The following is a 49,422-nucleotide window of genomic DNA, read 5'->3' as shown; positions in this document are numbered from 1 at the left end:
TTTTCAGTCGGCAGAACAGCCTCTACTGGGTCAGTTTTCGGTCAGCGGCAACACATCAGGGACCAAAACGACAAACGCCCCGACCGAGATCGAGGCGTTTACGACAATATTTCCGCAGGCTGGCAATCCTAGGCGAACCGTCTACCCCGGGCGGTCAGTCTTCTTCTTTTGCGGCTTCGGTGTCTTGTGCAATCAGGGCGATAAGAGCGTTCTGCTGGCGATGGGCAAGCTGACGGAAACGTTGAAGCAGCTCGCGCTCGTGGAGCGTCAGTTCGGGACTATCCAGGCGCATATTTAAATCATCATCGAGCGCGCCTTCTTGCAGAAGGCTCTGCTCCAAACGGGCAATGATTTCTGAGTTCATGCTGCGATGATGGTTGCGCGCAACCTCAGCGATACGCTCACGCATTCCGTCGGGTAGCCGAACCACGAATTTGTCAGCCGTGCGGCTGGAATAAACTGCCTGCTTCATAGGGCGCATATTAAACCGGTTAGTCAGGTGGGCGATGGTGGCTTATTGCCGTTCTAGTCACCGGTCTGACAACCAAACAGCACTCGCTGTTCCACGACCTGTAAAAAAGATACTAGGCGGCTTAATGACGCCAATTATACGGCGACAATGAAGCGAGTAAAGGTGCCGTGCTATCAAAATGCCTTTACTTGTGATCTACCTCTGATCTTTTCGCTTCAACCGGCTTTTTAGCGAAGTACGGGATCAAATTTGATACGACGACCGACCAGCAGGGACACCGCAAATAACATCCCAAAAAGCATCGCACCACCGTCAGCGACAATTTCCCAAGCATCGGAAAGGTCAGCACCGACACTCAGCGCTCCACAAGCGATGCTGAGTAAAAAGAACACGAAAGCATAAATCGACATTTCCTTATCTCCCTGATTACCTTCGACGACAAAAAACTCTCTTTAAAAGACCCAGCGATGTGATTGGTCGGGTGTGCTCATTTCTATATTGCTAATGGTTTTGATCGGAGTCGGTGACCGCTGAATGCTCGAAGAGCGAATTTGATTCGGTACGGTTGTGGCTGATGAGCGATCCATGCCAAGCGTCATGTCTTCCAACAGAGTTACAGCGAAAAAAGCCAGAACGGTGGTACTGAATAAGTAAGCTGGGCGTGGCATCGGCGTCTCTTTGCGTAATGGTTAGCTAGACTTAAGCATTCAATGTGCCAGCTTTTTTTAATCTAAAAATCCCTTTGATTTCAATAACTTAGTTTTATGTGTTTGAAATTTGTAATTGCGCTTTGCATGCTTTGCTAATGTTATTCGTGCATTTTGCATTGTAATGTTTCGACTGCTAACGGCGCGGCTGGGTTCGGTCTTGCCCAGCGCAGGGCGGGGATGGCGCTCACCGCGCGCATGACAAATGCGTGCGGGCTCGCTAACATGCTGCGCCCGCCTAGTACGTCCCAGTAGCTCAATTGGATAGAGCATCCCCCTCCTAAGGGGAAGGTTGTGAGTTCGAACCTCGCCTGGGACGCCAGCTCTTCACTTCAATGTCGTTGATGCGTTTTCGCATGGAATAGGCATTGACCACATTGACGTTCCGGGGCTCGTCAGCGTGCCAGCTCGGCTAATTGAAAGTGGCTAGCGGGCGAGGCTAGCTGTCAGCGAGTTCCGTAAGGATGTGCAGCGGCGCGTTCGATTATCTAAATATCAACTGAAGCGATCATCCGCCTGGTCGCGACGTGCTTCGCGTTGAAGTTGATAGACGAATCGTTCGATCTGGCGCTGCGTCAGGCCGCTAATACGGTAGAAACGCATGCCGCAGAAGGTTACGTCGAGCTTTTCATCGAAGACGAGGTGTCGTAGTTCGGCTGCGGTTGTGATGGTGCCGAAAGGCAGCTTGGCGGAAAGCTGTTCATAGACGCGACCAGTCTGCAGGCCGCTTTGTACATCTCCCTGGAAGCTCAGCTTGCAACCGGTTGCCGACATATCCAGCAGCTTGCCTTCCAATGGCTTTTTGATTGTCTTACCGCTTAGCGCGGCACCGATAGGCTGCCCTATCAATGGGGCGCGGTAGGCGTTGCGACGCTGGTGGTAGAGAATTTGGTCAGGTAGCTGAGCCCAATAGCAGCGCGCATCGTCCAACTCGCCGAGGTGTATCGGATGGTTGTTGTTCCAAGCGATGCGCACGCCCTCATAGAAACCTTCGACATGGAACGACTCGCCGGAAAGCATCAGCCGCTCGCCGTCACTGGGTATCAGCTCGTCGAATGCAATCCAGCCCTTCTCCCGGTTTACCTCCACCAGAAAAGTCTGATAGCGCTGGCTACGTTCGGCGAAGCGGACCAGTAATGGAATGTGGTTATCCAGAAGAGTCCGCAGGTTGGCATGAACCTCAACCGCAGTTTTGAGGATTTGGGGAGGCTGGGGGCCTTCTTCCTCTAGAAAAGGGTTAGACACTTTGCGCTGCTCTCCGGCACATAACGAACATCAGCCGCATAATAGCATTTTGCCTCTATTTGGCTGCGTATTTGTGCTTCAAGCCTGGCTAAGCGGGCGATGATGCGCGCTTTTTGCGGCAGCGCCTCGGCGATCGTACAAGTCCGGCGTCTGATTGCTGCCCTGCAATAGCTGCAGCATGCTGCCAACTGCGCTCTGGTTCGCGCGGATAAGTTTGCCGTTGCGCTCATTGGAGCTTCGGCAGGCCTCAAGAACGGCATCGAGCTGTTCTGCCTGGGCCATGATTTCCTGAGCTGCTTTGGAATCTGCGACAAACTCCATTAAGCCGCTCCGGTCAGCGCTGAGCTGTGCCTTTGTAAGCGTCTGGCTGCGGAGGGTGCCATGTTGCCCCAGCAGTGCCAGTAGCGCCTGCTTCTGCGTGAGTAAATGTTCCAGGCCCGAAAGGTCGCGCTCGGCAAGTGCCTGGTACTCGGCATTGGTGAGCTTAAGAAGTTTTCGGGCAGTGCCGATATCTTCAATGAGCTGCTGAAGCAATTCTGTATCTTGCATAGTGGCCTCTGACGCGTGACGCTTGGCTACCATTTATCGCCAAGGCTTCAACGCTGGCTTTCGAACGCTAGCAGCTTCGATGCTACTCGCTGATTATCTACCTGATAGCTTCCATCGGCGATGGCTTGCTTGATCTGAGCTACACGCTCCTGATCGACGGAGGGTTGCTGATTCAGCTTTTCCGTTGCCTGTTGCAGACGCTGCGCTTCAGGGCTCAGCTGAACGCTCTCGCCGGATACCGGTGCGCTGTCAGTCGTGCTTTTGGCCGCATCAGCCGTTGGGTTCTGCTGGACTGCCGGACGCTCAGTGTTCTGGACGCTACTGTTGCGCCCGGCACTCGGTGGAGTGGCGGCGCTATTTGGCCGGTTGAAATCGATAACCATGATCGAAACCTCGAATAAGTCAGGACGCTTGCCTGCTTTTCGGCAAAGCCGCTGGAAACTTTAGTTTTTTTTCGGTGGACGGGTGCGCCACTAACATCGGTCGCCCTACATCGCCACTTTTACCTGACCTGGGCCGGTTACTCGAGCCTTGATCACTCGCCCGGATCGTTGGTTTTTGACCCTGATCTGGCTTCCAAGTGCGCCGTCGGACAAAGCTTCTCCTGGCATTCTCACATTTATCGTCGAGTTTTTCGCGCTGATTACCACTTGGTCGCCTTTATGCACCACTTCTGCAAGCGAAACAGAGCTGGGTGGAAGCACCTGATCGGGAAGCGCGCTACGGGTGAGTTTGTTACCGAGCACCTGATCGAATGTCGTCAGATAGCCCTGGGACAGCAGGCTCACGTCCCGTTCGGCAAGCATGACGTCAGCTTGTTCAAGAATGCTTTCGCGCTTCAATGGCCGTCTCGCGACTATCACCTCACGGAACAAATGAACCTGTGCGGGGACGAAAACGGACCAGGGCGCGGAGCCCTCGCAGCTGACCCGCACAGTGGTGCGACCGACCGGCTGTGCCGGGCTTTCGAGTTCGGTCGTCAAAGGCTGATCGCATGCCCCCAGACGCAAGCGCGGATCGAGTCTGTTGACTTCGATCTGGTGGCGAGCCTGGATTTGGCTACGCTGCAAGTAGTCGCTCACTTCGAGCTCAAGAAACCCACGGGTCGCGTCGATAAGCTGTTCGGGCAGTGTCACGGTTGCCGAATAGGCAAGCTGGCTCAGCCCGCATAAAGCCGGTAAAAGGATTGCGCTGCAAAAGGCTTTGCAAGGTCGCCGGAAAAAAGTCATCTGTTCGCTCATGGCAGATAAGAAGCAAGGGGCGTGCCGTTACGTCCCGGGTCATGACGTCTGAATGCCCATCTCGCAAGCAAGAGGAAACTGGCATGGCCGGTGTATTGGATTCGGTTAACCAGCGTACCCAACTGGTCGGGCAAAACCGTCTGGAGTTGTTGTTGTTCCGTTTGGATGGCAAGCAGCTCTATGGCATCAACGTATTCAAGGTCAAAGAGGTGCTGCAATGCCCCCGGCTGACCATCATGCCCCGGTCGAGCCCGGTTGTTCGCGGAGTTGCGAATATACGAGGCAGCACGCTTTCCATCCTTGATCTCTCTCTGGCGACTAAAAAACCGGCGCTGCAGGATCTCACTAACAGCTTTGCAGTCATTGTCGAATACAACACCAAGGTGCTCGGTTTTCTGGTGCGCTCCGTAGAGCGGATCGTCAATATGAACTGGGAGGACATCCTTCCACCTCCTAAAGGCGTAGGGAGCGATCATTATTTGACGGCTGTGACGCATGTCGATGATCAGATGGTCGAGATTGTCGATGTGGAGAAGGTGCTGGCCGAGGTGGCGCCTGTTTCGGAGCTGTTATCGGTCAGCATCGCGGACGAGGAAACCCATGCCAAGGCGTCGTCCAGCCGCGTCCTGGTCGTTGATGATTCCTCCGTTGCGCGAAAGCAGATAATCCGTTGTCTACAGAATCTGGGTATCGAGGCAGTCGCGCAGAACGATGGTCGCCAGGCGCTGAACTATCTGAAGGGGCTCGTTGCTGACGGCAAGAAGCCATCCGAGGAATTCGTAATGATGATTTCCGACATCGAGATGCCAGAGATGGACGGCTATACACTTACGACCGAGGTTCGTCAGGATCCGGTCATGTGTGATATGCATATTCTGCTGCATACATCGCTTTCCGGCGTGTTCAACCAGAGCATGGTCAAGCGCGTCGGAGCGAATGATTTCCTCGCCAAATTCCGTCCAGACGATCTGGCTAATCGAGTAATAGAGCGTATCCGAGCTGCGGACGGAAACTGAGGCGTGGCCTCTCAATTGACTGGTGGGGCATTATTAGTGTCAGGTGATCCAGATTTCGATCAGTTCCGAATATTTCTAGAGAAGACTTGCGGCATCCTTCTGGGCAGCAACAAGCAGTACCTGGTGGCCAGTCGGCTCAACAAGCTGATGGAGCAGCAAGGGCTCAAGAGCTTGGGGGATCTAGTCAGGAAAATTCAGGCTCAGCCACGTAGCGGTCTGCGCGAGCAGGTCGTCGATGCGATGACAACCAACGAAACGCTCTGGTTTCGCGATACTTATCCGTTCGAAGTCCTCAAGGGTCGTGTTCTGCCGGAGCTACTGAAAAGTGCAGCGGGTCAGCGCTTGCGTATATGGTCGGCGGCCTGTTCGTCGGGGCAGGAACCATACTCGCTGTCGATGACGATCGACGAATACGAACGCAACAGTCCTAACCAGTCGAAACCGGCGGTTCAGATAGTCGCCACTGAGCTTTCCGGCGCCATGCTTGCGGCATGCAAGGCGGCCGAGTATGACAGCCTGGCGATCGCACGAGGTTTGTCGAGTGATCGTTTACAACGCTACTTCGACGTCAAGACGCCAGGTCGCTGGGCAGTCAAGGTGCCGATCCGCAGCCGAGTGGAGTTTCGCGTGCAAAACCTTCTCGACAGCTATGCCGTGCTGGGTAAATTCGACGTGGTCTTCTGCCGGAATGTGCTCATCTATTTTTCCGCAGATGTGAAGAAAGACATTCTCAAACGCATCCATGCCACGCTCAAACCTGGCGGCTATCTATTCCTTGGCGCCTCCGAGGCGCTCAACGGCTTGCCTGAGCTGTATCAGATGGTCCAGTGCAGTCCGGGTATCATCTACAAGGCCAAATAAGCGTCGGTCATCGAGTCGCGCGACGTGTTCGGTACAGCGAGGCGGCGGCAGAAATCTGTCGGAACCGGTGAGCAGGGCGGCAAAAACATGGAAAAGCTTTGCCGCTTTTGACGCGAAATTGATTCTCTTCTCATAAAAATTCCTTATTTTCAATGACTTAATTAAATGGCACGGCCTTTGCTGCTGGTTTGCTAGGCAGACTTGTATCCGGCAGAGGGCCAGATCATGAGCATCAGTTTCGACAAGGCACTTGGCATTCACGAAAAGGCGCTCGGCTTCCGCGCTCAGCGCGCCGAAGTGCTCGCCAACAACATCACCAACGCCGACACGCCCAACTACAAGGCGCGCGATCTGGAATTCAGCGCCGTTCTCGCTGCGCAGAACAGCAAGAATCAGGGCGGATTTGGTCTTAGCGTCACGAGTAGCAAGCACATCGCCGCTGAGGGAATGGAAATTGCCGATCCGGGCCTGCGCTTTCGTACGCCGGCGCATGCGTCGCTGGATCAAAACACCGTCGATGCTCAAGTCGAACAAGCGGCTTATGCCGAGAATGCCATCGACTTCCAGGCAAGCTTTACCTTGCTCAATAGTAAGTTCAGGGGGCTGATGAGCGCCCTGCGCGGCGAATAAAAAGGAGCGAAGCCCATGTCCCTTAGCAGCGTATTCAACATCGCCGGCAGCGGCATGAGTGCCCAGAGCACTCGCCTCAACACCATCTCCAGCAACATTGCCAACGCCGAGACCGTTTCGTCCAGCGTTGACCAGACCTATCGCGCTCGACATCCGGTTTTCGCCACCATGCTGCAGCAAGCCAATGGTGATCCGAATCAATCGCTCTTCGCTGACCAGGATCAGGCCGGTGCCGGCGTCCAAGTGCTCGGCGTAGTGGAAGACCAGAGCGAGTTGCAGGCCCGTTACGAGCCTAACCATCCGGCGGCGAACGCAGAGGGCTACGTGTACTACCCGAACGTCAACGTGGTGGAAGAAATGGCCGACATGATCTCGGCCAGTCGTTCGTTCCAAACCAATGCCGAGCTGATGAATACGGCCAAAACCATGCTGCAAAAAGTTCTGACCCTGGGCCAGTAACCCTTACGAGAGATTGCCATGAGCACTACAGGCGGCGTCAGCGGTACCGGTTCGGTACTCGATCAATATCAGTTCAACAACGACCGCGAGGTCAAAAGCAACGATCTCGGCAAAAACGAGTTTCTTGAGCTGCTGGTCACTCAGTTGAACAACCAGAACCCACTGGAGCCTCAGGAGAACGGTGAGTTCATTGCCCAGCTGGCGCAGTTCAGCACAGTGGAAGGTGTCGAGAAGCTGAACTCCAGCATGGAAACCATGCTGTCGGGTTATCAGTCTTCGCAAGCACTTCAGGCGTCTTCGCTGGTCGGTCGCAAGGTGATCGTGCCGACAGACAAGGCGGTGGTCGATACCAGCGAGACCTTCAAGGCGAGCCTCGTGCTACCAACCACTAGCAGCAACGTATCGGTGAACGTCTATGACAGCGCCGGTACGGTGGTCAACCGGATCAACATGGGTCAGCAGGAGGCCGGCAACGTTTCGTTCATGTGGGATGGCAAGGATTCGAGCGGCAACAGCTTGCCGCCGGGAACCTACCGATTCGAAGCACAAGCCACCTACGAAGGTGAGACCAAGGGCCTTTATACCTTACTGCCCGCCAACGTAGACAGCGTCACTCTCGGACAGAACGGCGGGGAGCTTATGCTCAATCTGGCCGGTGTTGGCAGCATCGGGCTGTCGCAAGTTCAGGTCATCGGTCAGTAACTGCCGGCGCGCCCGGTAACAGGAGCAATTCATGTCGTTCAATATCGGCCTCAGCGGCATGCGTGCCGCCAGCAAAGACCTCAATGTGACGGGTAACAACATCGCTAACGCCGGGACTGCAGGCTTCAAGCAGTCGCGCGCGGAGTTTGCCGATGTATATGCCTCGTCCGTGCTCGGGACTGGCAAGAATCCGCAGGGGAGCGGCGTTCTGCTTGCCAACGTGTCTCAGCAGTTCAACCAGGGCAATATCAACTACACCCAGAACGCGCTGGATTTGGCGATCAATGGAAACGGCTTCTTCCAGGTCAGCAATAACGGCGCGCTGAGTTACACGCGTGCAGGTTATTTTGGTACCGACAAAGAAGGTAATCTGGTCGATAACTTCGGCTATAACCTTCAGGGGTACTCGGTTGACGGTAACGGCAACATTCAGACCGGCCAGGTAAGTGATCTGAAGATTCAGACCGCCAGTCAGGAGCCGAAGGCGACATCGCAGATCACGCAGGGCTTCAACCTCAACTCGACCAACAACCCGCCTGCCAATACGCCCTTCGATCCTGCGGATCCGTTGAGCTACAGCTCGTCGACGTCAACGAATATCTATGACGAGCAAGGTAACGCGCATGTCATGACCCAGTATTTCGTAAAAAGCTCGACAGCTAATACCTGGCAGATGAATGTGTTAATCGACGGACGCAACCCGCAGACGCCTACGGATCCGATAAACGGGGCCACACCAAGCTCGATTACTCTTGAGTTCAGTCCGTCTGGCAGCTTAGTCACGCCGGCCAATGGCAGCATGGCGATAGCGGGATGGCAGCCAGCCGTGGAAAACAGTGATGGCACCTGGTCATTGAACAACGCGGCGCCGGCGACAGGGTTGGATATGACCTTGGATATGCGCGGGTCAACGCAGTACGCCAGTTCATTCGCCGTCAACCAAGTCAGCCAGGATGGCTATACCACGGGCGAGCTGGCAGGACTTGAAATTAGCGAAACCGGTGAAATATTTGCCCGCTACACCAACGGCCAATCCAAGGTTCAAGGGCAGATCATTTTGGCTAATTTCGCCAATGTTCAAGGCTTGACGCCGGTAGGTAAAACTCAGTGGGTGCAGTCCTTCGAATCGGGTGAGCCGGTTCGCAACCCGCCGGGTAGTGGAACGCTCGGCTCATTGCAGGCTGGCGCTCTGGAAGACTCCAACGTCGAGCTATCGGACCAGCTGGTCAACCTGATCGTCGCTCAGCGCAACTACCAGGCGAACGCTAAAACCATCGAAACCGAAAGCGCAATTACCCAGACGATTATCAATCTGCGCTGATCATTTAGCTGCGACGGCAATCGTCGCATGGCGGGATTCTGCCGCTTCGTTGTCTTTAAGGCCCTTCGGGGCCTTTTATTTTTGTGGATTTCTTTATAGATCAGCGAGTTACCGTGTTTTTTAGGCGTTGGCATGCGCATTGCTTTCTAAAGCTTTATAGATAGCAAGCGTCAATTCCCGCGTCTCGGAGGTTCGATGGACAAGATGCTCTATGTGGCAATGACGGGTGCGAGCCAGAACGCTCGCGCGCAGCAGGCCCATGCCAACAACCTGGCGAATATCTCGACTACCGGCTTCCGTCGTGACTTTGAGCAGGCACGGTCGATGCAGGTCTTCGGCGACAGTTTTCCGGCACGCGTATATGCCATGACGGAGCGGCCCGGGACGGATTTCAGCTCGGGCACGTTGCAGGAAACGGGTCGGGATCTGGACGTGGCAGTTGAAGGCGACGGCTGGATCGCGGTGCAAGCGCCTGATGGCAGCGAAGCTTACGCCCGGACCGGCAGCCTCAATATCGACACCTTGGGCATGCTGCGGACCGGCGACGGTTTGCCGGTGCTCGGCAATGCCGGACCGATTGCCGTGCCGCCAGAAGAGAAGGTAGAGATCGGCGCCGACGGGTCCATCAGTATTCGAGCGCTTGGCGAGGATCCGAACGTGGTGGTGACGGTAGACCGCCTCAAACTGGTCAACCCCGATCCGAAGCAATTGGGGAAGGGCACCGATGGCCTTATCCGCATGAAAGATGGACAGCCCGTCGAGGCAGACGCCGCGGTACGCGTGACGTCCGGCTTTCTCGAGGCGAGCAATGTCAACGCGGTGGCGGAGATGACTTCGATGCTGGCGCTGTCCAGGCAGTTCGAGCTTCACGTGAAGATGATGCGCACCGCTGAAGAAGATGGTGCCGCTGCGGCCCGAGTCTTGCAGATCAGCTAAGTAAACAACGCGCTGCGCCCGAATATCGGCGCACGAGGAGAAGAACATGCTTCCAGCACTTTGGGTGAGTAAGACCGGTTTGTCCGCCCAGGACATGAACCTGACCACCATTTCCAACAACCTGGCCAACGTTTCTACTACGGGCTTCAAGAAGGACCGTGCAGAATTTCAGGATCTGCTTTATCAGATTCGCCGGCAGCCGGGTGGCCAATCGACCCAGGACAGCGAGCTTCCTTCCGGTCTTCAGTTGGGTACGGGTGTGCGCATCGTTGGCACGCAGAAGCAGTTCACCGCGGGTAGCTTGCAAACCACCGAACAGCCGCTCGATATGGCGATCAATGGCCGGGGTTTCTTTCAGGTCTTGCTGCCTGACGGCACCGTTTCGTACTCGCGTGACGGTAGCTTTCACCTGAACGCCGATGGCCAGATCGTGACGTCCAACGGGTACGCGCTGGAGCCGGCGATCGTCGTGCCGCCGGAAACCCAGACCTTCACTGTGGGCGAGGATGGAACTGTTTCCGTAACCACGCTCGGTAACCCGGCGCCGCAGATCATCGGCAATCTGCAGACCGCTGACTTCGTCAATCCGGCCGGCCTGCAGGCGATGGGCAGCAACCTGTTCCTGGAAACCGCCGCCAGCGGCGCGCCACAGGTCAGCACGCCCGGCCTCAACGGACTGGGTACCGTGCTGCAGAACACTCTTGAAAACTCCAACGTCAGCGTGGTCGAGGAGCTGGTGAACATGATCACCACTCAGCGCGCCTATGAAATGAACTCCAAAGTCATTTCTACGGCCGATCAGATGCTGTCCTTTGTCACCCAGCAGCTGTAACAACATCAGCCGCTGGATTGAGGTGAATATGCGCCGCTTGTTGACTGCCCTTCCGCTGATGTCAGCCGTGATTCTGTCCGGTTGCGTGGCACCAGCACCGAAGGCCAATGATCCCTATTACGCGCCGGTGCTGCCGCGTACGCCGCTACCGGCTGCGCAGAACAATGGCGCTATTTATCAAGCGGGTTTCGAGACCAATCTCTATGACGATCGGAAGGCCTATCGGGTCGGTGACATCATCACCATCACGCTCAATGAAAGGACCCAGGCGAGCAAGAACTCCAACTCGAAGATATCCAAGGACAGCAGCGCCAATATCGGTCTCGGGTCGCTGTTTGGTGGTGCCGTTTCGATGGCCAACCCACTAACGGGCAACAGCATGAGCCTGGGCGCCGAGTACGAAGCGGCACGTGACACCTCCGGTTCCGGTCAGGCGGGGCAGAGCAACAGCCTCTCCGGTTCGATCACCGTTACCGTGTCCGATGTGCTGCCCAACGGCATTCTGGCGATTCGCGGTGAAAAGTGGATGACGCTCAACACTGGCGACGAACTGGTGCGCATTGCTGGTTTGGTGCGCTCGGATGATATCGCCACCGACAACACCGTGCCGTCGACGCGCATCGCCGATGCCCGCATCACTTATTCGGGTACCGGCGCCTTCGCCGATGCCAGCCAGCCTGGTTGGCTGGACCGTTTCTTCATCAGCCCGTTGTGGCCGTTCTAAGCAGGTGCAGGCATGAAACTGTTCAGCTCGATCGTCGTTGCCTTACTCTGCTGGGTAGTCATCCCGGCTCAAGCCGAGCGGCTCAAGGACATCGCGACCATTCAGGGCGTTCGTAGCAACCAGCTGATCGGCTACGGCCTAGTGGTAGGTTTGAATGGCAGTGGTGACCAAACCACGCAAACGCCGTTCACGGTGCAGACCTTCAACAACATGATGGCGCAGTTTGGTATCAAGGTACCGACGGGCGGCAATGTTCAGCTGAAGAACGTCGCGGCCGTGTCCATTCATGCGGATCTGCCACCTTTCGCCAAACCGGGCCAGACGATCGATATCACTGTGTCGTCGATCGGTAACGCCAAGAGTTTGCGCGGCGGCAGCCTGCTGATGGCACCGCTCAAGGGTATCGACGGCAACGTCTACGCCATCGCCCAGGGCAACCTGGTAGTCGGTGGCTTTGATGCGGGCGGCGCGGATGGCTCGCGCATTACCGTCAACATTCCGTCTGCGGGCCGTATCCCCGGTGGCGCAACCGTCGAGCGGCCTGTGCCGAGCGCTTTCAATCAGGGCAACACGCTGACCCTGAACCTCAATCGTCCAGATTTCACCACCGCTAAGAATATCGTCGACCATATCAATGAGCTGCTGGGCCCAGGCGTAGCACAGGCGCTTGATGGTGGTTCGGTGAGCGTCAGCGCGCCTTTGGATCCGAGCCAACGCGTCGATTATCTGTCGATCCTGGAAAATCTCGAGGTCGATGTCGGCCAGGCCGTCGCTAAAGTCATTATCAATTCGCGTACCGGCACCATTGTCATCGGGCAAAACGTGCGTGTGCAGCCGGCCGCGGTGACCCACGGCAGTCTTACCGTGACCATCTCCGAAGACCCGCAGGTCAGCCAGCCGAATCCGCTGTCGGATGGACAGACTGTGGTCGTACCCAATTCCACGGTCAAGGCGGAGCAGGAAGCCAAACCAATGTTCAAGTTCGGTCCGGGTACCACGCTTGATGAAATCGTTCGGGCAGTGAACCAGGTGGGCGCAGCGCCCAGCGACCTGATGGCCATTCTCGAGGCGCTCAAGCAAGCCGGTGCGTTGCAAGCCGACCTGATCGTGATTTGAGGACGACGAGATGGAAAATCGACTGGGAATTGGCCGACGCACGCCTGACAGCGGTAGCTACTCTGACCTGAATCGTCTGAATCAGCTCAAGGTGGGCAAGGACCGTGACGGCGCGGAGAACGTGCGCAAGGTCGCTCAAGAGTTCGAGTCTTTGTTCATCAACGAAATGCTCAAGTCGATGCGCTCGGCCACCGACGTCATGTCCAAGGACAATCCGTTCAACAGCCAGGCCAGCAAGCAATACCAAGACATGCACGACCAGCAATTGTCGGTCACCCTTTCCAAAGAGGGTGGCGGTATCGGTCTGGCCGACGTTCTGATTCGGCAGCTGAGCAAGCTGCAGGAACCCAGCGAAAAACCCAACCCGTTCGGCCAGGTCGCGCAGACCGCTGGTGCCAAGTGGGCAAGCAATCCTAACGCCGCCGTGGCGCCGGTAGACCCAGCGAGAAATGATTCGCAGCTGCTCAACCAGCGACGTCTGGCGCTGCCTGGCAAACTTGCGGAGCGTCCATCCGCCGAGGTTGCAACAAAGAATTCCGAGGTCGAACAGGCGGGCAAGCCGCAGCCGCTGGTGAACCTTGACTGGAAACCTGCGACCGCCTTCGCTGCGCCCCAAGATGCACCGCTAATCGTCAACGGCGTCGAGGCGACGGTGCCGAGCGCACCGAGCAAGACGCGTTTCAGCTCGCCGGATGAATTCATCGCAACCATGCTGCCTATGGCTGAAAAGGCGGCCAAGCGTCTCGGCGTTGAGCCACGTTTCCTGGTGGCACAGGCCGCACTGGAAACCGGTTGGGGCAAATCGATGATTCGCCAGAAGGACGGCAGCAACAGCCACAACCTGTTCGGCATCAAGGCTAACGGCTGGGATGGAGAATCCACCCGGGTGAAAACCACCGAATACGTCAACGGTAAGGCAACCAAGCAGATGGCTGGCTTCCGCGCTTACGACTCGTTCGAGCAGAGCTTCAACGATTACGTCCGTTTGCTGGAAAACAACGACCGCTACCAGTCGGCTATCCAGGTCGCGAGCACTTCCGGCGACTCGGAGCGCTTCGTCAACGAGTTGCAACGAGCTGGTTACGCAACCGACCCACATTACGCGAGCAAGATCAACCAGATCGCCCGCAAAGTGCAGACCTACCAGACAATCGCCGACGCGAGTTCGGCTCCCGCCATGCGGACTAGAGGCTAATCATGGCTGACCTACTGAATATTGGCCTGTCAGGCCTGAGCGCGAGCAAAAGCCAGCTGTCCATCACGGGCCACAACATCAGCAACGTCAATACTCCCGGCTACAGCCGCCAGGATGCATCCCAGGCTACCCGTACACCGCAGTTCAGCGGCGCGGGCTACGTGGGTTCGGGTACGACGCTGGTAGAAATCCGCCGTACGTATAGCGAGTTCCTAACGAGCCAGCTGCGCAGCAGTACCTCATTGAGCAGCGACGTCGAATCTTACAAAAGCCAGATCGATCAGCTCGACTCCTTGCTCGCAGGCAGCACGACGGGCATTACGCCTTCTCTGCAGAAATTTTTCTCGGCGCTGCAGACGGCGGCAGAAGATCCGGCCAATATTCCGGCACGCCAACTTGTACTGGCGGAAGCGGAAGGGCTGGCGCGTCGATTCAATACCGTTTCCGATCGGCTGACCGAACAGAACAGCTTCACCAACAAACAGATGGCGGCGGTCACCGATCAGGTCAATCGTCTAGCTGGAACGATCGGCAGCCTCAACCAGGCCATTGCGACCGCTTCTGCCAACGGCAAGCAACCCAATGACTTGCTCGATTCACGGGACGAGGCAGTGCGGCAGCTTTCCACCTATATAGGCATTACCGTCGTACCGCAGGACGACAACAGTTTCAACATCTCGGTAGGCACCGGGCAGCCGCTGGTGGTAGGCAATACCGTCAGCAAGTTGGAAGTCGTGCCCGGACAAAGCGATCCCAATCGTCACGAGATACAGTTCGTCAGCGGCGGCTCGCGCCAAGGTATTACCTCGCAAATCACCGGAGGTGAGCTGGGTGGTTTGATTCGTTACCGCGAAGAAGTATTGGACTCTACGATGAATTCGCTCGGCAGGTTAGCGCTTGCCGTAAGTGATCAGGTCAACTCGCAGCAAACCCAGGGCCTGGACCTGAAAGGAGAGGTCGGTGCAGCGCTGTTCGGTGATTTCAATGCCGCCTCGCTGATGGACCTGCGCGCGACGCCATTCAGCGGAAATACTTCGGCAGCTGATGCGTCACTCAAGATCACCGACACCGGCAGCCTGACCCTCAGCGACTATCGTCTGGAGTTCGACGGCACCAATTATTCCGCAAGACGCTTGAGCGACTCTGCCAGCATTACCGTTACGCCCAATGCCGGACCACCGGCTTATCTGAGCTTTGCCGACAGCGCTGGCAATGATCAGGGCTTTACAGTCGGAATTAGCGGCACGCCGCAGGCTGGGGACAAGTTCTCGTTACAACCAACCAGGCGCGGCGCGACCGACATCAAATCGGTTCTAGACCAGGCTGATCAGCTTGCATTCGCCGCACCGGTGCAGGCGCAAAGTAACTTACAGAACGCTGGCACTGGCGTTATCAGCCAGCCGGAAACTTCTGAGTCGATCGATATAGCTGCGCTGAAAGCGGCGCTTCCGGCTGATATCACCTTGACTTATAACAGCGGCAGCCCTCCAACCATTAGTGGTGCCGGTGTCTCCCAGCTAAGTCCTGCTGAATTCACCCCAGGGCAAACCAATGAGTTGTCTATCACCATTGATGGCAATAGCTTCACTTTCACCGTCAGCGGGCGCCCTCAGGACGGAGACACGTTCACCATTGGATTCAATCAGAATGGCGTTTCGGATAACCGCAACGCGCTGAAGATGGTCGACTTACAGTCCAGTCCGACAGTTGGGGTCGATGCGAATGTTCCCGGTTCAGGAAAAAGCTTTACCGATGGCTATGGAGAGCTGGTTGAGCGCGTAGGAACGTTGACTGCCCAGGCGCGGATGGACAGCGAAGCGACGGGCGCGATTCTCAAGCAAGCCACCGATAACCGGGACTCGCTCTCGGCCGTGAATCTCGACGAGGAAGCCGCCAACCTGATCAAGTTCGAGCAGTACTACAACGCCTCGGCACAGATCATTCAAGTTGCCCGCTCCTTGTTCGATACATTGATCAGCACCTTCAGGTAACAGGCCCGCCCATGCGCATCTCGACCTTGCAAGCATTCAATAATGGCGTTAATGGCATTCAGCGAAACTATGCCAACGCAACGCGGACACAGGAGCAGATCAGCACCGGGAACCGCATCCTTACGCCAGCGGACGATCCAGTTGCATCGGTACGCCTACTGCAATTGGAGCAGCAGCAGAGTGTGCTGGGTCAGTACAACGACAACCTGACGGCTGCCAAGAACAGCCTGACCCAGGAAGAAGTAACGCTGAACTCGGTCAACACCGTGCTTCAGCGTGTTCGGGAACTGGCCGTGCAGGCCGGCAACGGTGCGCTCGATCCGCAGGACCGCAAGGCCATTGCTGCCGAACTGGGTGAGCGTGAGGATGAACTCCTCTCGTTGATGAATACGCGCAATGCACGCGGCGAGTATCTGTTTTCTGGCTTTCAGGGCAAGACGCAGCCTTTTGTGCGCAGCGCGGACGGAAGCTACAGCTACGTTGGTGACGAAGGTCAACGCAATTTGCAAATTGCGAGCTCGTTGAACATACCCATTAGCGACAATGGCAAATCAATCTTTGAAAACGTCACCAACGCGGGTCGTTTGCAGACTGCTTTCGACAACACGCTTACACCTGGTTCGACACTTGGTGTCTCTGCTCCACTGATACAGGACGAAGTTGCTTTTGCGGGAACTCCGTCGTTTCCGGCTGCAGGTATCGGTGTCCGCTTTACGTCCGAGACGGACTACGTAATCTATGACCTCAATGCCCCCCCAGCAGATCCTTCTGACCTGGCTGACCCGCTGATCCTTGCGTCGGGCAAACTAGACAGTGATTCGGGTCGGAGCGACGAACTAGTGTTCCGCGGTGTTGCCTTGCAGCTTGATGGGGCTGCCGTCGGTGGAGAGACCGCCAGCGTCACGCTTACTCCAGATTCAAACAAGCAGGGCTTGCTTAACACTATCGCCGGACTGAGAAAAGCGCTGGAAGAACCGGGAGTCGCCAGTAACGGCGTACGCGACGCGGTGGCCGTAGCTCTGACGAATTTGGACCATGGCATGGTCAGCGTCGACGCAGCGCGCGGCAATATCGGTGCGCGGCTGAACACGATCGAGACTACGCAAACGGACAACGAAGATGTCACGCTGGTCAATAAAGGCGTCCAGGCCGATCTGCGCGAAGTGGACTACGCCGAGGCATTATCCCGGTTGTCCATGCAGACTGTTGTACTCGAGGCAGCGCAGCAGAGCTACGTGAAGATTGCCGGTCTGAGCCTGTTCAACGCTATGCGATAAGTCGTCCAGCGGGGCGTGGGTCACAGAACCGACGCCGCGATTTGACTTGCCAGTGTTGCGGCTTAAAGTGTCGATGCGGCGCATGGAGTACCGCGCCGGAATTCCGACACTCAAAGGGACGTGAACAAATGACCAAGTCTTTTCTCTCCGCAGCGGTCTTCGCACTGCTCGCCAGCATCTCCACCGGCAGCTACGCTGCCAAAGCTCAACCTGCCGTCGAACCAGTAAACGTTGCGGTAGCCGAAGCTGTGGCAGTTAACCTCAACGCGGCCGACGCCGAGACCCTGACTCGTGAGCTCAAAGGGATCGGAGCGACCAAGGCCAAAGCCATCGTTGAATATCGTGAAGCACATGGCCCATTCAGTTCGGTCGACGAGTTGCTGGAAGTCAAAGGCATCGGCGCGGCCACTCTGGAAAAGAACCGAGCTAAGCTGAGCATTAACTGATCAGGCGAGCCAGCGATAAAAGACCGGTCTTTCGACCGGTTTTTTATTTTAAGCGTTACCTCACTGATAATTCCTAGCTACTCGACCGCTGCGAGACGGGCTACGAACGTTTGGGTCTGTTCCCGTTTTGCTGCGAGCCGCGCTGCTTCGCTAAATGATTCAGGCCGGGCGGCGTTCAGCAAGGCAGCTTCCGCCCCTGGCGAGCTTTTGGGCATTCACTCCATCACAGAGATCGCTCGGGGCGCCGGTATTGGTTATTCCCTTGCCAAGTTTGCAGCGTCGCATGGCTCCGTTGCGGCCACGACGAAACGGGAACAGCCCTTGAGTAGTGCGAACGTAGCCGGTGCTGGCGTTGTCCCTGTTAGAACGTCAGGAGGGTTTTTTCTATACCCGTTGACGCCGAAATCGCCTTAGAAAAACGTTGACATGTTACGGTTATGCACATTCTGAGGTCGGCGCACCGCAAGCTTGTACCGTCGTTGATTTTGTTTGCCGTTAAATTTTTAACTTATTGTTTTTTAAAGATTTTGTTGGGGTGAGCAAAAACTCGTCGATCTGTTTGCAACCCGCATCAGGCGGGCGTTTGAGGCAGTCATCCAGAATCTGTTCACAAGGTTATCCACAGGTTTTGTGGATAAGCCGCTAGACCCAAACATGGCGGGCCTTTGAGAGAGGTTACAGATGAAAGCACCTTGGAAATTCATGAAATATTTGCCGCTCGCACAGCGTGTTCTCGCCCATGGGCGGCTACCAGCGGTACTCATTGCCGTTGCGCGTAAGAGTTCATCTCGAGGTGGGCTCATCAAAGGGCTCAGGGAAGACTTAGGTTTGCTTCAAGCGTTATGCGTTGCATGGTGGAAGGGCGAGTACCGATCGGTTAGCAGGCCGGCGTTGGTAGCTGCCGTTGCCGGGCTGCTGTACTTCCTATCGCCTTTGGACGCCATTCCAGACTGGCTCCCAGGACTTGGATTCATTGATGACCTGGCGGTCCTCGGCTGGGTGATGCGCCAATGGTCTGGTGAGCTGCAGGCATTCCGCGCCTGGCGAGACAATCAATCGGCTGATGTGCAGGCGGAGATCGATAGCCTACCAGCGTCGGATGAGCCCATGGGCGAGGATGTCAGCGGGGCGCGCCGCAGCCGAACGTGAGGCGATACGACGGGAATTAATCCTTTAGTGCGCTTAAGTGCGCGCTTCCCTTTCACTCCTTAGTGCGGTCTCTTTGGCTAAAAAACCATACGCAGGCTGTTAAGATCCGTTTTTGGATCGAACAGCGAGCGGGGTAGGGGATGAATGTCCAGGTCATCATGCGTGACGGCGTGCCGGAGTATGCCGTGCTGCCTTGGGATGAATATCAGGCTCTTCTGAACGCCATTGGCAGGCCTACCGTGGCATTGGCCGACACTGGGACTCCAGTCGCTCTGCCACGATTCAGTGAGCTGTCCGCAATGCGGGAAGCCAAGGGGATAAGCCAGGAGGAATTGGCGCGTTCCGTCGGTATCAGCCCTCCCTACTTGGCACTTATCGAGAGCGGGGAACGTGACCCCGATGAGGCCATACGCCGCGCGCTGGCCCGCGCGATGGAGATTACGGGATGGGAGCAGGAAGCTTGAGAGACGCGGCGGTGTCGATTCGCATCAGTCGACCGCATTGGCAGGCCTTGCTGGATGAGCTGGCTGCGGCGCGGCGGCAACGTCATCTGGTCACCTATCGTGCCCTGGTCGAGCGACTTGAACTTCCGGTGCCCGCCATGCAGACATTGACGGCGGCGCTAGAGCATTTGGCGGCGCTTGATGCGCGCGCTGATCGCCCGTTGCGCAGCGCGCTGGTGATCAGTCAAGGCGCCAGCAGGTTACCTCGGACAGGCTTTTTTGAATGTGCCGCTCGTCTCGGGCGGTTTTCAGGCTCTTCGGATGGGCCGGCTGCTGCCTCTTGGCATGCCGGAGAAGTCGCACGGGTATTTGAGTTCGATTACCCGGAGGTACCGTGATGCTACAGACGATCCGGGCCCGAGCCGGTTATGTAATCGCGCGCAAACTGATGGGCGCGCGCTGGGCTGTGCAGCAGCCAACGCTGTGGCGCTGGATGGAAGGCCAGTTTTCTCGCATGGCGGCGATCGGAAATACGAAAGCACAAAGTTTTTATGGTCACATCCTGCTTTTTCGCGGGCAGGGATACGGGGCTAAGAAAGAAGGTGTCCGCTTGCTTCGCCTGGCTGCCGAGAGTGGTGACGCCAAAGCGGCCTATCAAATGGGCGTGGTCAGTCTCAGTGAGGACGCTACGCATGGCCCGGATGGCGTCCAGGCGGCACATTGGTGGTCACTCGCCGTCAAGGCTGGCCATCCCTTGGCCGCGACCCGTCTGGCTCAGCTGTACGCAGTTGGCGGGCACGGGCTTACGGCTGATAAACAACAGGCGGAACGCTACAAGGCCAGCGCCGCAAAACTCGGACTTTGATCGTCAGGCTGGCGCTGCTCCGCATCGATAGCGTGAAGGCTGAAGCCGGGTTTTTGCTTGGCTTGGCGCTTGGCTTCGGAAGCCAGCGCGGCGAGGGACGCAGCGTCAAGTTCGACGGCGGGATTTGGCCTGAGATGGACGGCACCAACCGAAAGTGAAAGCAGAGGATAGCGCTGCTGGCCGCCTTGCCGTCCCTCGGCAATGAAGCAACCTTGTGCGAGATGTTCGTTGCGGTAGAACGGCCGGCAACGCCGCTCGAATGCTTCGAACAGTCCGCGGATTCTCATTGGCCAGTCCTTTGAATTCATTACCAGCATGAAGTCATCGCCACCAATGTGGCCGACGAAGTCACAGCTCGAATCGACCTGCTCATTGAGGCAATGAGCAAGACACAGCAGGATTTCATCTCCCTTGGCATAACCGTAGAGGTCGTTGAAAGGCTTGAAGTGATCGATGTCCACGTAGCAGATCACCGCCTCATGGCCTTGTCGTAACAGGCGCGTCAGGCACTGCTGAATCGGCACGTTTCCTGGTAGCAGCGTTAGCGGATTGGCATGGCGCGCCTGCTGGATCTTCATTTCAGTGATCAGCTTGAGCACGTCGATCACCCGCCCCAATCCGTGATAACAGCCGTTGCAGGTGATTACGAAGTCTTCATCGATGCGCTGCCGGGCTCGGCTGGTCAGCAGCCGACTGACTTGTTGCAGGGATTGGCCTAGCTCTACCGCGAGGAAATCATCGCTCATCAGCCTGCTGATGGGTTTACGCGCCAGCAGGTCGGTTGCAAAGGGCTTGAGCAATGCTTCGGAAAGCAGGCTTCGGTGGACGATGCCGACTGGAGTGTTCATCGAGTCGATCACGGCGACAGAGTTCAAATTCGCCTGCAGACGGAACAGCTCCAGCACATCGGCTATCGGGTACGAGGCGGCAACCGCAGATTGCCCTAGTACCAGCGCGGACAGGTCTGGATTGTCCGCATCGAGCACCTCATCGTTGTTATCGGTGTTTGGAAGGTAAACGGCTACACCATCGGTGCCTGGCTCTTCTACCGGTCGACCTAAGAGATAACCCTGTACCAGATCAATGCCCATGTCCGATAGGATCCTGAGCTCTTCGCTCAGCTCGATACCTTCGGCAATTACTTGCGCTCGCGAGGCTCTTGCGATCTTCATGATCGATTCGACGAACTCGCGTTTGACGGCGTCCCGGTGAATGCCGTCGATGAAATAGCGATCGATCTTGACGTAATCCGGGCGCAGCTCCGACCACATGCGCAGACTTGAGTAACCGGCACCCAGGTCATCCAGTGCAATGGAGAATCCCATGTCGCGATAGTGATGCAGGGCCGCGTCGAGCAGTTCGAAATCGTCGGTAGGCGTCTGCTCGGTAAGTTCGATTACTACCTTGGCTGCAGGAATCCCATACTTCTGCAGAAGTGCCAGGGTGCAGCCCGGTTTATGGGTGGCGTCGAGCAAGGTTTCCGGCGACGCGTTGAGGAATAACGTTCCCTGCAATTGTTGCTGGCTGTAACGGCGGCAGGCGTTTTCGCGGCAAATCATTTCCAGTTCGTTGAGGCGACCCGCGTGGCGAGCTGCAGCGAGCAGATTGATTGGCGAGTGAAGCGGCGTATTGGAGGGGCCGCGTGTCAATGCCTCATACCCGAGTATGCGTCGCTCGGAGAGCGAAACGATTGGTTGGAAGAGGGTGGTGATGTCGCCGTGAGCGAGGATGTGATCCAGCGTGCTCAACTGCTCGGTGACGGTCATGGTGGTCTCGTGGGGGTTGTTGAAATGCGAAGGGCCGCACAAACGGCGGCCCTTCGTATTTCACGACGCGGTGATGTCACTTTGATGACATTGCAGATGCTACCGCTCGGAAGAGCCGTTTTTGGCCATCGCGTCCTGAAGCCCCAGATAGTCCAGCAGGACTCTCCCGCTCTCCGAGAGATAAGCGTCATCCTCGGGCTTGATCTTTTCTTCGATTTGCGGCGTCGTTTCATCGTCCCGTTCGAGCTTGGCCAGCGGTTCCTCACCCTTGGCCTTGCGCAGCGCATTTTCGAGTGCCAGCTGGCGCTTTTCGATGCGCTCCTGCTGCGCCCGTCGTTTCTCCTCGTTGAGGCTCACGCTGGTCTCGTGCATGAGTTCCTGAGTCAGGGCAAGACGATCACGGGTGAAGACGAAGTCGGGGTTTTTACCGGTACGTGCTTCATGGCGCGCCTTGAGCTCGGAAAGAAATGGCTTGAATGGATTTATGTCCGGGTTGATTGCGGCGCGAATACTGTCCCATGGCAGCGCCTCGGGTAGAGCGCTCTCACCGATTTCCTTAGTGTCGACTTCGGCTGGATAGGAGATATCCGGGATCACGCCTTGGTGCTGGGTGCTTTGCCCCGATACTCGATAGAATTTAGCGAGCGTGAGCTTCAATTCACCGTGATTGAGTGGCTGGACGGTCTGCACGGTGCCCTTGCCGAAGGTCTGGCCACCGACGATCAGTGCCCGATGATAGTCCTGCATAGCGCCAGCGAAGATCTCCGAGGCCGATGCTGACAGTCGGTTCACCAATACAGCCAGCGGCCCCTTGTAGAACGCGCCTGCCTGCTCGTCCGCGAGGACATCGACACGACCATCGCTATTGCGAACCAGCACAGTCGGGCCCTGGTCGATGAACAGACCGGTCAGCTCGGTGGCCTCTTGAAGCGAGCCGCCGCCGTTGTTGCGCAGGTCAATGACGACGCCGTCGACCTTTTCCTGCTCCAGCTCTGTCAGCAGTTTTTTCACGTCCCGGGTGGTGCTCTTGTAATTCTTGTCTCCCGCACGAAGTGCTTTGAAGTCGAGATAAAAAGCCGGAAGTTCGATAACGCCAAGTTTGTATTCTCGGCCTTCATGCTCCAAGTTGAGCACCGACTTTTTCGCCGCCTGCTCTTCGAGCTTGACGGCTTCGCGGGTGATGGCCACGACCTTGCTGCTCTGATCGTTCGGCGCGTTGCTGGCCGGAATGACTTCGAGGCGAACAACCGAACCCTTGGGGCCACGGATCAGTTTCACTACCTCATCAAGCCGCCAGCCGATAACGTCGACCATTTCTTCGTCACTTTGACCAACGCCAATGATCTTGTCGGCCGGTGCGATTTGCTTGCTCTTCTCGGCAGGTCCGGCTGGGACCAGGCGCACCACCTTGACGTGCTCGTTGTCGCTTTGCAGCACGGCGCCGATGCCTTCCAGAGAAAGGCTCATATTGATATCGAAATTTTCTGCATTATCAGGCGACAGATACTGGGTATGCGGATCGTAGGATTGCGCGAACGCATTGATGTAGGTCTGGAATACATCTTCGCCACGGGTCTGCTCCAGACGCGATAGCTGGTTCTTGTAACGCTTGGTGAGTAGCTCCTCGATAGCCTTGGGTTCCTTGCCGGCGATCTTCAATCGCAGCACTTCATCCTTGACGCGTTTGCGCCAGAGCTCATCGAGCTCCGTAGCATCTTTGGGCCAGGCGGCGTTCTCGCGATCGACGAGCAATTCTTCGTCAATGCTGAAATCGAAGCTGTCGACGCCTTTTTCAAGCAGGCTCAGGGCGTATTGAAGCCGGCTTTTCAAGCGCTCCAGGTGGACTTTGTAAATTGCAAAGCCGGGTTCGAGGTTGCCGTTCTTCAAGAAATTGTCGAATTCGTTGCGCCAGGCCTCGAATTCCGCCAAATCGCCAGCAGTGAAGTAGCTGCGCGATGGATCGAGCATCTCGATATAGCTATCGAAGATCTTTGCCGAGCGGGCGTCGCTGAGTGGCGGCTTGTTGTAGTGATGGCGCTTGAGCAGCTCGACCACGTTGAGGCTGGCAATTACTTGGTCACGGTCGGGTTGCAGATAGTCCCAGTCATGCCCGTCGGCTGGTTTGGCCAGGATAGAGTTGGCCTGAAGGCCTAGCAGCAGGGCTAGAAAACCCGCAGTCAATGATCGTTTCATTTCCAAGGAGCGACGCGAGGCTGGGTAATAACGCATATTAGGCCATCAATCAGGCGCCGGACGGGGCCCGCCCGGCGGAAAAAACAACAGCCCGATGGTACCTGGCGGCAAGCACGCCGTGATAGAGATCGCGCCAGACCGGCAGAGCGAGCCCCCGGCCGAGACCTTTACCGGATCGGTAAACAATGGTTTCAGACGGGCGCATCGCTATGTAGCCTGATGGGGAATTCATCACGACCTGCACTGCCGGCGAGTAACGGTTGAGCGGGCACAGGTGCGAACCACTATGGAGGCAGCATGAAGGCATTGCAAGGCGTTGAAGGACAGGTCGAGTGGGCGGAACGCGCCGCTCCGGTGTGCGGCGAAGGTGAGGTGAGGATCCGAGTGGCTGCAGCGGGCCTGAACCGGGCGGATTTGCTGCAGCGCGCTGGACATTATCCGCCACCGCCGGGCGTGACCGATATTCTTGGCCTGGAATGCGCAGGGGTTATCAGCGAAGTAGGGCGAGGTGTTTCGCATAAGATCGGCGACCGGGTCTGCACATTGCTGGCCGGTGGTGGCATGGCGGAGGAGGTGGTCGTCGACGGCCGTCACGTGCTTCCTGTGCCGCAGGGGCTGTCCCTGAAGGAGGCAGCTGTGATTCCTGAGGTCTACTCCACCGCCTGGCTCAATCTGTTTCGCCTGGGAGCGCTACAGCCTGGCGAAAAGGTCCTGTTACATGCCGGTGCCAGTGGCGTCGGCTCGGCGGCACTCCAGCTATGCAAGGCGTTCGACAACCCCTGCTGGGTCAGTGTCGGTTCGGCTGAACGTCTGGCCTATTGCGAATCGCTGGGAGCGCGTGGCGGCGTGCTGCGCGAGGAGTCGCTGGAAGCACTTCGCGATTTCGGACCGTTCGACATGATCCTCGATCCGGTCGGCGCCAAGTACGCGACACTCAATACACAGCTGCTCGCAACGGATGGGCGGTGGGTAATCATCGGCCTTATGGGCGGACGCAAGGCGGAGATGGATCTGGCCGGTCTGCTGGCCAAGCGTATCCAGCTGATTGGCTCGACTCTGCGCAGCCGCGACGCCGATTACAAGGCCGACTTGCTGGCGGAAATGTACGAAAAATTGTGGCCGCTGTTTGCCGACAAGACGCTTTCGCCTCGGCTGGAGCGCAGCTTTCCGATTCGCGACGTGGACGCCGCATTTGCTGCGCTCGCCAGCAACCAGGTGTCGGGAAAGGTTGCCTTGGTGATCGATGACAGGCTCGCGTGAGCGACTCAGGCGCGTACTACGCGCCTGGATGTGCCGCGGTCAAGGCAGCTCGGCGCTCGAATAGAAAGCACTGAGCACCTTGACCAGATGCGCCAGATCTTGGCTCCCGGCCAGCTCGCGAATGGAATGCATGCCAAAGGTTGGCAGACCGATATCCACGGTTCGCACGCCAAGCTGGCTGGCCGTGATGGGGCCGATGGTCGAGCCGCAACCCATGTCGCTGCGGGTGACGAAGCTTTGCACTGATACTTCGTTCTCCAAGCAGAGATGACGGAAGAATCCGGCAGTTTCGCTGCTGGTGGCGTAACGCTGATTGCTGTTGACCTTGATCACCGGACCGGCGTTGAGTTTCGGACCGTGGTTGCCGTCGTGCTTGTCGATGTAGTTGGGGTGCACCGCATGTGCGTTATCGGCCGAAATTAGCAACGAACGGTTGATGCTGCGCTGGAATGCTTCGCCTTCGGGCAGTACACGACGTAGTACCTGCTCTAGGAAAGGCCCGTCCGCGCCGCACATCGAGGTGGAGCCGACTTCTTCATGATCGGTGCCGACCAATATGCAGGTTTCCTCTGGGCTGGCCCGCAGCAGCGCTTGCAACCCGGCGAAGCACGACAGCAGATTGTCCAGTCGGGCACCGGCAATGAACTCGCCGTTGAGCCCGATGACCGCGGCGCTCTGAGTGTCATAGAAGCTCAACTCAAAATCCAACACCACGTCGGCAACCAGCCCGTGTTCGCGGCTGAGCTGGTCAGCCAGCAGTGCCCGGAAATCCGGGCGCTCCTCACTGGCGATTTGCGCCAATATCGGCGGTAGCTCGTTCTGCGGATTGATCGCCCAGCCCTGGTTGGCTTCCCGGTTGAGGTGAATGGCGAGGCTTGGGATCACGGCGATCGGTAGCTTGAAATCGATCAGCTGGCTTTCGATCCTTCCGTCGCGGCTGTAGGTGACGCGCCCGGCCAACGACAGATCGCGATCGAACCAGGGCGCCAGCAGTGCACCGCCATAGACTTCCACGCCTAGCTGCCAAAACCCCTGGCGCTGCAGTTCCGGCTGCGGCTTGACCCGCAGACAGGGGCTGTCCGTGTGGGCGCCAACCAGGCGCATCCCATGCTCGATAACCGACTTGCTGCCAAGCTGGAACGCAATGATCGCGGAATCATTACGAGTAACGTAATAACGCCCGCCGGGCTCGGTATGCCACGTTTCGCCTTCGTCCAGTGCCTTGTAGCCGGCGGTCTGCAGGGCCTGGGCCAGGCTGGCGGTGGCATGGAATGGGGTGGGGGAGGCCTTGAGAAATTCGATCAGACCCTGGTTCAGCTCTTCGCGCATGATTAACTCCAGACGGCAATGGCCCGGAGTTTATCGCGGATAAGTCGCAAGCCACAGGCCGCAAGCTCCAAGCGGCCAAACCCCAGCCCTTTGTTTTGACTTTGAAAATCGCTTTTAGAACGGTGCTGGGCAATCGAAGCGCAGGCGCTCGCCGGTTTGCGGATGGGTCAGGGCGAGCATGCTGGCATGCAGGCACAGCCGATCATGTGCCGCCAAGGCTCGTTCATGCGCGTAGAGACGATCGCCAAGCAATGGATGGCCAATCGAAAGCATATGCACGCGCAACTGGTGCGAGCGTCCGGTAATGGGCGTGAGCTCGACGCGGCTGTAGTCACCGTTGCGGCCCAGTACGCGCCAGTAAGTTAGGGCATGTTTGCCCAGCTCATGGTCGACGACGTGCCGCGGCTTGGTCGGAGGGTCGTAGCGCAGCGGCAGGTCGATGCTGCCGCTCTGCTGCTCGGGCTCGCCCCAGCACAGCGCGGTATAGGCCTTTTCGGTTTCGCGATCATGGAATTGGCGCGACAGTTCACGGTGAGTGTCCGCGTCACGCGCAAGCACGATCAGGCCGGAAGTCTCCCAGTCCAGGCGATGAACGATGCGAGCCTCCGGATAGCCATTTTCCTGCAGACGTGTCACGAGGCAGTCCTTGTTGTCGTCGGCGCGCCCGGGCACGGATAGCAGAAGGGTGGGCTTGTTGATCACCAGCAGGGCGGGGTCCTGATGGACGATCTGGATGTTGCTCAGAGGCATCTTGGAATTCCGGAAACGAAATCGGCGACCGAAGTCGCCGATGAAAACTGTCGCAGCACAAGCGAGCTAGCCGCTGCCTGATCGGTCAACGATCCGGCAGGGTGATGTTCAGCTCAAGGATCGAACAGCTGCCCTGATCTTCCAGGGCGACCTGAACTTGGTCACTGTCGATGTTGACGTATTTGCGAATCACCTCGACCAGCTCCTTCTGCAGGGCCGGCAAGTAGTCCGGCTGGGTACGCTGGCCGCGCTCATGGGCGACGATGATCTGCAGGCGTTCCTTGGCGATGTTGGCAGGCGTTTCCTTCTTCTTGCGTTCACGAAAGAAGTCGAGGAGGTTCATTCGCGGCCTCCGAACAGTCGTTGCAGGAAGCCCTGCTTCTTCACGTCGAGGAAGCGATGGTTCACTTCCTTGCCTAACAACCGGTCGACGGCGTCGCTGTAGGCCTGACCGGCATCGCTCTGATCGTCGAGGATAACCGGTACGCCCTGGTTGGATGCCTTCAGCACCGCTTGGGATTCCGGAATGACGCCGAGCAGGCGGATCGACAGGATTTCTTCGACATCCTCGACGCCGAGCATCTCGCCCTTGACTACCCGCTCAGGGTTGTAACGGGTCAGCAGCAGATGCTCTTTGATCGAATCTTCGCCATTCTCGGCGCGGCGGGACTTGCTCGCCAGCAGACCCAGCATGCGATCCGAGTCGCGCACCGAGGACACTTCCGGGTTGGTTACCACGATGGCTTCATCGGCGAAATACATCGCCAAGTGTGCGCCTTTCTCGATACCGGCCGGAGAGTCGCAGATGACGAACTCGAAAGTCTTGGCCAGTTCGTCGATCACCTTGCCGACGCCTTCGAGCGTCAGGGCGTCCTTGTCGCGGGTCTGGCTGGCGGCCAGTACATAGAGGTTCTCGAGACGCTTGTCTTTGATCAGGGCCTGAGTGAGGGTGGCATCGCCCTGAATGACGTTGACGAAGTCATACACCACTCGACGCTCACAGCCCATGATCAGGTCCAGGTTACGCAGACCCACGTCGAAGTCGACGATGACGGTCTTGTGGCCGCGCAGAGCGAGGCCGGTACCGATAGCGGCGCTGGTAGTGGTTTTACCGACGCCACCTTTGCCGGAAGTGACTACGAGGATCTTGGCCAAGGTGATTCACCCTAAATATGGAAATCGGGACCGTAGCCGATTCGGCTCACGGTAAGCCCGTTTTGGTGCTTGAAAATTCGCGGAAGTATCCGTTAAAGGCGGATGATGTTCAACACGTCGCCAGATAGCTTCATCTGTACTGCTTCGGTCCATAAAGGGTCGCGTCGCAGGTCTTCGGCGACCTTGTACTGGCCGGCGATGGAGACCATCTCGGCGGCGAGCTGTTGGCAGAATATTCGTGCGTTGGTGTCGCCCTTGATACCGGCCAGGGCGCGCCCGCGCAACGGACCGTAGACATGGATGTTTCCATCGGCGAGAAGTTCCGCGCCGGGGCTGACAGCGGCGAGTACGACCAGATCTCCACCCTGGGCATAAACCTGCTGCCCGCCACGGATCGGTGTGGTGACGACGCGAGTAGGCCGGTAGGCCGGTTCGGCGGGCTTGGCCGGTTGTGCCGCGGCCTTGCTGGAGATGTCCAGCTTGCGTTCCTTGGCTCCGGACGGCGGTAATACGGGTAAATCAAGAGCGTCCGCCGCCTCGATGGTCTGTGGGTCGCTGGCACGCAGCGCCAGGGTGCGCAGACCGTGCTTGCGGCAGAGAGCGATGAGCGCGGGGAGATCGAGATTGCAGTCGGCGGGAAGCTTGTCCAGCGCGAGCACCAACGGCGTGTTGTTAAAGAAGTCCGGAGCTTGTTCGACCTTCACGGCAAGCTGCTGATCGAGACGCTCCAGGTCGTTCTGCGCCAGTTCCAGTATGGTGATGGCCAGCATGCTGCCCTTAAGCTGGAACACGGGGGCTTGGTCGGGAAGATCGGCTTGGCTCATGGTCTGCCTGCTGCGGTAAATGGCGAGGACTTATAGCGGGGCAAGCCGTGGCCTGCAAGTACCGTAAGCCCTATCGGACGGATGCCGTGCATCGAGACGCAGCCGCATGCGTAAGCGATTTATCGCTAGAATGCTTGCTTTCACCGGTTCGAGCTTGCTGATGGATCGTCCTCGTTTTTGTGCATCCTTTCTTCATCCACGTTTTTGGCCGCTATGGTTGGGCCTGGGTTTGTTATGGCTGGTGATCCAACTGCCGTATAGGGCGCTGCTGCTGCTTGGGCGTGGCCTCGGTGCGCTGATGTACCGCGTGGCTCGTTCGCGGCGGCAGATCGCACGGCGCAACTTGCAGTTGTGTTTCCCTGAAATGAACGAGAAAGAGCGTGAGCGACTGTTGCGCGAGAACTTCACCTCGACCGGTATCGCCTTTTTCGAAATGGCGATGAGTTGGTGGTGGCCCAAGGCGCGTTTGCAGCGGCTGGCGCGAATTGAAGGGCTCGAGCATCTGCAGCAGGCGCAGACTGAGGGGCAGGGCGTAATTCTGATGGCACTGCATTTCACAACGCTGGAAATTGGTGCGGCCTTGCTGAGTCAGCGCCACACCATCGATGGTATGTATCGCGAGCACAACAATGCGGTGTTTGACTTCGTCCAGCGGCGCGGGCGAGAGCGGCACAATCTCGACGCCAGCGCCATCGAACGTGAAGACGTACGGGCGATGCTCAAAGTGCTGCGCGCCGGTCGAGCTATCTGGTATGCGCCGGACCAGGATTACGGGCGCAAGCAGAGCCTTTTCGTGCCATGGTTCGGCATTAATGCAGCGACCGTGACGGCTACTACCAAATTTGCCCGCCTGGGCAGGGCGCGTGTCGTGCCGTATACGCAAGAGCGTCTTGCCGATGGCTCCGGCTATAGGCTGACGATTCACGCGCCGCTGGAAGATTTTCCCGGTGAAAGCGAAGAGGCCGATTGTCGACGCATCAACGAGTGGGTCGAGGACGCGGTACGGCAGCGTCCCGAGCAATACCTGTGGGCCCACCGTCGCTTCAAGACGCGTCCGGTGGGAGAGCCCAGTCTTTATCGCAAGCTGCCGAAAAAGCCCATCACTCCGTAAGTGTGCCGTCGCGAAAATCGCGCAAAGCCTGTTCGATCTCTTCCCGGCTGTTCATCACAAAGGGGCCGTACTGGACGATCGGCTCGCCAATCGGCCGACCGGCTAGTAGCAAAACTCGTGCGCCACTGCTGGACGTCAGCTGCAGCTCGCCGTGCTCGGAGAGTCTGGCGAGCTGATTGCGGGCGATGGTTTGTCCGGCAACCGTTAGCTCACCTTCAAACACATAGAGCATCAGCCGATGCCCATCGGCAATCCTCGGGCTGATACTCGTGCCGGCGGGCATGTGCAGATCGAAGAGTTGCGGCTGGGTGTCTGGTCGTTGCACTGCGCCTGGCTGCTCGATGCCTTCAGCCTGGAAGCGCCCGGCGATAACCACGACATCGATGCCGCTCGGCAGGCTAGCGCGCGGAATTTCCACTGGTGCGAAGTCCCGGTAGTCCGGATCGTCCATCTTGCTTTTTGCCGGTAGGTTGAGCCACAGCTGAAAGCCGCGCATCACGCCGCGTTCCTGCTGCGGCATTTCACTGTGAACCACGCCGCGCGCCGCAGTCATCCATTGCACGCCGCCGCTTTCGAGCAAACCGACGTTACCCAAGTGGTCTTCGTGGCGCATGCGGCCCTCGATCATGTAGGTGATCGTTTCGAAGCCGCGATGCGGGTGCGGCGGGAAGCCGGCGATGTACTCATCCGGGTTATCCGAGCCGAACTCGTCGAGCATCAGAAAGGGATCGAATCGCTCCGGCGCAGCGCCGCCAAACAGGCGGGTCAGGCTGACACCGGCACCGTCAGAGGTGGCGCGACCGGTGCTGATTGCGAGAATTTCACGTATGGACATGACAGGTCACTCCGCTGCTGATTGAGCGAAGATTACCGCTCACTAGCCGATCGAAAGATGCGAAATTCCTGTGCTTCCAATCGAAGCATTCGATTACTCCTCGATCTGCAGCTCCCGCGCGCGAGTGTAGACGTAGCGGACTTTTTCGTATTCGAAGGGTGAGTTGAGCTGGCCATAGCGAAGATTCGTGGTGTGGCGGATGTCGATCAGCCTCAGCGCAGTAAGGCCGAACTCGCCGCCGCTGGCGTCGGCGTAGCTGAAATAGTCGACCTGTCGCTCGACGCCGAAGTCCACCACTTGGCCGGTGGTATCCCGCAGATTGGACGGGCCGAGCGCCGGCAGAATCAAATAAGGCCCGTGCGGGACGCCATAAAAGCCCAGCGTCTGACCGAAGTCCTCGTTGTAACGCGGGAGCCCCATCAGAGTGGCCGGATCCCAGATGCCGCCTACACCGAGGATGGTATTGAACAGCAGCCGGGCGGTAGTGTTCATCGCTCGTTCGCCCTTGAGTTGGGCAACGCTGTTGAACAGCGTCGGTATCTCGCCGAGGTTATTAAAGAAGTTGCTCACGCCCGTGCGCACGATCTGCGGGGTGACATAACGGTAGCCGCGTACCACTGGCAGCATCACCCACTGATCCAGACGGTAGTTGAAGTAGTACATGCGTCGGTTCAGCGACTCCCAGGGATCGTAGATATTCAGAGCATCGAAGGTGGCTCGCTCGAACTCATGCTGATCCAGCCCCGGGTTGAATTCGAGATTGCGCAACGGCTGGGTGAAACCGTCCTCATCGGGGATCGGAGTCTGGGCATGGGCGATTCCGCTGGCCAGCAGCAGTGCAAGCAGATAACGTCTAGCAGGCCGTTGAAAAACTACCTGCGTTGGCAATACTGCGTTAAAAGCAGGCTCGGCAAGCCGCTTGCGGCTAACGCGCTTTAGCGCGGCCCGAAAGGGCGAACGAAGTGAGTCATGCTCATTTAGAACACAAAACTCGTACGCGAGCCCGGTCCGCTTCCTCGCCTGTTTTTGCCTTGTCTTGCCTGCCTCGCTAACGTTTTTAAACAGCCTGCTAACCACGGAAGAACTCCAGCATATCTTGGGCGTTGACCCGGTAATTGAGGTTGCCGCAATGGCCTCCGCGTGGGTAAAGCGTCATGCGGTCGCCGAATGTTCGGCGTAGAAAGCCGAGATCGCCGGCGCCAAGAATGATGTCGTCAGCGTTGTGCATGACAGCAATTTTCGGGCTCTCGCGCAGATAATCTTCCAGTGCGTAAAGGCTGACCTGCTCTATTAGCTGTGCCAGGCTGCCGCCGTCCTGTTGCGCACGCCACATCGGGATGAGCTGTTCGGTGATGTAGCAATCGAAGTCGCAGAGTAGCGCACGGCGGAAGAACGGTTCGAGGCTGGTGCCCTCGTCGATCGGGTACTCGGGCGGCACGATCAGTCCGCGTCGGTTGATCAGATCCGAGGTAAAGACAATGTCGGCGGCGGAAAAGCGGAACACCGAGCCAATCAGCATCGCCATCTGTTCGTCGGTCAATCGCAGGGCTGATTGTTGAAAGTCGAACAGCATGGCCTCATCGAGATTGATCGCGCCTTTCTGGCGATAGTAGCGGGTGAGCTTTTCCAGAATGACTTCATAGAAAGTGGTGGTGCTGTCTATCGCCTCGACCTGGGTCTGCACCAGCTTGTCGAGATTGTTGATCGAGGTGTAGAGGTTTACCGGCGGGTTGAGCATCAGCACCCGCTTGAAATTAAAACTCTGTCGGGTCTCGTCGAGCTTGCTAACGAAGGCTGCGTTGAGCGCGCCGAGGCTGTAGCCGGTGAGATTGAATTCGGTTACCGGCAGGTCATGCTGCTGCGCCCGGACCGCCTGCATGACCCGATACAGGTCCTTGGCATCGTCAGGGCTATAGCCAGGGGTGGCGTAGCGCGAGGCGGCAGCAATAAAGTCGAAGCTGGTCGGCGAAGACAGCTGCACAACGTGATAGCCCGCCCCATAAAACAGGCGCTTCAACGATTCGGTCTTTGCCGCTGCGTAGCTTGCGCCAGTGCCCGAGATGATGAACATCAGTGGAGCAGGGCCGGGTTGCCGAGCCAGGCGATAGGTCAACCGTGTCACTGCCCAGAAGTTTTCCGGCAGGATGAACTCGCGTTCGGGGCGCAACCGCAGGCTGTAGTCCGCCTGATCGATGTCGTCGTCGCTGGGTACTTCGGCGCGCAACGCGGCGGGAGTCGTGGCGATCGTCGCTTCGAATGGGTTGCTCAACGGGTAGCCATACTCCTCGACGCTGATATCCGCAGCGTGGGCAGGCATTACGACCAGCGTGAGCAGCGCGGTCAGGGACAGCAGCAATCGCATGTAAGGGATTCTCCGGTGGCGGCTTTGAGTGGCCGAAAAGCTTGGGATGCTTCGAGTTCTGCTGACGATTAGCGTCTCCATGTTCAGCGCCGTTCGCATCGCCCGCGCGTTGATTAAGCTGGGCGCGCTCACAATGGCGGCCCCGTCCATTCCATGTCCGTCGCCGCCGTTAATTGTGCTGCTGCCATCGTCATGGATAGCCGGCAGGTAAATGGGATGGCTTTGCGCTGATATGGAACATTGTTGGGTCGCTTCTTTGCCAAGCCTCCGGCATTCAGGCGATATCAGCAACGTTCCGGCATGGCGGTTAGCCCCGCAGGCGTTGGGGCGGCGCCATTGGCGTTTTGTATGCGCAGCGTAGCGGCTGGTGGCTGTGTCCGCATTGCTTTTCTATAGCGTCGGTTTTGGCGATTTTCGTGTGGTCATCCTGCCCTTTGGCTAGCACGCTCGGCGCAAGCGCGCTAACCATTGACCACAATTAACCCGCCTGGTTGCGTTGAGTGCCAGCCGAGATGGCAAAAAGCCTGTCCATTGTGACTACGGCTCGGACTGCAGCGATTTACGAAACAGGAAGGGCAGGGCGTAGCTACCCGAGTCTGGCCCTGTTCGGCAGTGTCGCCGCTACGAACCGAATCAGGCCTGATGATGCAGCCAGGCATGTGCCGGAATTGCGTCGTGCGGGATCTTACGCTTATCCAGGCGCTGCCAGATCTTCTCGTGAAAATAGAAGCCCACCGAATTACACAGGGGTTCGATCGCCGCCACCAGACCGCCGGCAGCGAGGCTTCCGGTCAAGGCATAAGTCACCGAAAAGGCAATGCAGAAGTGCATCAGGGTGAAGGTTATGGTCTTGGTCATGGGAGGCTCCGAGCATTAATCGAGAATTATTCTCTGTTGCCGTGAAGTCTGGTCCCGCCATGTTGCGGTTGGAAATCGTCGCGCTTGATAGCTGGCATAGGTGTGCTCTATGCCTGCTTTCAAATGCTGCTAGACGTGTCTATTCCGGCCGTTTCGCAAAATAAAAACCAGACTATGGTCGAGTGGTGTTCGGTCTGTCGGGCTCTAAAGTAGCCGCCCTGCCCTCATCAGTGGGCGGAGATCGTGTGGAGACAGTCATTGAATAACGAAAATATTTACCGGCAGATCTATGCCAATCCGCGCTTCCAGGAGCTGGTCACAAAACGCAACCGTTTCGCGTGGCTTCTGTCGGCCGTCATGCTCGGCGTTTATCTTGCCTTCATCCTGCTGATCGCTTTCGAGCCTGCGATTCTCGGTGTCCCACTTGCCGCCGATACCGTTACCACTTGGGGCATTCCGGTGGGCGTCGGTGTGATCTTCATGGCGTTCATTCTCACTGGCGTTTACGTCCAGCGCGCCAATGGCGAGTTTGATCGTATCAACCAAGAAATCCTCAACGAGGCTCAGCAATAATGATTGTGCGTCTATTGACGGCAGCCGCTCTGCTGGCTGCCTCGCCCGTATTGTTAGCCGACGCTCTGACCGGCGACGTGCAGAAGCAGGCGATCAACTACACGGCGATTGCCATGTTCGTTGCGTTCATCGGGTTCACGATGGGTATTACCAAGTGGGCGGCCAAACGCAACACGTCCACCTCCGATTACTACACCGCGGGTGGCAGCATCACCGGTTTTCAGAACGGCCTGGCGATTGCCGGTGACTTCATGTCCGCGGCGTCTTTCCTGGGTATTTCTGCGCTGGTCTACACCAGTGGCTACGATGGTCTGATCTACTCTATCGGCTTCCTGGTGGGCTGGCCGATCATCCTATTCCTGATGGCCGAACGCCTGCGCAACCTGGGCAAATTCACCTTCTCTGACGTGGCGTCCTACCGACTCGGTCAAACCCAGATTCGTATTCTTTCGGCGTTCGGTTCGCTAATCGTGGTTGCTTTTTATCTGATCGCTCAGATGGTCGGCGCCGGCAAGCTGATCCAGTTGCTGTTCGGCCTCGATTACTACGTCGCGGTGGTTCTGGTAGGCGTGCTGATGGTCATGTACGTATTGTTCGGCGGCATGCTGGCGACTACCTGGGTACAGATCATCAAGGCGGTCCTGCTGCTGTCGGGTGCCACTTTCATGGCGATCATGGTGATGAAGGCGGTCAACTTCGACTTCGGCAGCCTGTTCGCCGAGGCCGTGAATATTCATGAGAAGGGCGCAGCGATCATGAGCCCCGGTGGATTGGTTTCCGACCCGATCTCCGCGATCTCTCTCGGTCTGGCGCTGATGTTCGGTACCGCGGGCCTGCCGCACATCCTGATGCGCTTCTTTACCGTCGCTGACGCCAAGGAAGCGCGCAAGAGTGTGTTCTACGCCACCGGGTTCATCGGCTACTTCTACATCCTGACCTTCATCATCGGCTTCGGCGCGATCCTGCTGGTCAGCACCAACCCGGAATTCAAGGACGCAGCGGGCGCCATCGTCGGCGGCACCAACATGGTTGCTATCCACCTGGCCAACGCCGTTGGCGGCAACCTGTTCCTCGGCTTCATTTCCGCCGTGGCCTTCGCGACCATCCTCGCGGTAGTGGCCGGTCTGACCCTGGCGGGCGCCTCGGCGGTTTCCCATGACCTTTATGCCTGCGTTATCAAGAAGGGCAAGGCCAAGGAAGAGGATGAGATGCGCGTCACCAAGATCACCACGCTGAGCCTCGGTGTCGTGGCGATCCTGCTGGGCATCATCTTCGAGAAGCAGAACATCGCATTCATGGTGGGTCTGGCGTTCTCCATCGCGGCCAGCTGCAACTTCCCGGTGCTGTTCCTTTCCATGTATTGGAAGGGGTTGAGTACCCGCGGAGCGTTGATCGGTGGCTCGCTGGGCCTGGCGACCGCGCTGATCCTGACCATCATCAGCCCGACCGTATGGGTCGATGTATTCGGCTATGCCGAGGCCATCTTCCCCTACAAATACCCGGCGCTGTTCTCGATGATCGTCGCATTCGTGGGGATCTGGTTCTTCTCGGTCACCGACAAATCCAAGGCGGCGGGGCTTGAGCGCGAGCGTTTCTTCTCGCAGTTCGTGCGGTCCCAGACCGGTCTGGGTTCCAGTGGCGCGGTAGCTCACTGATAGCTGATCGAGCATCGAACGAAGGGCAGCCCACGGGCTGCCCTTCGTCGTTTTCGGCACTGGCGAAGACGCTCTGGGGTGAATGTCGGTGGCGTCAATCGGGCGCGGAACATGCCCGTCATTCAGCATTTCGATAGAGGCCGGAGCGGGCGCCCGCTTTCGCTAGACTCGGTGCAACCCAACGAACAAAAGGTTACAAACGATGCAAAATCGCATGATGGTCACTGGCGCCGGTTCCGGTCTGGGTCGTGAAATCGCACTGCGCTGGGCGCGGGAAGGTTGGCAACTGGCACTCTCAGATGTCAACGAGGCGGGTCTGGTCGAAACCTTGAAAATGGTCCGTGAAGCGGGCGGCGATGGCTTCACCCAGCGCTGCGACGTGCGTGACTACAGCCAACTGACGGCGCTGGCTCAGGCCTGTGAGACCAAGCTCGGCGGCATCGACGTGGTAGTCAACAATGCTGGTGTTGCGTCCGGCGGCTTCTTCGAAGAGCTCTCGCTGGAAGACTGGGATTGGCAGATCGCGATCAACCTGATGGGCGTGGTCAAGGGCTGCAAAGCCTTTCTGCCGCTGGTTCAGAAAAGCCAGGGCAAGATCATCAACATCGCTTCCATGGCGGCGCTGATGCAGGCGCCGGGAATGAGCAACTACAACGTGGCCAAGGCCGGTGTGGTTGCGCTGTCGGAGAGTTTGCTGGTCGAGTTGAAGCAGCAGGAAGTGGGCGTCCACGTGGTTTGTCCGTCGTTCTTCCAGACCAACCTGATGGACTCCTACCGGGGGCCGACGCCAAACATGAAGGCGCAGATCAGCAAGCTGCTCGAGGCATCGCCGATCACAGCCGCAGACATTGCCGACTACACCTACCGGCAGGTTGCTGAAGGGGTATTCATGATCCTGCCGCACGATGAAGGGCGCATGGCCTGGAAAATCAAGCAGCAGAACCCGCAGGCGATCTACGACGAGATGGCCATGCTGGCGGAGAAGAAGCGCAGCAAGAGCAAAACCTGACTGGTGAGTCCATGAGGCTTGCCCGAGCGGTGGGGCGGGGGTAGGGTTGCCAGTCCGCTCCGCTCGTAACCTCATGGATTAACAGTGAAAAACCCATCCCGCTGGCTACTCATGCTGGCTCTGGTGCTTGCCGCCATCAATCTTCGTCCCGGTATCACTTCCTTTGCGCCCCTGATCGAACGGATTGCCGAAGAGCTGAGCCTCAGCCGAGGCCTGATCAGCCTGACGACTGCCTTGCCAGTTCTGCTGATGGGGTTGCTGGCACCGCTGGCGCCGCGGCTGGCCGTGCGTTTCGGCTTGGAGCGGACCATTGCCCTGTGCCTCGGTTTGATCGGTCTGGCCCTGGCGCTGCGACTGCTTGGCGATAACGCGCCGGTATTGATCATTACCGCGGCCATGGTCGGTGCCGGTATCGCCGTCGCCGGGCCGTTGCTGTCGGGCTTCATCAAGCGCCACTTCCTTGATCGTATGGGCAAGACCGCCGCGTTCTATTCGCTGAGCATGGCGGTGGGAGGCACCATCGGAGTAGTGCTGACCGCACCGGCGACGGAGTTACTGGATCAGCGCTGGACTTGGGGGCTGGCGCTTTGGGCGATCCCGGCCGTACTGGCATTGGTAATCTGGTGGCGGTTGCCGAATCAGCCGGAACCGGCCGTCGAACACCGCGCTGGATTGCCTTGGGGCGAGCCGCGGGCTTGGCTGGTAAGCATCTACTTCGCGCTGCAGGCCGGGCTGTTTTATGCCCTGGCGACCTGGCTGGTGGCGCGCTACCACGAGGCCGGCTTCAGCCTGCTGCAAAGCAATGCATTCTTCAGTGGCTTTATGCTGATCGGTTTGCCGAGCGCCTTCGCCATGCCCTGGCTGGCCCAGCGCTTCGGCAAGCGGCACCTGCTGATGGCCTGTTGCGGCGTGCTGGCAACGGCTTGCTTGTTGATGATCGCCTGGGTTCCGCAGGTCCAGCCGTTGGTGGTCTGTATGCTGTTGGGCGTGGCCTTAAACGGTACCTTTTCCATGTCGCTGGTGCTGCCAATGTATGAAGCAAGCACGCCGCTGGCGGTGAGTCGCCTGACTGCGATGATGCTCTGCACCGGCTATTGCCTGGCGTGCTTCACTCCGGTGCTGACAGGGTTGGGCCGAGATATAGCAGGGGATTACCGCTGGCCCTTCCTGGTGTTGGCGACCATGTCGGCGGTGATGTCGATCCTTGCCTTGCGCCTGGCTCCGCGGCGCGCCCCGGCTACGGTACCCACGGCCTGACGAGGCGATTGCAGTCGCGCGGTGTGGCCTGCGTCACCACTGCGCAGCACAAAGGTGGCCATGTCGGCACCGGTGCTGGAACGCAGCGCGTAATTGGTTGAACATGTCGGGCTTTCGCCTGGGAGTGACCTGTGGAGCCGGAATCCATCGTCTACGGCAGCATCCGTGACTGGCCATCAGCCGACGCCGCGCAGTGCCGGCTGCGCCGCGCAGTCAACCGCCGTGCGCTGGACAATCTGCCGCAAGGGGAGGGCTGGCCCTTCATTGGCCGGGACATGTTTTCATGCAGCGCGGACGAGGGTGTGTATCAGACGCAGGTGATCCACTTCGGTGCCAGCTATCGCGCGGTGGAATACGAGTGGGCGCTGTGGGTACGCCATTTCGAGGCGCTGCTCGATGAGCTCTACTGGACCAGCGCAGTGGTTCATCTGGAGACCGAGCTCAACGGTACCCATACCTTTCGCTGGGAGACCGAAAGCGGTTCGCACAGCCCTCACCAGCGTGATCTCCGAATGCGTTGCGCGTGGGAGCGCGACGGTGGCGTGTTGGGCTGAGGCCCGGTTCCCCGAGACTTAGTCTTCCAACCATTCCTTCGGCACGTCGCGCCTGAGCGCCAGCTGGCATTGCTGGTGATCTGCATCGAAGACGATCACGGCCGTACCCTTGCTCAAGGCCTGGCGCACTCGCTCGACACGGGTTTCCAGCGGCGTCTCGTCACCGTTGTCGGTTCCGTCGCGGGTAACGAAGTCTTCGATGAGTCGGGTGAGTGTGCCGGGTTCTAGCTGGTCGTGAGGGATGAGCATGGATTCACATCAGGTGGGATGGCGCAGGTCGGGTTCTGTGATCGGGGCGCGGAGAAAACGATCCAGGCAAGCATACAGCTGCTCGCTATCCAATGGCTTGCCGATGAAATCATCCATTCCCGCATCGCTGCCTTGCTGGCGGTGATCTTCGAGGACATGCGCGGTGAGGGCGACGATCGGCACCGGCGTGAGCCCCTGTTCGGCTTCGAGGCGGCGAATCTGCCGGCTCGCCTCGAAACCGTCGAGCTCCGGCATTTCGCAGTCCATCAGAATCAGCTCAATGGCAGACGGATTCTCGCTGTAAGCCGCGACGGCCCGACGACCGTTCTCTGCGACCACGACTTCATAGCCCCGTTTGCGCAGCAGGCTCGAAACCACCATCTGGCTGACCGGGTTGTCCTCGGCGGTGAGGATGCACGGCCTGGATATCGTAAGGTCGTTGCCTTCGGTCCCAGTCGCATCGGCGTGCGCTGTACGGATCGGCTGATAGAGCCGATGCAGCGCATCGCGTAGCGGGCCGAGCAGCAATGGCAACGGTAGGCTGGCCAGGCGCAAGGTGGGTGACAACACCGGATACTCGCTCTGCGGCGGGTAAAGAAGCATCACACGTTGGTTCGGTTCGAGCTGGTTGCTCAGCGCGCTCAGCCAGTCCTGCGGCTTGCCAGGCCATGGCGTCATGACGACTAACAGCGGAGCTGTGGCGTGGTCGTCGAGGTAGTGTGGCAGTCGTTGCGGCTCTTCGCAGCGCACCACCCGCATCCCCCAGCGTGTCAGCAGATTGCTCATGGCATCCAACGCATGGATATCCTGGGAGGCGATCACCGCGGGGCGACCTTCGAGCAGCGCCGTGAGCGGGTCATGGTTGCCGCCTGCACCGCGCAGCGGAATATCGAAGCTGAAGCGGCTACCTTGACCCGCCGTGCTCTGCACATCGATCTGGCCGCCCATCATTTCCACCAGTTCCTTGCTGATTACCAGCCCCAGACCGCTGCCGCCATAGCGCCGCGTGGTGCTGGAATCCCCCTGGGCAAAGGACACGAACAGCTGGGCGAGCACCTCGGCACGCATGCCTATGCCGCTATCGGTAATCGAGAACACCAAACGTCGTGCGTCGGCCGGCCCCTGGCAATCGACCTCCAGCATGACGCAGCCGCTCTCGGTGAACTTCAGCGCGTTGCTCAGCAGGTTCAGCAGGACCTGCTTGAGCCGGGTCGGATCGCCGCTTACCCGCCGCGGCACGCCTGGGGCAAGGCTGACATGCAATCTGAGTTGCTTTTCCAATGCCTGGGCTGTGAACAGGCTGACAGCCTCGGATACCAGTGCTTCAAGATCTAATTCGATGTCTTCCAACACCAATTTGCCAGCGCCGATCCGTGCATAGTCGAGAATGTCGTTGATGACCGACATCAGCGAGGAGCTGGAACTAGAGATGGTGTCGAGGTAGAAGCGTTGATTGCGATCCAGCGGCGTTTCGCGCAGCAATTGCAGCATGCCCAACACGCCGTTGAGCGGCGTGCGGATCTCGTGGCTCATCTTCGCCAGGAAGCGACTTTTGGCCTGATTCTCGCTTTCGGCTCGCTCGGCTGCCTGACGCGAACGGAAGCCTTCTTCCTTGAGCAGGTTAATGCGGTCGGCAAGGCCGATGGATAGGGTGATCAGCTCGAAGGCGATGCCGATCTTCACGATCGAAGCGCCATACAAACCGAGCAGATTGACGCCCAGGGAACCGGCCGTGACGATCGCGAAAGTTGCCAGCAGTACGCCCCATGCCAGCGTGTAGTAGAGCCCATAGCGAACCCCGCGCCGCCAGACGAAGGCACCGGTCAGCAATAGCCCTATGGAGGTGCTGATTACCATGACGCTGGCCAGAATGCTCCAAACCTGCAACTCCAGGACCAGCCCGGACAGGAGCGCGCCGAGGGATATCAGCAGCGCCACACGCAGCGCGAAATCAAGTCGTGGAAAGTATTCGCGGGTATGCAGGAAGTGGCGGCTGAATTGTATCGAGACCAGGCAATGGCTCAGCATCAGGGCGTAGATGCCCACAGCCACCACGCCGCCGACATCGGAGAGCCACTTGACCAGCATGCCGTCGAAGCTGAGCGCGAATAGCCCGACATTGAGGTTGTAGATCAGGTACCAGAAGTAAGCGGGTTCACGAAGCGACAGGAACAGGAAGAGGTTGTAACAGAACATCGCGAAGAGCACGCCGTAGAAGGCTCCCGCGAAACCCATCGAATCTTCCATGGCGGCAGCGTTTGCCCCGTAGCTGCTGAAGTACAACGGGACATACAGGGTGCTGGTGCTCTTCACCCGCAGTAGCAGCGTCGAGGTGCCGGGTTCCAGGTCGACAGGAAACCAGAAGTTGCTGACCTTGACCGCTCGTTCATCGAAGGGATAGCTATCGCCGGTTTGCTGCCGAACGACACGGCCGTCCGGGTGCTGCAGATACAGCTCGATGTGGTCGAGCAACGGATAGTTGATCTCGATGAAGCCGCCGATGGATTTGGTCAGCTGATTATTCAGGTCTACCCGAAACCACCAGACGGCGTCGTTCTTGCCTTTGTTGGCATGCACCCCAGTGACCGGCTCGAAGGTTTTTTCCGGAAGGCCGAACACTTCGGCGACGCTCAGCTCGGCGGCAGGATCGCGAAGGAAATAGGTCCAGCTGCCAAGCGATTGGCGGAAATCCTCCGAATTCACCGGTACGGGGTTGAACGCCCAGACCTGGGCGGACAGGCAGTACAGGAAAATGGCCAGGCAAAGACGCGGCAGCATGTTAGAACCCGGATCGTGCAAAGTCGCAGGCGGATCAAGCGGAACAGCGTAATCACGGACTGTGCGCGGTTTTCAGTTACGCGAATGGCAAGCCAGGTTCGCCTGATGCCTGGCGTGGCCAGGCAATCCATAGATTTCAGATACTTGCGACTTTGCCCGGATCGAGGCCGCCTCGCAATCAGCAAATGCGTCAACTTGGCGGCACATCATGAAACGCGAAGCTCAATCAGCCGAATCATCGGTTTGCTTGTGAAGAATCGAATCGACCGGCGGTACACGGGTGTCATTCTCCATCTGGGTCTCGTGTTCGAGCTGATGGCTGAAGCTTTCGAGTGAACCTTTGCCGACGTGGGCGTCGCTGGCGAATACCGGAGGGCTGAGCAGGTAGGCGCAAACCAGGCGGCTCATCGCCGCGAGGCTGTCGATGTGAGTTCGCTCATAGCCATGAGTGGCGTCGCAGCCGAACGCCAAGAGTGCGGTGCGGATATCGTGGCCGGCGGCGATCGCCGATTGTGCGTCGCTGTGGTAGTAGCGGAACAGGTCGCGACGCACCGGTATCTCATGACCGTCGGCCAGCTTGATCAAGTGTCGCGACAGATGAAAGTCGTAGGGGCCGCCGGAGTCTTGCATCGCGACCGTGACCGCATGCTCGCTGGATTCCTGGCCCTTGGCGGTCGGTGCGATATCGATGCCGACGAATTCGCTGACATCCCACGGCAGCGCGCCCGCCGCGCCAGAACCGGTCTCTTCGGTAATGGTGAACAGGGGATGGCAGTCGATCGGCAGTTCATGGCCGCTCTCGACCACGGCCTTCAGTGCGGCCAACAGTGCCGCGACGCCGGCCTTGTCATCCAGGTGACGTGCGCTGATATAACCGCTATCGGTGAACTCCGGCATCGGATCGAAGGCGACGACATCGCCCACGTTGATCCCCAGCGCAACGGTATCGGCGCGGCAGGTGGTGCAGGCATCCAGACGCAGCTCGACATGGTCCCAACTGATCGGCATCTCGTCGACTGCCGTATTGAATGCATGCCCGGAGGCGAGCAACGGCAATACGCTGCCGCGAATCACGCCGGTATCGGTAAAGACGCTGACACGGCTGCCTTCGGCGAAGCGGCTCGACCAGCAGCCGACCGGTGACAGTCCAAGACGACCCGTTTCATGAATCTCGCGCACGCTGGCGCCAATGGTGTCCAGGTGCGCTGCGATCGCGCGATCAGGGCTGTCCTGGCGGCCTTTCAACGTGGCGCGGATGGTGCCGCGGCGGGTCAGCTCGAAAGGCACGCCCAGTTCGTTCAGGCGCTCGGCAACATAACGAACGATGGTGTCGGTGAAGCCGGTGGGGCTGGGAATGGCGAGCGTTTCCAGCAGCACGCGTTGCAAGTAGTTGAGATCGGGTTCGGGAAGCTTTGCAGTCATGGTCACTCCTTGGGACAGGTGATGGCTGCCGCCGTGCGTTCAAATGAATGCGAGCTTGTGGTGCCGCAAGCGGGCTGGCGCAGCATGAGGCGACGCAGGGCGCCGCCGTGGTGCGTTCTGTCTAATGGGTGTTGTGGCTTAGCGGGAACAGTAGGTCGATGAAGCGCTCCGCGGTGGGCTGCGGATGATGGTTGGCCAGGCCGACACGCTCGTTGGCTTCTATAAAGACGTACTCCGGCTGGTCTGCGGCCGGCACCAGCAAGTCCAGGCCGACCACCGGAATGTCCAGCGCGCGCGACGCGCGAACCGCCGCATCGATCAGCTCGGGATGCAACTGATCGGTTACGTCGTCGAGCGTCCCACCGGTATGCAGGTTGGCGGTACGTCGGACCGCGAGATATTGTCCGCGAGGCAGGACACTGTCGTAATCGAAACCGGCGTCTTCGATGCAGCGCTGGGTTTCCTTGTCCATCGGAATGCGACTTTCGCCGCCTGTGGCGGCCTGGCGTCGACGGCTCTGGGCTTCGATCAGCTTGCGAATGCTGTGATTGCCGTCACCGGCGACTTCGGCCGGGCGGCGGATGGCAGCGGCGACGACTTCATAGCCGATCACCACGATGCGCAGATCGAGCCCGGGATGGTAGCTCTCGAGCAGCACGCGCTGGTCGAACTGACGTGCACGGGTGATGGCTTCTTCGACGTCTTCGATGCTACGCAAGTCCACCGATACGCCGTGGCCCTGTTCGCCATCTACCGGCTTGACCACCACGCTGCCATGCTCCGCGAGAAACGCTGCGTTATCTTCAGGTGAACCCGCCAGTCGTTGGGTCGGCAGTTTGAGTCCCGCTCTGGCGAGGGTACGGTGGGTCAGGCATTTATCCTGGCACAGAGTCATGCTCACGGCCGAGGTCAGGTCCGACAAAGACTCGCGGCAGCGCACCCGTCGGCCGCCTTGGGTAAGCGTGAACAGGCCGGCCTCGGCATCGTCGATGTTGATCTCGATGCCGCGTCGCCGGGCCTCGTCGACGATGATCTTGGCGTAGGGATTCAGTTCGGCTTCAGGCCCGGGGCCAAGAAACAGTGATTGATTGATGGTGTTCTTGCGCTTGACGGTGAAGGTTTGCAGATCGCGGAAACCGAGCTTGGCGTAGAGCGCCTTGGCTTGCTTGTTGTCATGCAGCACCGACAGATCGAGATAAGCCAGACCACGGCCCATGTAATGCTCAATCAGATGGCGAACCAGTGCTTCACCCACGCCGGGGCGGGTGCAACTCGGCGCCACCGCCAGACACCAGAGGCTCGAACCGTTCTCCGGATCGTTGAAAGCCTTGTGATGATTGATACCCATGACGCTGCCGATGATCTGCCCCGCGTCGTCATCCTCGGCCAGCCAGTAGACCGGTCCGCCTTCCTCGCGGGGTGTGCAAAGCTCGGGATTGACCGGCAGCATGCCGCGCGACTGGTACAGGCAATTGATCGCTTTCCAGTCAGCCTCGCTCTGCGCTCGACGAATGCCGAAGCCGCGAAAGCTACGGCGGGCGGGGCGATAATCGGTAAACCAGATACGCGACGTATCGGACGGATCGAGGAACAACTGTTGTGGCGCATACGCAAGCACCTGATGCGGTGCAGCGACGTAGAGGGCGATATCGCGCTCTCCGGCCTGTTCATGAAGCAGATCGGCGGCGAGATCCGCAGGATCTGAATAGGTATGACCGATCAGGATGCGGCCCCAGCCACAATGCAGCGTTACGGGTGCCTGAGGTTCTTCTTGGCCATCCTCGGCGAGTCGCTGTTGCAGGCGTTCGTAAGTAGGTGTTTGTCCCCGCAACAATCGCTGTCCGTAAGCTTGAGACTTCTGCATGGTGTTTTCCTTGGGGCTTGTCATGACGGCACGGGGAACAGGCGGAGCACAGGTGTCCGCATGAATCAGGCACCGTCATGATCGGGTGCTTATAGGCCTTGTTCGCTCAACCATAGGTTGACTGCCGCCAGCTGCCACAGTTTCGAGCCGCGCAGCGGTGTCAACTGACCCTCGGGATCGTTGAGCAGCTTGTCGAGCATTGCCGGGTTGTACAAGCCGCGATCCTGGCTCGGGTCCGTCAGCAGTTCACGTACCCAGTTCAGGGTGTTGCCCTGCAAATGCTTGAGTCCCGGAACCGGGAAATACCCTTTCGGCCGATCGATTACCGCCGCGGGTATCACCTTGCGCGCCGCCTCCTTGAGCACGTACTTGCCGCCATCCGGCAGCTTGTACTTGGCCGGAATGCGCGCCGACAGTTCCGCCACGTTGTGGTCGAGGAACGGCACCCGCGCTTCCAGGCCCCAGGCCATGGTCATGTTGTCGACGCGCTTGACCGGGTCGTCCACCAGCATCACCGTGCTATCGATCCGCAGGGCTTTGTCGACCGCTGCGTCGGCGCCCGGTTGCGCAAAGTGTTGGCGTACGAAGTCGCCGGAGAAGTCGCCCTTGACCCATTGCTGCTGCATGGTCTCGGCATACTCCTCGTAGCTGCGATCACGGAACGCCGCCAGGTAAGCCGCGACCGGATCCTGCGCGCCATCGACCTGCGGATACCAGTGATAGCCGGCGAACAGCTCGTCGGCGCCCTGGCCGCTCTGCACCACCTTGCAATGCTTGGAGACCTCGCGCGATAGGAGATAGAAGGCGATGCAGTCGTGGCTGACCATCGGCTCGCTCATGGCCTGGAAGGCCGCAGGCAGCTGCTCGAGGATTTCCTTTTCCTGGATGCGCAGCTGGTGATGGCGGGTCTGGTAGTGGTTGGCGATCAGGTCGGAATACTTGAACTCGTCACCGCGTTCGCCACCGGCATCCTCGAAGCCGATTGAGAAGGTCAGCAGATTATCCGCCGCGCCGGCTTCGCGCAGCAGGCCGACCAGCAGGCTGGAATCGACGCCACCGGACAGCAGTACGCCGACATCGACCGCCGCGCGTTGGCGCAGGGCGACGGACTCGCGCAGGGTCGTCAGGGTGCGCTCTTGCCAGTCCTCGAAGCTGTATCGCTGTTCTTCTTCCGAAGCGCCGAACTCCAGCGCCCACCAGCGATGTTGACTCGCCTTGCCGGTGGCGTCGACGCGCATGAAGGTGCCCGGCGGCAGTTTTTCGATACCGGCGATCAACGTGTCCGGCGCCGGCACAACGGCGTGGAAGCTCATGTAGTGATTGAGCGCCACCGGGTTCAGCACGCCGGCAATATCGCCGCCCTTGAGCAGCGCCGGCAATGTCGAGGCGAAGCGAAGGCGTTCACCGTTTCGAGACAGATACAGCGGCTTGATGCCCAGGCGGTCTCGCGCGATGAACAGCTCCTGCACGTCGCGCTGCCAGATGGCGAAGGCGAACATGCCATTCAGGCGCGGCAGTAAGGCTTCGCCCCAGGCATGAAAACCCTTGAGCAACACCTCGGTATCGCCGCCGGAGAAGAAGCTGTAGCCCAGCGCTTCGAGCTCGGCGCGCAATTCGGGGTAGTTATAGATGGCGCCGTTGAAGACCATCGAAAGGCCCAGCGCCGAATCGATCATCGGCTGGCCCGAGGCCTCGCAGAGATCCATGATTTTCAGGCGTCTATGACCAAGCGCGAGGGGGCCTTGGCTATTGAAGCCGCAGGCGTCCGGGCCACGAGACGTCAGATGTTGGGTGATACGTTCAACGGCGGCCAGATTGGCCGGTTGATTATCGAAGCGAAGTTCGCCAGCTATGCCACACATAAGATCCTTACCGGTATTGCCGTTGGGGAGTGTGACTGACGCGCGGATCGCGAAGTTCAGGTTTTCAGACCAGCGTGCGCCGCTCTGGGGCGCTGCATACGGGTGTTGCTTGGGCGCTGCCAGCGCTGCCTGAATCGCATCCTGTGAGGTCAGTCGAGTTTTACAGGAAAACAAATGAATGCTTTCATGTCAAACCGTACTCTTATCGTAAATTGTGGCTTATGGGTAACAAGATTATTTCAGCTGAAAGTAATTCAGTCGCTATGGCGACACTTGAGCTATCGCTCTTCCAGGCCCTTCGGCGGCTGCAGCAGGATGCAGAAGTCCATGCCAAGCGGCTTGCGCGCTACGGTGGGTTGAGCCCAGTGCAATTGATGGTCCTTCAAGTGTTGGCTCGCGAAGGTCAGCTCACCGCCAGTGCGCTGAGCAAGCGCGTCAGCCTGACTGCCGCGACCTTGTCCGGCCAACTTGATCGGCTCGCTGAGCGTGGCTTGCTGCTTCGCCAGCGCGACGACCAGGATCGGCGCCGCCAGTGGTTGCTACTGACAGCGGAGGGCAGGGCGCTGCAACAACAGGCACCCTCGTTGTTGCCGCCGGAGTTCGTTACGCGGTTTGCCGCCTTGCCTGAATGGGAGCGTCACGGGATCACCGCGGCGCTGCTACGCGCCGCTTCGATATGTGGATCGATGGAATAGGCGAAAGGCCCCGTACCTGCTAAAGACGGAACCCCTCGGCGATGTGTTCGGCCAGGGTCTCGCTGACCCGTGATCGGTTCCGCTCGCTGCGCAGCAGAACGATACTGCTCATCGGCAGTTCGGGCATTCCTTCAGCCTCTCCAAGCTGGCGTAAGTCCGACGGCACCAGGCTCTGCAATTGGGCGGTCACCGCCAGGCCGGCACCGACGATGGCCATCAGCGCCGACAGGCTCGGGCTGGTATAGGCGACTCGATAAGGCATATCCAGACCGTCCAGGGCATTACACGCCCAGGCGCGGCAGAAACAGTCGGTATTGAACATCGCCAGTGGTAGCGGCCGTTGTTCATGCACGTTGAATCCCGCTGCTTCGGTCCACACGATGCGTTCCCGGCGCAGCAGTTGGCCAATCTCGGTGCCTGGCTCGCGAGTCACTATGGACAGGTCCAAATCGCTGCGTTGCAGCAACTGGTAAGACGGCTCGCAGTGCACCTCCACCTGGACCAGCGGATAGGCCTGGGCGAAGCGCGAAAGAATGCCCGGTAGAAACCGCATGACGTAATCATCCGGTGTGCCGATGCGTACCGATCCGGTCATATGCGGCTCACGCAACGTGGTCAGGACTTCGCCATGCAGCTTGAGGATTCTTCGGGCATAGCCAAGCAGCACTTGACCCTCCGCCGTTAGCCGGACCTGGCGCCCGTCACGCTCGAATAGCGTCCGTTGCAGCACGTCGTCTTCGAGACGCTTCATCTGCATGCTTATGGCTGACTGGGTGCGATTGACGGCATCGGCCGCACGGGTGAAACCGCCGTAATCTGCAATGGCAACGAAGCTGCGTAGCAGTTCGGCATCGATACTAGGATAGTTGGCCATTGATCAATCT

Annotated in this window: 49 protein-coding genes and 1 tRNA gene; 27 read left to right on the top strand and 23 right to left on the bottom strand. The window is 58.6% G+C overall.

Annotated elements, in window-relative coordinates; translation table 11 throughout:
• Window positions 1-154: 154 nt before the first annotated feature.
• Both AC2LD7_RS11440 and AC2LD7_RS11435 read right to left on the bottom strand, forming a co-directional pair.
• Window positions 155-481 carry an Arc family DNA-binding protein gene (locus AC2LD7_RS11440; RefSeq protein WP_255978699.1) on the bottom strand — a complete coding sequence of 109 codons (327 nt, stop codon included), beginning with the start codon at window positions 479-481 and terminating at the stop codon, window positions 155-157.
• Window positions 482-699: 218 nt separating this feature from the next.
• Window positions 700-882 (bottom strand): PA3371 family protein, encoded by a 183-nt coding sequence (locus tag AC2LD7_RS11435; RefSeq protein ID WP_484597849.1) that lies wholly within the window; start codon window positions 880-882, stop codon window positions 700-702.
• 542 nt (window positions 883-1,424) lie between these two features.
• On the opposite strand from AC2LD7_RS11435, the gene AC2LD7_RS11430 reads away from it, so the two are divergent.
• Window positions 1,425-1,501: transfer RNA gene (locus tag AC2LD7_RS11430), tRNA-Arg, on the top strand.
• Window positions 1,502-1,674: 173 nt separating this feature from the next.
• On the opposite strand, the gene AC2LD7_RS11425 is transcribed toward AC2LD7_RS11430, so the two are convergent.
• From AC2LD7_RS11425 to flgA, 4 genes are all read right to left on the bottom strand, one after another.
• Entirely contained in the window at window positions 1,675-2,424 is a 750-nt protein-coding gene (locus AC2LD7_RS11425; protein WP_484597848.1) for a flagellar brake protein, read from the bottom strand.
• A gap of 78 nt (window positions 2,425-2,502) precedes the next feature.
• Window positions 2,503-2,973, bottom strand: a complete 471-nt coding sequence (locus AC2LD7_RS11420) for a flagella synthesis protein FlgN (RefSeq protein WP_484597855.1) — start codon at window positions 2,971-2,973, stop codon at window positions 2,503-2,505.
• 47 nt (window positions 2,974-3,020) lie between these two features.
• On the bottom strand, window positions 3,021-3,356 hold the full coding sequence (gene flgM / locus AC2LD7_RS11415; RefSeq protein WP_484597847.1) for a flagellar biosynthesis anti-sigma factor FlgM: 336 nt from the start codon (window positions 3,354-3,356) through the stop codon (window positions 3,021-3,023).
• A 105-nt stretch (window positions 3,357-3,461) separates the two neighbouring features.
• On the bottom strand, window positions 3,462-4,202 hold the full coding sequence (gene flgA, locus AC2LD7_RS11410) for a flagellar basal body P-ring formation chaperone FlgA (RefSeq protein ID WP_484597846.1): 741 nt from the start codon (window positions 4,200-4,202) through the stop codon (window positions 3,462-3,464).
• Between the two features lie 95 nt (window positions 4,203-4,297).
• On the opposite strand from flgA, the gene AC2LD7_RS11405 reads away from it, so the two are divergent.
• From AC2LD7_RS11405 to AC2LD7_RS11320, 18 genes are all read left to right on the top strand, one after another.
• Complete coding sequence (locus tag AC2LD7_RS11405) at window positions 4,298-5,230, top strand: chemotaxis protein CheV (protein WP_484597845.1); 933 nt, start codon at window positions 4,298-4,300, stop codon at window positions 5,228-5,230.
• 36 nt (window positions 5,231-5,266) lie between these two features.
• Window positions 5,267-6,091: a CheR family methyltransferase gene (locus tag AC2LD7_RS11400; RefSeq protein ID WP_484597854.1), complete on the top strand. Its 825-nt coding sequence runs from the start codon at window positions 5,267-5,269 to the stop codon at window positions 6,089-6,091.
• 225 nt (window positions 6,092-6,316) lie between these two features.
• The gene (flgB, locus tag AC2LD7_RS11395) at window positions 6,317-6,721 is read left to right on the top strand and encodes a flagellar basal body rod protein FlgB (RefSeq protein WP_484597844.1); all 405 of its coding nucleotides are present in this window, start codon (window positions 6,317-6,319) and stop codon (window positions 6,719-6,721) included.
• A 15-nt stretch (window positions 6,722-6,736) separates the two neighbouring features.
• Entirely contained in the window at window positions 6,737-7,180 is a 444-nt protein-coding gene (gene flgC / locus AC2LD7_RS11390; RefSeq protein ID WP_484597843.1) for a flagellar basal body rod protein FlgC, read from the top strand.
• Window positions 7,181-7,198: 18 nt separating this feature from the next.
• A complete protein-coding gene (gene flgD, locus AC2LD7_RS11385) occupies window positions 7,199-7,882 on the top strand; it encodes a flagellar hook assembly protein FlgD (RefSeq protein WP_484597842.1) in 684 nt (227 codons plus the stop codon).
• Window positions 7,883-7,913: 31 nt separating this feature from the next.
• Complete coding sequence (gene flgE / locus AC2LD7_RS11380; RefSeq protein ID WP_484597841.1) at window positions 7,914-9,203, top strand: flagellar hook protein FlgE; 1,290 nt, start codon at window positions 7,914-7,916, stop codon at window positions 9,201-9,203.
• A 195-nt stretch (window positions 9,204-9,398) separates the two neighbouring features.
• Window positions 9,399-10,139 carry a flagellar basal-body rod protein FlgF gene (gene flgF / locus AC2LD7_RS11375; RefSeq protein ID WP_484597840.1) on the top strand — a complete coding sequence of 247 codons (741 nt, stop codon included), beginning with the start codon at window positions 9,399-9,401 and terminating at the stop codon, window positions 10,137-10,139.
• Between the two features lie 46 nt (window positions 10,140-10,185).
• Window positions 10,186-10,971, top strand: coding sequence for a flagellar basal-body rod protein FlgG (flgG, locus tag AC2LD7_RS11370; RefSeq protein WP_025241209.1), 786 nt, complete (start codon window positions 10,186-10,188; stop codon window positions 10,969-10,971).
• A gap of 28 nt (window positions 10,972-10,999) precedes the next feature.
• The gene (gene flgH, locus AC2LD7_RS11365; protein ID WP_484597839.1) at window positions 11,000-11,695 is read left to right on the top strand and encodes a flagellar basal body L-ring protein FlgH; all 696 of its coding nucleotides are present in this window, start codon (window positions 11,000-11,002) and stop codon (window positions 11,693-11,695) included.
• Between the two features lie 12 nt (window positions 11,696-11,707).
• Window positions 11,708-12,811 (top strand): flagellar basal body P-ring protein FlgI, encoded by a 1,104-nt coding sequence (locus AC2LD7_RS11360; protein WP_484597838.1) that lies wholly within the window; start codon window positions 11,708-11,710, stop codon window positions 12,809-12,811.
• A 10-nt stretch (window positions 12,812-12,821) separates the two neighbouring features.
• Window positions 12,822-14,006, top strand: coding sequence for a flagellar assembly peptidoglycan hydrolase FlgJ (flgJ, locus tag AC2LD7_RS11355; RefSeq protein WP_484597837.1), 1,185 nt, complete (start codon window positions 12,822-12,824; stop codon window positions 14,004-14,006).
• Window positions 14,007-14,008: 2 nt separating this feature from the next.
• Window positions 14,009-15,997: a flagellar hook-associated protein FlgK gene (gene flgK / locus AC2LD7_RS11350; protein ID WP_484597836.1), complete on the top strand. Its 1,989-nt coding sequence runs from the start codon at window positions 14,009-14,011 to the stop codon at window positions 15,995-15,997.
• 11 nt (window positions 15,998-16,008) lie between these two features.
• Window positions 16,009-17,274 (top strand): flagellar hook-associated protein FlgL, encoded by a 1,266-nt coding sequence (gene flgL / locus AC2LD7_RS11345; RefSeq protein ID WP_484597835.1) that lies wholly within the window; start codon window positions 16,009-16,011, stop codon window positions 17,272-17,274.
• 128 nt (window positions 17,275-17,402) lie between these two features.
• Window positions 17,403-17,720: a ComEA family DNA-binding protein gene (locus tag AC2LD7_RS11340; RefSeq protein ID WP_484597834.1), complete on the top strand. Its 318-nt coding sequence runs from the start codon at window positions 17,403-17,405 to the stop codon at window positions 17,718-17,720.
• Between the two features lie 681 nt (window positions 17,721-18,401).
• Window positions 18,402-18,869, top strand: coding sequence for a YkvA family protein (locus AC2LD7_RS11335; protein ID WP_484597833.1), 468 nt, complete (start codon window positions 18,402-18,404; stop codon window positions 18,867-18,869).
• 140 nt (window positions 18,870-19,009) lie between these two features.
• Window positions 19,010-19,333, top strand: coding sequence for a helix-turn-helix domain-containing protein (locus tag AC2LD7_RS11330; protein WP_484597832.1), 324 nt, complete (start codon window positions 19,010-19,012; stop codon window positions 19,331-19,333).
• Complete coding sequence (locus AC2LD7_RS11325) at window positions 19,315-19,710, top strand: hypothetical protein (protein ID WP_484597831.1); 396 nt, start codon at window positions 19,315-19,317, stop codon at window positions 19,708-19,710. Before AC2LD7_RS11330 ends, AC2LD7_RS11325 begins: the two co-directional genes overlap by 19 nt.
• Window positions 19,710-20,177: an SEL1-like repeat protein gene (locus tag AC2LD7_RS11320; protein WP_484597830.1), complete on the top strand. Its 468-nt coding sequence runs from the start codon at window positions 19,710-19,712 to the stop codon at window positions 20,175-20,177. The genes AC2LD7_RS11325 and AC2LD7_RS11320 overlap by 1 nt, the downstream gene beginning before the upstream one ends.
• Here AC2LD7_RS11320 and AC2LD7_RS11315 read toward each other — a convergent pair.
• Together AC2LD7_RS11315 and AC2LD7_RS11310 are read right to left on the bottom strand one after the other, a co-directional pair.
• On the bottom strand, window positions 20,144-21,943 hold the full coding sequence (locus tag AC2LD7_RS11315) for a bifunctional diguanylate cyclase/phosphodiesterase (protein ID WP_484597829.1): 1,800 nt from the start codon (window positions 21,941-21,943) through the stop codon (window positions 20,144-20,146). The two genes, AC2LD7_RS11320 and AC2LD7_RS11315, sit on opposite strands and share 34 nt — an antisense overlap.
• A gap of 99 nt (window positions 21,944-22,042) precedes the next feature.
• Window positions 22,043-24,136, bottom strand: a complete 2,094-nt coding sequence (locus AC2LD7_RS11310) for a carboxy terminal-processing peptidase (protein ID WP_484597828.1) — start codon at window positions 24,134-24,136, stop codon at window positions 22,043-22,045.
• Between the two features lie 297 nt (window positions 24,137-24,433).
• On the opposite strand from AC2LD7_RS11310, the gene AC2LD7_RS11305 reads away from it, so the two are divergent.
• A complete protein-coding gene (locus AC2LD7_RS11305) occupies window positions 24,434-25,396 on the top strand; it encodes an NAD(P)H-quinone oxidoreductase (protein ID WP_484597827.1) in 963 nt (320 codons plus the stop codon).
• Between the two features lie 39 nt (window positions 25,397-25,435).
• Here the strand turns inward: AC2LD7_RS11305 and AC2LD7_RS11300 are convergent, their stop codons facing one another.
• From AC2LD7_RS11300 to minC, 5 genes are all read right to left on the bottom strand, one after another.
• Window positions 25,436-26,725, bottom strand: coding sequence for a M18 family aminopeptidase (locus AC2LD7_RS11300; RefSeq protein ID WP_484597826.1), 1,290 nt, complete (start codon window positions 26,723-26,725; stop codon window positions 25,436-25,438).
• A gap of 114 nt (window positions 26,726-26,839) precedes the next feature.
• Window positions 26,840-27,475: an RluA family pseudouridine synthase gene (locus AC2LD7_RS11295; RefSeq protein WP_484597825.1), complete on the bottom strand. Its 636-nt coding sequence runs from the start codon at window positions 27,473-27,475 to the stop codon at window positions 26,840-26,842.
• Between the two features lie 85 nt (window positions 27,476-27,560).
• Window positions 27,561-27,818: a cell division topological specificity factor MinE gene (minE, locus tag AC2LD7_RS11290; protein ID WP_019341568.1), complete on the bottom strand. Its 258-nt coding sequence runs from the start codon at window positions 27,816-27,818 to the stop codon at window positions 27,561-27,563.
• Window positions 27,815-28,630 carry a septum site-determining protein MinD gene (minD, locus tag AC2LD7_RS11285; protein ID WP_484597824.1) on the bottom strand — a complete coding sequence of 272 codons (816 nt, stop codon included), beginning with the start codon at window positions 28,628-28,630 and terminating at the stop codon, window positions 27,815-27,817. Before minD ends, minE begins: the two co-directional genes overlap by 4 nt.
• A gap of 92 nt (window positions 28,631-28,722) precedes the next feature.
• Window positions 28,723-29,454, bottom strand: coding sequence for a septum site-determining protein MinC (minC, locus tag AC2LD7_RS11280; protein WP_484597823.1), 732 nt, complete (start codon window positions 29,452-29,454; stop codon window positions 28,723-28,725).
• Window positions 29,455-29,614: 160 nt separating this feature from the next.
• Here minC and AC2LD7_RS11275 point away from each other — a divergent pair, with 160 nt between their 5' ends.
• On the top strand, window positions 29,615-30,565 hold the full coding sequence (locus tag AC2LD7_RS11275; RefSeq protein ID WP_484597822.1) for a lipid A biosynthesis lauroyl acyltransferase: 951 nt from the start codon (window positions 29,615-29,617) through the stop codon (window positions 30,563-30,565).
• On the opposite strand, the gene AC2LD7_RS11270 is transcribed toward AC2LD7_RS11275, so the two are convergent.
• From AC2LD7_RS11270 to AC2LD7_RS11255, 4 genes are all read right to left on the bottom strand, one after another.
• Window positions 30,555-31,400 carry a pirin family protein gene (locus tag AC2LD7_RS11270; RefSeq protein WP_484597821.1) on the bottom strand — a complete coding sequence of 282 codons (846 nt, stop codon included), beginning with the start codon at window positions 31,398-31,400 and terminating at the stop codon, window positions 30,555-30,557. The genes AC2LD7_RS11275 and AC2LD7_RS11270 overlap by 11 nt on opposite strands.
• Before the next feature lie 93 nt (window positions 31,401-31,493).
• Window positions 31,494-32,288: an MlaA family lipoprotein gene (locus tag AC2LD7_RS11265; protein ID WP_484597820.1), complete on the bottom strand. Its 795-nt coding sequence runs from the start codon at window positions 32,286-32,288 to the stop codon at window positions 31,494-31,496.
• 181 nt (window positions 32,289-32,469) lie between these two features.
• Complete coding sequence (locus AC2LD7_RS11260; RefSeq protein ID WP_484597853.1) at window positions 32,470-33,717, bottom strand: serine/threonine protein kinase; 1,248 nt, start codon at window positions 33,715-33,717, stop codon at window positions 32,470-32,472.
• Between the two features lie 678 nt (window positions 33,718-34,395).
• The gene (locus tag AC2LD7_RS11255; protein ID WP_484597819.1) at window positions 34,396-34,620 is read right to left on the bottom strand and encodes a DUF2061 domain-containing protein; all 225 of its coding nucleotides are present in this window, start codon (window positions 34,618-34,620) and stop codon (window positions 34,396-34,398) included.
• A 258-nt stretch (window positions 34,621-34,878) separates the two neighbouring features.
• Here AC2LD7_RS11255 and AC2LD7_RS11250 point away from each other — a divergent pair, with 258 nt between their 5' ends.
• The 5 genes from AC2LD7_RS11250 (at window position 34,879) to AC2LD7_RS11230 (ending at window position 39,668) form a co-directional block, all read left to right on the top strand.
• Complete coding sequence (locus AC2LD7_RS11250; protein ID WP_484597818.1) at window positions 34,879-35,193, top strand: DUF485 domain-containing protein; 315 nt, start codon at window positions 34,879-34,881, stop codon at window positions 35,191-35,193.
• On the top strand, window positions 35,193-36,848 hold the full coding sequence (locus AC2LD7_RS11245; RefSeq protein WP_484597817.1) for a cation acetate symporter: 1,656 nt from the start codon (window positions 35,193-35,195) through the stop codon (window positions 36,846-36,848). The genes AC2LD7_RS11250 and AC2LD7_RS11245 overlap by 1 nt, the downstream gene beginning before the upstream one ends.
• Before the next feature lie 202 nt (window positions 36,849-37,050).
• Entirely contained in the window at window positions 37,051-37,857 is an 807-nt protein-coding gene (locus tag AC2LD7_RS11240; protein WP_484597816.1) for an SDR family oxidoreductase, read from the top strand.
• Window positions 37,858-37,968: 111 nt separating this feature from the next.
• On the top strand, window positions 37,969-39,114 hold the full coding sequence (locus AC2LD7_RS11235) for an MFS transporter (protein WP_484597852.1): 1,146 nt from the start codon (window positions 37,969-37,971) through the stop codon (window positions 39,112-39,114).
• 131 nt (window positions 39,115-39,245) lie between these two features.
• On the top strand, window positions 39,246-39,668 hold the full coding sequence (locus tag AC2LD7_RS11230) for a hypothetical protein (RefSeq protein WP_484597815.1): 423 nt from the start codon (window positions 39,246-39,248) through the stop codon (window positions 39,666-39,668).
• Window positions 39,669-39,686: 18 nt separating this feature from the next.
• Here the strand turns inward: AC2LD7_RS11230 and AC2LD7_RS11225 are convergent, their stop codons facing one another.
• From AC2LD7_RS11225 to AC2LD7_RS11205, 5 genes are all read right to left on the bottom strand, one after another.
• Window positions 39,687-39,917, bottom strand: coding sequence for a YheU family protein (locus AC2LD7_RS11225; protein WP_484597814.1), 231 nt, complete (start codon window positions 39,915-39,917; stop codon window positions 39,687-39,689).
• A gap of 9 nt (window positions 39,918-39,926) precedes the next feature.
• The gene (locus AC2LD7_RS11220; RefSeq protein ID WP_484597813.1) at window positions 39,927-42,695 is read right to left on the bottom strand and encodes a hybrid sensor histidine kinase/response regulator; all 2,769 of its coding nucleotides are present in this window, start codon (window positions 42,693-42,695) and stop codon (window positions 39,927-39,929) included.
• A 222-nt stretch (window positions 42,696-42,917) separates the two neighbouring features.
• Window positions 42,918-44,117 (bottom strand): osmoprotectant NAGGN system M42 family peptidase, encoded by a 1,200-nt coding sequence (locus tag AC2LD7_RS11215; protein ID WP_484597812.1) that lies wholly within the window; start codon window positions 44,115-44,117, stop codon window positions 42,918-42,920.
• A 121-nt stretch (window positions 44,118-44,238) separates the two neighbouring features.
• Window positions 44,239-45,981, bottom strand: a complete 1,743-nt coding sequence (ngg, locus tag AC2LD7_RS11210) for an N-acetylglutaminylglutamine synthetase (RefSeq protein ID WP_484597811.1) — start codon at window positions 45,979-45,981, stop codon at window positions 44,239-44,241.
• Between the two features lie 89 nt (window positions 45,982-46,070).
• The gene (locus tag AC2LD7_RS11205; protein ID WP_484597810.1) at window positions 46,071-47,843 is read right to left on the bottom strand and encodes an N-acetylglutaminylglutamine amidotransferase; all 1,773 of its coding nucleotides are present in this window, start codon (window positions 47,841-47,843) and stop codon (window positions 46,071-46,073) included.
• A 263-nt stretch (window positions 47,844-48,106) separates the two neighbouring features.
• Here AC2LD7_RS11205 and AC2LD7_RS11200 point away from each other — a divergent pair, with 263 nt between their 5' ends.
• Complete coding sequence (locus tag AC2LD7_RS11200; protein ID WP_484597809.1) at window positions 48,107-48,538, top strand: MarR family winged helix-turn-helix transcriptional regulator; 432 nt, start codon at window positions 48,107-48,109, stop codon at window positions 48,536-48,538.
• Window positions 48,539-48,557: 19 nt separating this feature from the next.
• Here the strand turns inward: AC2LD7_RS11200 and AC2LD7_RS11195 are convergent, their stop codons facing one another.
• On the bottom strand, window positions 48,558-49,412 hold the full coding sequence (locus AC2LD7_RS11195) for a LysR substrate-binding domain-containing protein (RefSeq protein WP_484597808.1): 855 nt from the start codon (window positions 49,410-49,412) through the stop codon (window positions 48,558-48,560).
• Window positions 49,413-49,422 lie beyond the last annotated feature (10 nt).

Source organism: Stutzerimonas sp. (assembly GCF_982611455.1).
Note: the sequence above shows the minus strand (reverse complement) of the source record. Positions and strands in the feature narration are given on the sequence as shown.

Bases quoted from the DNA above. Each gene is read 5' to 3' on its own strand.
- AC2LD7_RS11440 (WP_255978699.1), bottom strand. From the start codon at position 481: ATGCGCCCTATGAAGCAGGCAGTTTATTCCAGCCGCACGGCTGACAAA.
- AC2LD7_RS11435 (WP_484597849.1), bottom strand. From the start codon at position 882: ATGTCGATTTATGCTTTCGTGTTCTTTTTACTCAGCATCGCTTGTGGA.
- AC2LD7_RS11420 (WP_484597855.1), bottom strand. From the start codon at position 2,973: ATGCAAGATACAGAATTGCTTCAGCAGCTCATTGAAGATATCGGCACT.
- flgM (WP_484597847.1), bottom strand. From the start codon at position 3,356: ATGGTTATCGATTTCAACCGGCCAAATAGCGCCGCCACTCCACCGAGT.
- flgA (WP_484597846.1), bottom strand. From the start codon at position 4,202: ATGACTTTTTTCCGGCGACCTTGCAAAGCCTTTTGCAGCGCAATCCTT.
- AC2LD7_RS11405 (WP_484597845.1), top strand. From the start codon at position 4,298: ATGGCCGGTGTATTGGATTCGGTTAACCAGCGTACCCAACTGGTCGGG.
- flgB (WP_484597844.1), top strand. From the start codon at position 6,317: ATGAGCATCAGTTTCGACAAGGCACTTGGCATTCACGAAAAGGCGCTC.
- flgC (WP_484597843.1), top strand. From the start codon at position 6,737: ATGTCCCTTAGCAGCGTATTCAACATCGCCGGCAGCGGCATGAGTGCC.
- flgD (WP_484597842.1), top strand. From the start codon at position 7,199: ATGAGCACTACAGGCGGCGTCAGCGGTACCGGTTCGGTACTCGATCAA.
- flgE (WP_484597841.1), top strand. From the start codon at position 7,914: ATGTCGTTCAATATCGGCCTCAGCGGCATGCGTGCCGCCAGCAAAGAC.
- flgF (WP_484597840.1), top strand. From the start codon at position 9,399: ATGGACAAGATGCTCTATGTGGCAATGACGGGTGCGAGCCAGAACGCT.
- flgG (WP_025241209.1), top strand. From the start codon at position 10,186: ATGCTTCCAGCACTTTGGGTGAGTAAGACCGGTTTGTCCGCCCAGGAC.
- flgH (WP_484597839.1), top strand. From the start codon at position 11,000: ATGCGCCGCTTGTTGACTGCCCTTCCGCTGATGTCAGCCGTGATTCTG.
- AC2LD7_RS11360 (WP_484597838.1), top strand. From the start codon at position 11,708: ATGAAACTGTTCAGCTCGATCGTCGTTGCCTTACTCTGCTGGGTAGTC.
- flgJ (WP_484597837.1), top strand. From the start codon at position 12,822: ATGGAAAATCGACTGGGAATTGGCCGACGCACGCCTGACAGCGGTAGC.
- flgK (WP_484597836.1), top strand. From the start codon at position 14,009: ATGGCTGACCTACTGAATATTGGCCTGTCAGGCCTGAGCGCGAGCAAA.
- flgL (WP_484597835.1), top strand. From the start codon at position 16,009: ATGCGCATCTCGACCTTGCAAGCATTCAATAATGGCGTTAATGGCATT.
- AC2LD7_RS11340 (WP_484597834.1), top strand. From the start codon at position 17,403: ATGACCAAGTCTTTTCTCTCCGCAGCGGTCTTCGCACTGCTCGCCAGC.
- AC2LD7_RS11335 (WP_484597833.1), top strand. From the start codon at position 18,402: ATGAAAGCACCTTGGAAATTCATGAAATATTTGCCGCTCGCACAGCGT.
- AC2LD7_RS11330 (WP_484597832.1), top strand. From the start codon at position 19,010: ATGAATGTCCAGGTCATCATGCGTGACGGCGTGCCGGAGTATGCCGTG.
- AC2LD7_RS11325 (WP_484597831.1), top strand. From the start codon at position 19,315: ATGGGAGCAGGAAGCTTGAGAGACGCGGCGGTGTCGATTCGCATCAGT.
- AC2LD7_RS11320 (WP_484597830.1), top strand. From the start codon at position 19,710: ATGCTACAGACGATCCGGGCCCGAGCCGGTTATGTAATCGCGCGCAAA.
- AC2LD7_RS11315 (WP_484597829.1), bottom strand. From the start codon at position 21,943: ATGACCGTCACCGAGCAGTTGAGCACGCTGGATCACATCCTCGCTCAC.
- AC2LD7_RS11310 (WP_484597828.1), bottom strand. From the start codon at position 24,136: ATGAAACGATCATTGACTGCGGGTTTTCTAGCCCTGCTGCTAGGCCTT.
- AC2LD7_RS11305 (WP_484597827.1), top strand. From the start codon at position 24,434: ATGAAGGCATTGCAAGGCGTTGAAGGACAGGTCGAGTGGGCGGAACGC.
- AC2LD7_RS11300 (WP_484597826.1), bottom strand. From the start codon at position 26,725: ATGCGCGAAGAGCTGAACCAGGGTCTGATCGAATTTCTCAAGGCCTCC.
- AC2LD7_RS11295 (WP_484597825.1), bottom strand. From the start codon at position 27,475: ATGCCTCTGAGCAACATCCAGATCGTCCATCAGGACCCCGCCCTGCTG.
- minE (WP_019341568.1), bottom strand. From the start codon at position 27,818: ATGAACCTCCTCGACTTCTTTCGTGAACGCAAGAAGAAGGAAACGCCT.
- minC (WP_484597823.1), bottom strand. From the start codon at position 29,454: ATGAGCCAAGCCGATCTTCCCGACCAAGCCCCCGTGTTCCAGCTTAAG.
- AC2LD7_RS11275 (WP_484597822.1), top strand. From the start codon at position 29,615: ATGGATCGTCCTCGTTTTTGTGCATCCTTTCTTCATCCACGTTTTTGG.
- AC2LD7_RS11270 (WP_484597821.1), bottom strand. From the start codon at position 31,400: ATGTCCATACGTGAAATTCTCGCAATCAGCACCGGTCGCGCCACCTCT.
- AC2LD7_RS11260 (WP_484597853.1), bottom strand. From the start codon at position 33,717: ATGCCTGCCCACGCTGCGGATATCAGCGTCGAGGAGTATGGCTACCCG.
- AC2LD7_RS11255 (WP_484597819.1), bottom strand. From the start codon at position 34,620: ATGACCAAGACCATAACCTTCACCCTGATGCACTTCTGCATTGCCTTT.
- AC2LD7_RS11245 (WP_484597817.1), top strand. From the start codon at position 35,193: ATGATTGTGCGTCTATTGACGGCAGCCGCTCTGCTGGCTGCCTCGCCC.
- AC2LD7_RS11240 (WP_484597816.1), top strand. From the start codon at position 37,051: ATGCAAAATCGCATGATGGTCACTGGCGCCGGTTCCGGTCTGGGTCGT.
- AC2LD7_RS11235 (WP_484597852.1), top strand. From the start codon at position 37,969: ATGCTGGCTCTGGTGCTTGCCGCCATCAATCTTCGTCCCGGTATCACT.
- AC2LD7_RS11225 (WP_484597814.1), bottom strand. From the start codon at position 39,917: ATGCTCATCCCTCACGACCAGCTAGAACCCGGCACACTCACCCGACTC.
- AC2LD7_RS11220 (WP_484597813.1), bottom strand. From the start codon at position 42,695: ATGCTGCCGCGTCTTTGCCTGGCCATTTTCCTGTACTGCCTGTCCGCC.
- AC2LD7_RS11215 (WP_484597812.1), bottom strand. From the start codon at position 44,117: ATGACTGCAAAGCTTCCCGAACCCGATCTCAACTACTTGCAACGCGTG.
- ngg (WP_484597811.1), bottom strand. From the start codon at position 45,981: ATGCAGAAGTCTCAAGCTTACGGACAGCGATTGTTGCGGGGACAAACA.
- AC2LD7_RS11205 (WP_484597810.1), bottom strand. From the start codon at position 47,843: ATGTGTGGCATAGCTGGCGAACTTCGCTTCGATAATCAACCGGCCAAT.
- AC2LD7_RS11200 (WP_484597809.1), top strand. From the start codon at position 48,107: ATGGCGACACTTGAGCTATCGCTCTTCCAGGCCCTTCGGCGGCTGCAG.
- AC2LD7_RS11195 (WP_484597808.1), bottom strand. From the start codon at position 49,412: ATGGCCAACTATCCTAGTATCGATGCCGAACTGCTACGCAGCTTCGTT.